Annotated in this window: 46 protein-coding genes, 1 tRNA gene, 2 pseudogenes and 1 riboswitch; of the genes and pseudogenes, 24 read left to right on the top strand and 25 right to left on the bottom strand. The window is 76.1% G+C overall.

What is annotated here, in order from left to right; genetic code table 11:
* A pseudogene (locus ABD994_RS25615) lies at positions 1 to 1,350 on the top strand (hypothetical protein); the annotation flags it as partial.
* A gap of 1 nt (position 1,351) precedes the next feature.
* Here ABD994_RS25615 and ABD994_RS25610 read toward each other — a convergent pair.
* Together ABD994_RS25610 and ABD994_RS25605 are read right to left on the bottom strand one after the other, a co-directional pair.
* On the bottom strand, positions 1,352 to 2,062 hold the full coding sequence (locus ABD994_RS25610; protein ID WP_345422331.1) for a hemerythrin domain-containing protein: 711 nt from the start codon (positions 2,060 to 2,062) through the stop codon (positions 1,352 to 1,354).
* A 114-nt stretch (positions 2,063 to 2,176) separates the two neighbouring features.
* On the bottom strand, positions 2,177 to 3,130 hold the full coding sequence (locus tag ABD994_RS25605; RefSeq protein ID WP_345422328.1) for a D-2-hydroxyacid dehydrogenase family protein: 954 nt from the start codon (positions 3,128 to 3,130) through the stop codon (positions 2,177 to 2,179).
* A 65-nt stretch (positions 3,131 to 3,195) separates the two neighbouring features.
* Here ABD994_RS25605 and ABD994_RS25600 point away from each other — a divergent pair, with 65 nt between their 5' ends.
* The 3 genes from ABD994_RS25600 (at position 3,196) to ABD994_RS25590 (ending at position 6,007) form a co-directional block, all read left to right on the top strand.
* Positions 3,196 to 4,077, top strand: coding sequence for a hypothetical protein (locus ABD994_RS25600; protein WP_345422325.1), 882 nt, complete (start codon positions 3,196 to 3,198; stop codon positions 4,075 to 4,077).
* A gap of 66 nt (positions 4,078 to 4,143) precedes the next feature.
* Positions 4,144 to 5,430: a cytochrome P450 gene (locus ABD994_RS25595; RefSeq protein WP_345422334.1), complete on the top strand. Its 1,287-nt coding sequence runs from the start codon at positions 4,144 to 4,146 to the stop codon at positions 5,428 to 5,430.
* A gap of 139 nt (positions 5,431 to 5,569) precedes the next feature.
* A complete protein-coding gene (locus ABD994_RS25590) occupies positions 5,570 to 6,007 on the top strand; it encodes an SRPBCC family protein (RefSeq protein ID WP_345422322.1) in 438 nt (145 codons plus the stop codon).
* Here ABD994_RS25590 and ABD994_RS25585 read toward each other — a convergent pair.
* Positions 5,982 to 6,485, bottom strand: a complete 504-nt coding sequence (locus tag ABD994_RS25585) for a nuclear transport factor 2 family protein (protein ID WP_345422319.1) — start codon at positions 6,483 to 6,485, stop codon at positions 5,982 to 5,984. The two genes, ABD994_RS25590 and ABD994_RS25585, sit on opposite strands and share 26 nt — an antisense overlap.
* A 61-nt stretch (positions 6,486 to 6,546) precedes the next feature.
* On the opposite strand from ABD994_RS25585, the gene ABD994_RS25580 reads away from it, so the two are divergent.
* On the top strand, positions 6,547 to 7,098 hold the full coding sequence (locus ABD994_RS25580; RefSeq protein ID WP_425550127.1) for a TetR/AcrR family transcriptional regulator: 552 nt from the start codon (positions 6,547 to 6,549) through the stop codon (positions 7,096 to 7,098).
* Between the two features lie 52 nt (positions 7,099 to 7,150).
* On the opposite strand, the gene thiG is transcribed toward ABD994_RS25580, so the two are convergent.
* The 3 genes from thiG to thiO all read right to left on the bottom strand — a co-directional run bounded on the left by thiG (position 7,151) and on the right by thiO (position 9,362).
* Positions 7,151 to 7,912 (bottom strand): thiazole synthase, encoded by a 762-nt coding sequence (thiG, locus tag ABD994_RS25575; RefSeq protein ID WP_345422313.1) that lies wholly within the window; start codon positions 7,910 to 7,912, stop codon positions 7,151 to 7,153.
* On the bottom strand, positions 7,909 to 8,112 hold the full coding sequence (gene thiS / locus ABD994_RS25570) for a sulfur carrier protein ThiS (protein ID WP_345422310.1): 204 nt from the start codon (positions 8,110 to 8,112) through the stop codon (positions 7,909 to 7,911). The genes thiG and thiS overlap by 4 nt, the downstream gene beginning before the upstream one ends.
* Positions 8,106 to 8,209: riboswitch (TPP riboswitch) on the bottom strand. It overlaps the preceding gene by 7 nt.
* A gap of 1 nt (position 8,210) precedes the next feature.
* Entirely contained in the window at positions 8,211 to 9,362 is a 1,152-nt protein-coding gene (thiO, locus tag ABD994_RS25565; RefSeq protein ID WP_345422307.1) for a glycine oxidase ThiO, read from the bottom strand.
* A 25-nt stretch (positions 9,363 to 9,387) separates the two neighbouring features.
* Here thiO and thiE point away from each other — a divergent pair, with 25 nt between their 5' ends.
* Positions 9,388 to 10,035, top strand: coding sequence for a thiamine phosphate synthase (thiE, locus tag ABD994_RS25560; RefSeq protein ID WP_345422304.1), 648 nt, complete (start codon positions 9,388 to 9,390; stop codon positions 10,033 to 10,035).
* Between the two features lie 72 nt (positions 10,036 to 10,107).
* On the opposite strand, the gene ABD994_RS25555 is transcribed toward thiE, so the two are convergent.
* From ABD994_RS25555 to ABD994_RS25530, 6 genes are all read right to left on the bottom strand, one after another.
* Complete coding sequence (locus tag ABD994_RS25555) at positions 10,108 to 11,019, bottom strand: S1 family peptidase (protein ID WP_345422301.1); 912 nt, start codon at positions 11,017 to 11,019, stop codon at positions 10,108 to 10,110.
* A gap of 89 nt (positions 11,020 to 11,108) precedes the next feature.
* Positions 11,109 to 12,320 (bottom strand): hypothetical protein, encoded by a 1,212-nt coding sequence (locus ABD994_RS25550; protein ID WP_345422298.1) that lies wholly within the window; start codon positions 12,318 to 12,320, stop codon positions 11,109 to 11,111.
* Between the two features lie 218 nt (positions 12,321 to 12,538).
* Complete coding sequence (locus ABD994_RS25545) at positions 12,539 to 13,222, bottom strand: DUF3159 domain-containing protein (RefSeq protein ID WP_345422293.1); 684 nt, start codon at positions 13,220 to 13,222, stop codon at positions 12,539 to 12,541.
* Positions 13,219 to 13,659, bottom strand: a complete 441-nt coding sequence (locus tag ABD994_RS25540) for a VOC family protein (RefSeq protein WP_345422288.1) — start codon at positions 13,657 to 13,659, stop codon at positions 13,219 to 13,221. Before ABD994_RS25540 ends, ABD994_RS25545 begins: the two co-directional genes overlap by 4 nt.
* An 85-nt stretch (positions 13,660 to 13,744) precedes the next feature.
* The gene (locus ABD994_RS25535) at positions 13,745 to 14,410 is read right to left on the bottom strand and encodes a TetR/AcrR family transcriptional regulator (protein ID WP_345422285.1); all 666 of its coding nucleotides are present in this window, start codon (positions 14,408 to 14,410) and stop codon (positions 13,745 to 13,747) included.
* A gap of 43 nt (positions 14,411 to 14,453) precedes the next feature.
* Positions 14,454 to 14,876 carry a hypothetical protein gene (locus tag ABD994_RS25530; protein ID WP_345422282.1) on the bottom strand — a complete coding sequence of 141 codons (423 nt, stop codon included), beginning with the start codon at positions 14,874 to 14,876 and terminating at the stop codon, positions 14,454 to 14,456.
* 340 nt (positions 14,877 to 15,216) lie between these two features.
* On the opposite strand from ABD994_RS25530, the gene ABD994_RS25525 reads away from it, so the two are divergent.
* Positions 15,217 to 16,422 carry a helix-turn-helix domain-containing protein gene (locus tag ABD994_RS25525; protein ID WP_345422279.1) on the top strand — a complete coding sequence of 402 codons (1,206 nt, stop codon included), beginning with the start codon at positions 15,217 to 15,219 and terminating at the stop codon, positions 16,420 to 16,422.
* On the opposite strand, the gene ABD994_RS25520 is transcribed toward ABD994_RS25525, so the two are convergent.
* The gene (locus ABD994_RS25520) at positions 16,386 to 17,222 is read right to left on the bottom strand and encodes an ANTAR domain-containing protein (protein WP_345422273.1); all 837 of its coding nucleotides are present in this window, start codon (positions 17,220 to 17,222) and stop codon (positions 16,386 to 16,388) included. The two genes, ABD994_RS25525 and ABD994_RS25520, sit on opposite strands and share 37 nt — an antisense overlap.
* 109 nt (positions 17,223 to 17,331) lie before the next feature.
* Here ABD994_RS25520 and ABD994_RS25515 point away from each other — a divergent pair, with 109 nt between their 5' ends.
* A complete protein-coding gene (locus tag ABD994_RS25515) occupies positions 17,332 to 19,197 on the top strand; it encodes a helix-turn-helix domain-containing protein (protein WP_345422270.1) in 1,866 nt (621 codons plus the stop codon).
* Positions 19,198 to 19,428: 231 nt separating this feature from the next.
* Positions 19,429 to 20,472: an alcohol dehydrogenase catalytic domain-containing protein gene (locus ABD994_RS25510; protein ID WP_345422266.1), complete on the top strand. Its 1,044-nt coding sequence runs from the start codon at positions 19,429 to 19,431 to the stop codon at positions 20,470 to 20,472.
* Between the two features lie 55 nt (positions 20,473 to 20,527).
* On the opposite strand, the gene ABD994_RS25505 is transcribed toward ABD994_RS25510, so the two are convergent.
* Entirely contained in the window at positions 20,528 to 20,734 is a 207-nt protein-coding gene (locus ABD994_RS25505; RefSeq protein ID WP_345422263.1) for a hypothetical protein, read from the bottom strand.
* An 82-nt stretch (positions 20,735 to 20,816) separates the two neighbouring features.
* Positions 20,817 to 21,731 carry a LysR family transcriptional regulator gene (locus tag ABD994_RS25500; RefSeq protein WP_345422260.1) on the bottom strand — a complete coding sequence of 305 codons (915 nt, stop codon included), beginning with the start codon at positions 21,729 to 21,731 and terminating at the stop codon, positions 20,817 to 20,819.
* A 75-nt stretch (positions 21,732 to 21,806) separates the two neighbouring features.
* On the opposite strand from ABD994_RS25500, the gene ABD994_RS25495 reads away from it, so the two are divergent.
* A complete protein-coding gene (locus ABD994_RS25495; RefSeq protein WP_345422257.1) occupies positions 21,807 to 22,655 on the top strand; it encodes an EamA family transporter in 849 nt (282 codons plus the stop codon).
* Positions 22,656 to 22,851: 196 nt separating this feature from the next.
* Here ABD994_RS25495 and ABD994_RS25490 read toward each other — a convergent pair whose 3' ends face one another.
* The 4 genes from ABD994_RS25490 to ABD994_RS25475 all read right to left on the bottom strand — a co-directional run bounded on the left by ABD994_RS25490 (position 22,852) and on the right by ABD994_RS25475 (position 25,971).
* Positions 22,852 to 23,832: an NAD-dependent epimerase/dehydratase family protein gene (locus ABD994_RS25490; RefSeq protein WP_345422255.1), complete on the bottom strand. Its 981-nt coding sequence runs from the start codon at positions 23,830 to 23,832 to the stop codon at positions 22,852 to 22,854.
* Positions 23,833 to 23,961: 129 nt separating this feature from the next.
* Positions 23,962 to 24,537 carry a hypothetical protein gene (locus ABD994_RS25485; RefSeq protein ID WP_345422252.1) on the bottom strand — a complete coding sequence of 192 codons (576 nt, stop codon included), beginning with the start codon at positions 24,535 to 24,537 and terminating at the stop codon, positions 23,962 to 23,964.
* Between the two features lie 151 nt (positions 24,538 to 24,688).
* A complete protein-coding gene (locus ABD994_RS25480) occupies positions 24,689 to 25,444 on the bottom strand; it encodes a methyltransferase domain-containing protein (protein WP_345422249.1) in 756 nt (251 codons plus the stop codon).
* Positions 25,441 to 25,971, bottom strand: a complete 531-nt coding sequence (locus ABD994_RS25475) for an ArsI/CadI family heavy metal resistance metalloenzyme (RefSeq protein ID WP_345422246.1) — start codon at positions 25,969 to 25,971, stop codon at positions 25,441 to 25,443. The genes ABD994_RS25480 and ABD994_RS25475 overlap by 4 nt, the downstream gene beginning before the upstream one ends.
* Before the next feature lie 89 nt (positions 25,972 to 26,060).
* Between ABD994_RS25475 and ABD994_RS25470 the strand changes: the two genes are divergently transcribed.
* Genes ABD994_RS25470 through ABD994_RS25455 form a run of 4 tightly spaced genes read left to right on the top strand, consistent with a single transcriptional unit; the run spans position 26,061 to position 29,164 of the window.
* Positions 26,061 to 26,489 (top strand): ArsR/SmtB family transcription factor, encoded by a 429-nt coding sequence (locus ABD994_RS25470; protein WP_345422243.1) that lies wholly within the window; start codon positions 26,061 to 26,063, stop codon positions 26,487 to 26,489.
* Complete coding sequence (gene arsB / locus ABD994_RS25465; RefSeq protein ID WP_345422240.1) at positions 26,486 to 27,595, top strand: ACR3 family arsenite efflux transporter; 1,110 nt, start codon at positions 26,486 to 26,488, stop codon at positions 27,593 to 27,595. The genes ABD994_RS25470 and arsB overlap by 4 nt, the downstream gene beginning before the upstream one ends.
* Positions 27,588 to 28,001, top strand: a complete 414-nt coding sequence (locus ABD994_RS25460) for an arsenate-mycothiol transferase ArsC (RefSeq protein WP_345422237.1) — start codon at positions 27,588 to 27,590, stop codon at positions 27,999 to 28,001. The genes arsB and ABD994_RS25460 overlap by 8 nt, the downstream gene beginning before the upstream one ends.
* A gap of 2 nt (positions 28,002 to 28,003) precedes the next feature.
* Complete coding sequence (locus tag ABD994_RS25455) at positions 28,004 to 29,164, top strand: MFS transporter (RefSeq protein WP_345422234.1); 1,161 nt, start codon at positions 28,004 to 28,006, stop codon at positions 29,162 to 29,164.
* 62 nt (positions 29,165 to 29,226) lie between these two features.
* Here the strand turns inward: ABD994_RS25455 and ABD994_RS25450 are convergent.
* Positions 29,227 to 29,302: transfer RNA gene (locus tag ABD994_RS25450), tRNA-Thr, on the bottom strand.
* Between the two features lie 93 nt (positions 29,303 to 29,395).
* Here ABD994_RS25450 and ABD994_RS25445 point away from each other — a divergent pair.
* From ABD994_RS25445 to ABD994_RS25435, 3 genes are all read left to right on the top strand, one after another.
* The gene (locus ABD994_RS25445) at positions 29,396 to 30,031 is read left to right on the top strand and encodes a hypothetical protein (RefSeq protein WP_345422231.1); all 636 of its coding nucleotides are present in this window, start codon (positions 29,396 to 29,398) and stop codon (positions 30,029 to 30,031) included.
* Between the two features lie 97 nt (positions 30,032 to 30,128).
* A complete protein-coding gene (locus tag ABD994_RS25440) occupies positions 30,129 to 31,664 on the top strand; it encodes a threonine/serine exporter family protein (protein ID WP_345422228.1) in 1,536 nt (511 codons plus the stop codon).
* Entirely contained in the window at positions 31,630 to 33,039 is a 1,410-nt protein-coding gene (locus ABD994_RS25435) for an alpha,alpha-trehalose-phosphate synthase (UDP-forming) (protein WP_345422225.1), read from the top strand. Before ABD994_RS25440 ends, ABD994_RS25435 begins: the two co-directional genes overlap by 35 nt.
* A 72-nt stretch (positions 33,040 to 33,111) precedes the next feature.
* Here ABD994_RS25435 and ABD994_RS25430 read toward each other — a convergent pair whose 3' ends face one another.
* Positions 33,112 to 34,200: a LacI family DNA-binding transcriptional regulator gene (locus ABD994_RS25430; protein WP_345422222.1), complete on the bottom strand. Its 1,089-nt coding sequence runs from the start codon at positions 34,198 to 34,200 to the stop codon at positions 33,112 to 33,114.
* 195 nt (positions 34,201 to 34,395) lie between these two features.
* Here ABD994_RS25430 and ABD994_RS25425 point away from each other — a divergent pair, with 195 nt between their 5' ends.
* The 4 genes from ABD994_RS25425 to ABD994_RS25410 are packed head-to-tail and all read left to right on the top strand — an operon-like array spanning position 34,396 to position 38,618.
* Positions 34,396 to 35,325, top strand: a complete 930-nt coding sequence (locus ABD994_RS25425) for a metal ABC transporter solute-binding protein, Zn/Mn family (RefSeq protein WP_345422218.1) — start codon at positions 34,396 to 34,398, stop codon at positions 35,323 to 35,325.
* A gap of 11 nt (positions 35,326 to 35,336) precedes the next feature.
* Positions 35,337 to 36,131: a metal ABC transporter ATP-binding protein gene (locus ABD994_RS25420; RefSeq protein WP_345422214.1), complete on the top strand. Its 795-nt coding sequence runs from the start codon at positions 35,337 to 35,339 to the stop codon at positions 36,129 to 36,131.
* The gene (locus tag ABD994_RS25415; RefSeq protein WP_345422211.1) at positions 36,128 to 36,994 is read left to right on the top strand and encodes a metal ABC transporter permease; all 867 of its coding nucleotides are present in this window, start codon (positions 36,128 to 36,130) and stop codon (positions 36,992 to 36,994) included. The genes ABD994_RS25420 and ABD994_RS25415 overlap by 4 nt, the downstream gene beginning before the upstream one ends.
* Positions 36,995 to 37,025: 31 nt before the next feature.
* Positions 37,026 to 38,618 carry an adenylate/guanylate cyclase domain-containing protein gene (locus ABD994_RS25410; protein WP_345422208.1) on the top strand — a complete coding sequence of 531 codons (1,593 nt, stop codon included), beginning with the start codon at positions 37,026 to 37,028 and terminating at the stop codon, positions 38,616 to 38,618.
* A 109-nt stretch (positions 38,619 to 38,727) separates the two neighbouring features.
* Here the strand turns inward: ABD994_RS25410 and rlmB are convergent, their stop codons facing one another.
* Entirely contained in the window at positions 38,728 to 39,747 is a 1,020-nt protein-coding gene (gene rlmB / locus ABD994_RS25405) for a 23S rRNA (guanosine(2251)-2'-O)-methyltransferase RlmB (RefSeq protein ID WP_345422205.1), read from the bottom strand.
* 5 nt (positions 39,748 to 39,752) lie between these two features.
* Entirely contained in the window at positions 39,753 to 41,153 is a 1,401-nt protein-coding gene (gene cysS, locus ABD994_RS25400; protein WP_345422202.1) for a cysteine--tRNA ligase, read from the bottom strand.
* Positions 41,154 to 41,307: 154 nt separating this feature from the next.
* On the opposite strand from cysS, the gene ABD994_RS25395 reads away from it, so the two are divergent.
* Genes ABD994_RS25395 through ABD994_RS25385 form a run of 3 tightly spaced genes read left to right on the top strand, consistent with a single transcriptional unit; the run spans position 41,308 to position 44,428 of the window.
* The gene (locus ABD994_RS25395; RefSeq protein ID WP_345422199.1) at positions 41,308 to 42,432 is read left to right on the top strand and encodes an NDMA-dependent alcohol dehydrogenase; all 1,125 of its coding nucleotides are present in this window, start codon (positions 41,308 to 41,310) and stop codon (positions 42,430 to 42,432) included.
* 14 nt (positions 42,433 to 42,446) lie between these two features.
* A complete protein-coding gene (locus ABD994_RS25390; RefSeq protein WP_345422196.1) occupies positions 42,447 to 43,439 on the top strand; it encodes an AAA family ATPase in 993 nt (330 codons plus the stop codon).
* Positions 43,373 to 44,428 carry a vWA domain-containing protein gene (locus ABD994_RS25385; RefSeq protein WP_345422193.1) on the top strand — a complete coding sequence of 352 codons (1,056 nt, stop codon included), beginning with the start codon at positions 43,373 to 43,375 and terminating at the stop codon, positions 44,426 to 44,428. Before ABD994_RS25390 ends, ABD994_RS25385 begins: the two co-directional genes overlap by 67 nt.
* Here the strand turns inward: ABD994_RS25385 and ABD994_RS25380 are convergent.
* Together ABD994_RS25380 and ABD994_RS25375 are read right to left on the bottom strand one after the other, a co-directional pair.
* Positions 44,377 to 45,204: an ESX secretion-associated protein EspG gene (locus tag ABD994_RS25380; RefSeq protein ID WP_345422190.1), complete on the bottom strand. Its 828-nt coding sequence runs from the start codon at positions 45,202 to 45,204 to the stop codon at positions 44,377 to 44,379. The two genes, ABD994_RS25385 and ABD994_RS25380, sit on opposite strands and share 52 nt — an antisense overlap.
* A 23-nt stretch (positions 45,205 to 45,227) precedes the next feature.
* Positions 45,228 to 45,452 (bottom strand): annotated as a pseudogene (locus ABD994_RS25375) (hypothetical protein); the annotation flags it as partial.

Here is a 45,452-nt window from a genome sequence, read left to right as displayed (position 1 = left end):
GTCGGGCCGCTCCGCGCCGCCGGGGACGTCGCGGCGGCCGCCGCCCGCGCCCGCGAGCAGGACGCTCCGCGCGAGGCCGCCGACCTGCTCGGCGCCCTGCTCGCCCGCCGCGACGTCGACGACCTCGACGTCTCCCGCCGCGTCGCCCTGCACGCCGCCCGGGCGGCCGCCTGCGCCCACGCCGGCAGCACCATCGAGGCCGTCCGCGCCCGCCACCGGGCCCTCGCCCTCGCCGTCACCGACGCGGACGTGCTGCGCGCGGTGACCAGCATCGACGCGCCCGTCTCGTTCTCGCTCTCCGAGGGCGGCGACGTCGACGAGGCCACCGACGCCGCGGCCACCCGGCTGCTCGACGCCGGCCCGGCCCCGGCCGACCGGGTCCGGCTGCTCGCCGCGCGCACGTTCGCCCGCCCGCCCGACCAGGCCCGCGACGACGCCGACGCCGCGGTCGCCGCGCTGGCCGACCTCCCGGCGGGCTCCCCCGACGAGGTCGCCCTGCGCCCCGTCGCGCTCAACGCCCGGTTCTGGGGCCTGCTCGTCCCCGCCCGCTGGGACGGGCTCGACGACCTGGGCGTCGAGCTGCTCGACGCGGCTCGCCGCGCCGGGTCCTGGGGCCACCGCACGGTCGGCCACCACGCCCGCTTCCTGCACGCCACCGGACGCCACGACCTCGACGCCGCCCGCCGGCACGCCGCGGCCGCCCTCGCCGAGGCACCCAGCGGGCAGCTCGCGGCCACGCTGGAGTGGTCGGCGATCTTCGAGGCGGTCGCGCTGCTGGTCACGGGCCGGGCCGACGACGCCGAGCGCACCTACGAGGCCGCCGCGGCGGGCATGGTGGCCCGCGGGCTGGCCAACGGCGAGGCGCTGCGCCTCGCGGGGATGATCGGGGTGCGGCGCGCGCAGGGCCGGCTCGGGGAGCTCGTGCCGGCGCTCGCGCCGCTGCACGCGGCGTTCGGGCCCTACGTCGCCGACCCCTACGCGCTGGCCCTGCTCGCGGCCGGTCGCCCCGACGAGGCCCGCGCGGTGTGGGTCCCGGAGGTCCCCGTGCGCGCCGACTGGTGGTGGCTGCTGTGGACCGCGGCGCGCGCCGAGGTCGCGATCGGGCTGGGCGAGGGCGCGGTCGCCGCCCGCTGCCACGACGACCTCGCGCCCTGGGCGGGGCGGATGGCCGGGCTGATGTCGGGGACGGCGACGTTCGGGCCGGTCGACGGGGTGCTCGCCGACCTGGGCGTGCTGCTCGGCCACCCCGACGACGTCGTCGCGGGGCACCGCGCCGCGGCCGCGGCCCTGTGCGCCCGCCTGGGCTCGCCGCCGTGGCCCTCCGCCCGGCAGCCCGCCCCGATCCCCTGAGCTACTCGCCGAACACCAGGCGCTCGCGGCGGCGCAGCGCGTGGCGGGCGAACGTGCCGGCCCGCCCGAGGGCGGCGTCGACGGCCGCGACCTCGCCCGGCGTGGCGGTGGCGCGCAGGCGCACGGCGATGCCGGCGCGGTCGGGGGCGGTGGCCAGCAGCGCGCGGACGCCGCGGTGCCAGGCGTCGGCCGGGACGGAGACGGCGGCGAGCTCGCGGCCGGTGTCCCGGACGTGCTCGTCCAGCAGCTCGGCGAGCTCGGCCAGACCCTCGGCGAGCGTCCGCATGCGGGCGAAGTCCGCGGCGGTGGCCACGGCGAGCGAGCGCAGCATCAGCGCCGCGACCACCCCGCGCATGCCCCGGCGCACCTCCCCGAGCAGGCCGCGCAGGGCGACGTGGTCGTCGCGCAGCCCGGAGAGGTCGAGCGCGCGGCCCGCATGGCGGGTCAGCAGCACCCAGAGCAGGTCCTCCTCGGCCTCGTGGCGGTGCCGGATCGCCTCGCACACCCGCTCGACGTGGTCGGCCACGGCCAGCGCCCGGCGCTCGGTGACGGGCACGGTGCCCGCCGCGACGCCCTCGGCCAGGCGGGCGAGGCGGCGCACCTCGCCGAGCAGGGCGCGGTCAAGCACCGCGAGCACGGTGAGGTCGGCGGCCGGCCCGGCCGGATCGGTCACGCCGCTCGGGGACGGCGGGGCGGTGGGGGCGGTGGTCACGCCGGGCTCCTGCTGCTCGCGGTCTCGTCGGATGGGAGCAGCATGACCCTCACCGCTTGTCGTCGGCTTGTCGTCGACTTGCGGTCGCCGTCCAGTCGTCCGGGTGATCCTCGGTCACGCGCCGTCGTCGGGACCCAGCTCGCGCATCGGCGACCCGTCGGCCCAGGCCCGGATGTCCTCGACGGCGTCGCGGTAGAACACCTCGTAGGTGCCCTCGGTGACGTAGCCGAGGTGCGGGGTGAGCACGGTGTTCGGGGCCGACCGCAGCGGCGAGTCCGCCGGCAGCGGCTCGGTGCCGAACACGTCGAGCCCGGCACCGCCGATCGTGCCGGCGTGCAGCGCGGCGACCAGCGCGTCCTCGTCGACGATCGGGCCGCGCGAGGTGTTGACCAGCAGCGCGGTCGGCTTCATGGCCCCCAGGTCGTCGCGGCCGATGAGGCCCGTGGTGCGCTCGGAGAGCTTGAGGTGGATCGTCACGACGTCCGAGGTCTCCAGCAGCTCCCGCTTCCCGACGGGCGTGACACCGTGGGCGCGGGCCTCGTCGGGGTCGAGGTTCTCGCTCCACGCCACGACGTCCATGCCGAAGGCGAGGCCCACCGTCGCGACCGGGCGGCCGAGCCCGCCGAGGCCGACCACGCCGAGGCGGCGGGCGAACAGGTCGCGCCCGACGGTGTGCTGCCAGCCGCCCTCGCGCACCGCGCGGTCCTCGGCCGGGATGTGCCGGGTCAGGGCGTGGATGAGCCCCCACGTCATCTCGACCGTCGGCGTCGACGGGCTGACCCCGCCGGTGCCCGACACCGTGACGCCGCGGCGGTGGGCGGCGGCGACGTCGATGGCGACGTTGGCCGGCCCGGTCGTCACCAGCAGGCCGAGGTTCGGCAGGCGGTCGAGGACGTCGGCGGTGAAGGCGGTGCGCTCGCGCATGGCGACCACGACGTCGTAGGGCTCCAGCGCGGCGACGATGCCGTCGGCATCCCCGAGGTGCTCGGCGAGGAACGTGACCTCCTGCGCGCCGAGGGAGTCCCAGGCGGCGTAGGTGGCGGCGACCTGCTGGTAGTCGTCGAGCACGGCGACACGGCGGGGTGGGGGCACGGCGGTGTGTGCCCCCCGCGGTCGGGGGGCACACACCGGCCGTGACCAGCGAGGTGGACCCGGTACCGGTGCTGGACCGCGGGCGGACCCGCTGGCCGGTCTACGCCGAGCGCACCCGCCGGCGGACGCGCCAGTTCGTCGCCGACGTCGCGGTGCTGACGTGGGTGGCGGTCGTCGTCTCGCTGGCGATCCTGCTGCACGACGCGGTGCTGGCCCTGCAGGGCCCGGGCCGCCAGCTCGGCGGGGCGGGGCAGACCGTGCGCGACACGTTCACCGGCGCCGCCGACACCGCGTCGAACCTGCCCTTCGTCGGCGACGACCTCGCCCGTGCCCTGTCCACCGGCACCCAGGCCGGCGACTCGCTCGTCGCGGCCGGCGACCAGGAGGTGGCGGCGATCGACGCGCTGGCGTCGGGGCTCGCGTGGGCGCTGGTGCTGCTCGCCGTGGTGCCGGTGGTCGCGACGTGGATCACGCTGCGCGTGCGCTGGATGCTCTCGGCCCGGGCGGTGCTGCTGCTGCGCGACGGGCTGGGCCGCGCGGGCTGGGGCGGCGCCGGATCGGGCCACGAGGGGGCCGACGCGGACCTGCTCGCCCTGCGCGCGCTCGCGTTCGCGTCCCCGCGGCGGCTGTCCCGCGCGGTGCCCGGCGCGGCGTCGGGCTGGCGCCGCGGCGACCCCCACGTGCTCGCCCGGCTGGCCGAGCTGGAGCTCGGTCGCCTGGGCCTGCGGGGGCCGACCCTCGTCCGCGGTCCCGCGGTCGCGGTAGCCTCCGCCCCCGTACCGGACGAACCGGACACCGGTTCGGGCATCGCCCCCGGTACCGACGGCGGGGCGCGCCCCGGGACACTCCCCCGGGTCGACCCCGACGAAGGGTGGGGTGACACACCCCCACCACCGGGTCCGTCGGGGCCCCACACGTCCTAGCCTCGGCCCCCGGTCGGCGTCACCGCGCGCGGGGAGGGCAGAGTGGACACGGTGGACCGTTCGCGCCTGGACGCACTGCGGGCGCGCGTCGTGGGCTGGGTGGCTCGCAAGTACCTGGCCTGGCGCAGCCGCCGCGGGCTCGACCCGGTGACGTTGCTGCCGGACTACGCGCTCACCCCGCTGCGCCGTGACGGGCTGGACCCGGTGCCCGCGATGCGCGAGGCGCGCGAGGACGCCCCGGTGCGGCACTTCCCGCTGCCCTTCGGGGTGACGGCGTGGCTGGTGACGGGGCACGAGGAGGCCCGCACCGTGCTGGGCCGCACCCAGGGCCTGTCCAACGACTTCGGCCACCTCGTGGGCCAGGCCGGCATCGAGGGCGGGCAGAACCCGGGCGGGCTCGGCTTCACCGACCCGCCCGAGCACACCCGCCTGCGGCACCTGCTCACCCCCGAGTTCACGCTGCGCCGCCTGGCCCGGCTCGGCCCGCGCATCACCGAGATCGTCGAGGAACGCCTCGACGCCATGGCCGAGCTCGCCGCGGCGGGCGAGCCGGTGGACCTCGTGCGGGACTTCGCGACGCCCATCCCGTCGCTGACGATCTGCGAGCTGCTGGGCATCCCCTACGAGGAGCGCGACGAGTTCCAGGCGCTCTCCACCGCGCGCTTCGACCTCTTCGGCGGGGCCGGCGCGGTGTTCGACAACATCTCCGGGTCGCTGCAGTACCTGCGCGGGGTCGTCGAGCGCCAGCGCGTCGAGCCCGGCGAGGGCCTGCTCGGCCAGCTCATCCGCGACCACGGCGACGAGCTGGACACCGACGAGCTCGCCGAGCTCGCCGACGGGCTGCTCACCGGCGGCCTGGAGACGTCGGCGTCGATGCTGGCGCTCGGGGCGATGGTGCTGCTGCGCGACCCCGAGAGCTTCGCGCTGGTGCGCGACGAGCCCGCCGCGGTGCACGGGTTCGTCGAGGAGCTGCTGCGCTACCTGACGGTCGTCCAGATCGCGTTCCCGCGTTTCGCCACCGAGGACATGACCCTGGGCGGCGTGGCCATCAGCAAGGGCGACGGGATCCTCGTGTCGCTCTCGGCGGCCGACCGCGACCCGCGCCTGACCCCCGACCCCGAGCGGTTCGACCCCCGCCGCCCGCCGACGCCGCACCTGGCGTTCGGGCACGGGATCCACCGCTGCATCGGCGCCGAGCTCGCCCGCATGGAGCTGCGCACGGCCTACCCGGCCCTGCTGCGCCGATTCCCGGGCCTGCGCCTGGCCGACGACGCCGGCACCCTCGACGACCAGCCGTTCCGCACGACCTCGATCGTCTACGGCGTCGACGCCCTTCCGGTCGCCCTGACCTGAGTGCGAGCAACGCGGCATTCCTGGCACCAGGAGCCAGGATCGCCACATCCTCGCGGGGAGGACACGCCGGACACCGGGTATCGGGTAAGCCACCACGATCACCGGCGTCCCGGCACCGGGCGCGGGGTACGGATGCGGTGTGACCGACCGGCAGGTATCCCGTTCGATCGACGTCGACGCGCCGCCGGCGACGGTGTTCGAGCTGCTCGCCGACCCGCGTCGCCACCCCGACCTCGACGGCTCGGGCACCGTCCGGTCGGCGATCTCAGGCCCGGCGCGGCTGTCGCTGGGCTCGAGGTTCGGCGTCGGGATGCGCCTGCGGCTCCCGTACCGGATCACCAACACCGTCGTGGAGTTCGAGGAGGGCCGGCTCATCGCGTGGCGGCACGCCGCGCGCCACCGCTGGCGCTACGAGCTCGAACCCACCGCGACGGGCGGCACGCGGGTCACCGAGACGTTCGACTGGTCGACCGCGCTGATGCCGGCCCTGATCGACCGTTCCGGTTTCCCGACGCTCAACGCCCGCGGCATCGAGCAGACCCTGCCGCGGCTCAAGGCGCTGGCAGAGGCGTCCTGAGCTCGCGCTCGGCCAGCGCGCGGTCGAAGGCCCCGATGCGCTCGGTGTCGGCGAAGAAGTCCTCGTGGTCGACGACGCGGCCACGGCGCGTCCGCAGCACCAGCACCGCGCGGTTCTCGTAGAGGCGCGTGCCGTCGGCGGCGTCGGCGTGGTCGTCGAACCGCACCCACAGCGTCATCGCCCACGGCGGCCCGCTGACAGCGATCTCGCGGATCGTGCCCTGCACCCGCGCCGCGACGAACGCGCGCAGGAACCGCTCGATCGCGGGCTTCCCCCGCCAGGGTCCCGAGAACCGGTGGTCGCCCCGCGGGAAGTGCAGCACGGCGTCGTCGGCGTAGGCCGCCAGCAGCGTCGACGGGTCGCCCGCGTTGAGCCGGGTGACGTCGCGGGCGAACCTCGCCCGCAAGGCGACGGGCAGCAGGGCCCGCGTGCCCAGCCCCGCCGCGATCCCGATGCCGATCCCCGCTGCTGCCCGCATGGCCGCCCCGTCACGATGCACTGCTCCTAGGTAGAACGCTCTAGTGAGAGCAGAGCATACGATGCGCGACGTGGACAAGCCCCCGACCCGGGACCGGATCCTCCTGGCCACGGCCGAGCTCTTCCGGCGCCAGGGCTACACCGGCACCGGGCTCAAGACCGTCGTCGCCGACGCGCAGGCCCCGTTCGGCTCGCTCTACCACCACTTCCCGGGTGGCAAGCAGCAGCTGGCCGGCGAGGTCGTCCGCGCCAGCGGGGCGTACTTCGAGGCGCTCGTGCTGGCGGTGTACGACGGGCAGGCGAGCACCGCCGAGTCCGTCCGCGCCGTGTTCGCGGGGGCCGCCGCGATGCTCGAGGAGACCGACTACGTCGACGCCTGCCCGATCGCGACGGTCGCGCTCGAGGTCGCGAGCACCGACGAGGTCCTGCGGCGGGCGACGGCCGAGGTCTTCACGTCGTGGATCGACGTCCTCACCGAGCGGCTCGACGGCGACCGCGAGCGCGCGCTCGGGATCCTCAGCGCCCTCGAGGGCGCGTTCGTCCTCTCCCGGGCCCTGCGCACGACCGAGCCGGTGCACGCCGCCGGGCGTCTCGCCGTCGCCGGCCTCGAGTGAGTGGAGATACGGACACTGGACGTCAGCGGGGCCACTCCGCTGACATCGGCACCTACTCCGCCGAGGGGCTCGAGGCCTGGGCCCAGTACCGGCGGGGGATGCGGCCCGCGCCGCGGGCCGCGTGGCCGGCCTCGACGGCCAGGCGCATGGCCGTGGCCATCATCTCGGGGTCCGACGCGCGGGTGACGGCCGTGGCGAGCAGCACCGCGTCGCAGCCCAGCTCCATGGCCTGGGCCGCCTCGGACGCCGTGCCGATGCCCGCGTCGAGCACCACCGGCACCGTCGCCGCGGCGGTGATCATCTCGATGTTGTGCGGGTTGCGGATGCCCAGCCCGGTGCCGATCGGGGCGCCCAGGGGCATGACGGCGGCGCACCCGGCGTCGGCGAGCTTGGCCGCGAGCACCGGGTCGTCGTTGGTGTAGGGCAGCACCGTGAACCCGTCGTCGACGAGCTGCTCGGCCGCGTCGAGCAGCTCGATCGGGTCGGGCAGCAGCGTCCGCTCGTCGGCGACGACCTCGAGCTTCACCAGCTCCGTGCCCAGCGCCTCCCGCGCCATGCGTGCGGTGTGCACGGCCTCGGCGGCGGTGCGGCAGCCGGCGGTGTTGGGCAGCGGCTCGATGCCCAGGCGCTTCAGCAGCGCGAGCACGCCCGGCCCGCCGCCGGCGTCGAGACGGCGCATCGCCACCGTCGTCAGCTCGGTGCCCGACGCCACGAGCGCGCGCTCGAGCACGGCCAGGTTGGCCGCGCCCCCGGTCCCCATGACCAGCCGCGACGAGAACTTGCGGCCCCCCACCACGAACGGATCCACGCTCATCCCCCCTGCACCGCCGTGAGGACCTCGATCCGCGTCCCGTCGAGCAGCCGCGTCGACGCCCAGGAGACCCGGGGCACGACGGTGCCGTCCACGGCCACGGCGACGCCCCGCTCCGGCACGCCGTGCTCGGCCATGAGCACCGCGACGGTCGTGCCCGGCGGCACGTCGCGCCGTTCGTCGTTGAGCCACACGGTGGTCATCGCGCTCCCCTCCCTGCGCCGGCATGACCCGGATCAGGTTCGACGGTCGGAGCCTCGGCTCCCTCTCAGCCCGTGACGGGCTCCCGTGGTGTCCGGTTTCACCGTACGCGCGCGGCCGGGCCGGACGCGACGTCCGGACGGTCGGCCGCCGCCGGCGCCGCCTCGGCAGGCAGGGCGTCGCCGCGCAGGACCGCCGTCAGCGCGTCGACGGTGACGGCGACGAGCAGCATCCCGTTGCGCCCGTGCCCGGTCGCGGCCAGCAGCCCCGACGGTCCGACGGGGCCGAGCAGGGGGAGGTTGTCGTCGGTGCCCGGGCGGAACGACGCCGCGGTCTCCTCCAGGGCGTAGTCGGCGATCCCGGGCAGGACGCGCTCGACGTCGGCGACGAGGTCGCGCACCCCGCCGACCAGCACGTCCGGGTCGAAGCCGGCCTCGTACTGCGTCGCGCCGACCACGAGGCGTCCCCCGTCGCGGGGCACCGCGTACACCGGGCGCCCGCTCACCGCGGCCCGCACCGTCCGCGTCGGCGGCGGCAGCGACGAGCGTCGCGCCCGCACGCGCAGGATCTCCCCCTTCACCGGGCGCACCCGGTCGGCCAGCGCGGGGTGCAGCGCCGCCGACCAGGCCCCCGCGGCCACCACGACCCGGTCGGCCTCGAGCACCTCGCCGTCCAGCGACACCCCGACCACCCGCGCCCCGTCGTCGACGACGCGGGTCACCCGCCGCCCGTCGGCGACGACGCCGCGCGCCCGCCCGGCGGCCGCGAGCGTCGCCAGCAGGCGCCGGTTGTCGACGGCGAGGTCGTCGGGCACCGCGATGCCGGCCCGTACCGCGGGCCCCAGCGACGGCTCGCGACGACGCACCTCACGTCCGGTGAGGCGCTCCACGCCGCGGCCCCAGGCGCGCAGGTGCTCGGCGATGCGCTCGAGGTCGGCGACGTCGGCGGAGTCGACGGCCACCTGCAGCGTCCCCTCGCGGCGCAGGCCCACCGGCGTCCCCGCGTCCTCGGCGATCCGCTCGGCGAGCGCGGGCCAGCGCGCCAGCGACGCCGCGCCCAGCTCGAGGACGTCCCGCTCGCCGGGCCAGGCCTCGCTGATCGGCGCGAGCATGCCCCCGGCCACCCGCGAGGCGCCCGAGCCCGGGTCGGGGTCGACGAGCACGACCTCGCCGGCGAGCCGGTCGCGCGCCGCCGCCCACGCGACCGCGGCCCCCACCGCGCCCGCGCCCGCCACCACGAGCCGGTCCGCCACGGCCACCGACGCTACTGTCCCGGCGGTGAGCGCACCGATCACGGACCGCCGCGCCCGGCTGGCCGACGCCCGCCTCTACCTGTGCACGGACGCCCGCACGGCGAGGGGCGACCTCGCCGACTTCGCCGACGCGGCCCTGCGCGGCGGGGTGGACGTCATCCAGCTGCGCGAGAAGGGGCTCGAGGCGCGCGACGAGCTGGCGGCGCTGGAGGTCCTCGCCGACGCCGCCCGCCGCCACGGCGCGCTGCTCGCCGTCAACGACCGCGCCGACGTCGCCCTCGCCGCCGGCGCCGACGTCCTGCACCTGGGCCAGGACGACCTGCCGGTGCCGTGGGCGCGCCGGGTCGTCGGCGACGACGTCGTCATCGGGCGCTCGACCCACGACGAGGCCCAGGCGGCCGCGGCCGCCGTCGAGGACGGCGCCGACTACTTCTGCACCGGCCCCTGCTGGCCCACCCCGACCAAGCCCGGCCGCCCGGCCCCGGGCCTCGACCTGGTCCGCGCCACCGCCGCCGCGGCCCCGGCGCGACCGTGGTTCGCGATCGGCGGCATCGACCACGCCCGCCTCGACGAGGTCCTCGCCGCCGGCGCCACCCGCGTCGTCGTGGTCCGGGCCATCACCGGCGCCGACGACCCCGAGGCCGCCGCCCGGACCCTCCGCGACCGCCTCTGACGCCGCCGCGAACGGGGAGTTCGCGCGCGTAGAGGCAGCGAACAGCCCGTTCGCTGCGGAACCGGGGCGCACTCAGGAGGCCGGCACCAGGTGCAGGCCCTCGGTGCTGAGGACCTCGTCGATCGGCTGGTAGAGGCTGGTGCCGCCCGGGGTGGTGCAGTCGCCCGTGCCGCCCGAGAGCAGGCCCAGCGCCGAGCTCCCGGCCACGAAGGGCCCGCCGGAGTCGCCGCCCTCGCTGCACGCCGTGGTCAGCACCAGGCCCTCGACGGGCCCGGCGGCGTAGTTGGCGGTGACGTCGACGGCGGTCACGGTGCCGCAGCGCCAGCCCGTGGTGGAGCCGGAGCGGCAGACGGGCGCGCCCACGGTGGCCGTCGCGGTCCCCGTGATCGAGCGGGTGGTCGAGCCCTCGGCGGCCACGGACGGCGTGGCGCGCCAGCCCGGGCCGGCGTCGACGATCCCCCAGTCGCCGGTGCGGTCGAACACCGACGAGCGCACCGCCCCGATCGGTTGCTGGTTGGCGCCGCGCACGTCGCCGCCGCGGTTGGTGCAGTGCCCGGCGGTGATCGCCCGGGGCTCCCCGCCGGCGCTCAGCGCGGCGAAGGCGATCGAGCAGCGGGTGCCGTTCAGGTGGATCGCGTCGCCGCCCACGAGGTCGTAGACCGGCGGGTCGGCGCGCGTCGTGGGGGCGCCGACGCCGTCCACCACCCGCACCGACGGGTCCACGTCGCGGGCCCGCCGCACGTAGTCGGCGTCGCGCCGGTCGCGCGGGGTCGCGTTGAGGGCCAGCACGACGCTGCGGGTGGTCGCGTCGACGTACCAGGCGCTGACCGACGACGGGGCACCCTGCTCCGCGGCCAGCGCGTCGAGCCGCGCCTTGACCTGCCCGAGGTCGGGGTCCGCCAGCGCCGGCGCCGTCCCCGCCGCCATGGCCGGCACCGTCAGCACGACCAGCAGCAGGAGCAGCAGACCGCTCCGGTCCCGCACCGTGCCCCACCCCGTTCCCCCACACGCGTCAACGGCCGGACGCACGCTAGAGCGTGCGTCCGGCCGTCGGTGAGGGGCGCGGCGGTTTCTCAGCCGTTGGTGGCCCCGCCACCGGACCCGCTGCGGGGCAGCAGGTTGGGCAGCGGGTTCTGCGACGACTGCGTCGAGCGCGAGGTGGTGGTGGTCGGCGCCTGGCTGCCGGTGTCGCCGCCACCCTGCTGCTGGTCCTGCTGCTGCTGGGTGTCGTTCGACGAGGTCTCGGTGGACGAGTCCTCGGTCGCGGAGTCCGCGGGGGTGGTCGTGGCCTCGCCCGTCCCGGTCTCCTGGCCGAAGATGCTCCCGACCGACGTCCCGCTCTGCCCGCCGGAGAGCGGGTGGCCGGCGGCGGTCTCGACCCCGACGGAGGCGATGATCGCGATGACGAACACGCTGGCCGCGACGCCGCCGAGGGTGACCCAGGTCTTCCAGCCGAGGCTCCGCAGGCCCGCGGAGATCGCGGCGAGGCTGAACCGGCGCCCGGACGGCTCCGGCTCCAGCGGCGCGACCTGGGTGACCGGGGTGCCCGGCGGGGGTCCGCCCGGCCCCATCACCTGCGTCGGCCCGCCACCGGGCGGCGTGCCCGTCTGGCGGCTCTGCGGGATGAACGCGGTCGGCCGCGCGCCGGTGTCCTGGGGCCCCGGAGCCTGCCGGGGGTGCACCTGCGTCGGGTCGGCCAGGCCGTCGGCGCGCAGCGCCACGCGACCCGGCGCGACGGGGCGACCGGGGCCCGCGGCGCCGGGCATCCGGCGCGTCGGATCGGCGGGCGGCGTGCCGGGCCGTGCCTGCGGGCCCGGGACACCCGGGCCGGGCGTGGGCGGCCCGACGACGCGCGTGGGCTGCGCCCGCGTCACCGGGACGCCGGGGGCCGGGGCGCCGAGGCGGGCACCGGGAGCGGGCATCCCCGGTCGCGGCGCGCCGGGCGCCCGGGCGCCCTGCGGCACGCCCTGCGCGACACCGTGCTGCGCGGTGTGGCCGGTGACGCGACCGACGGCGGCGGCGACCTTCGTGGACCCGGACCCGGCGACGACGAGCCGCTGCTTCACGCGGTCACGCGTGACCTCCAGCGACTTCTGGTACAGCGCGGACCCGACGGTCGTGATGATCGACGCGACGGCGGCACCACCGATGGTGCCGATCACGCCGAGGAACGAGCCGAGGATCGCCGCGGTCGCGGCGGCCAGCGCACTGGCGATGATCTGCGGGAAGGTCAGCCCGACGCCGGCGGCTTTCTCGGACTTCTCTTCGGGGTTCGCTGGTGACATGGCTCCCGGGAGGCACGGATCGGGGGCGGACGGCTGCTGGCGGGGAGGCCCGCGTGGTGGGCCGGCGGGTGCGCCGCGTCTTCCGACGCACCCGTCGACCACAACGGACGACGCCTGCCATCGTGCCTCGTTGCCCGATCGTGAGAGCGTTCACCCGCGGACCAACTGCGTCTCAGCCGACCGGCCCAGAGGCTGCGCCGGACAGGGGAAACGCGGTGTCAGGGCCCCGGCACCACGGGGTGTCGTGGGCCCGGGTGCCCGGCCGGCAGGGCCGACCGCACCAGCGGCCACGACGCCGCGACGCACACCACGACGAGCGGCCAGGTGAGCACCACCTGCGCGATGCCGAGCGCCACCACCTGGTCGGCCACCCACAGGCCGGTGAACACCACGACGCGCACCGCGTACTGCGCCACCCACACCCAGCTCGCCCGGCAGTAGCCGCGCACGAGGTCCGGGTCGCGCCGCCAGCGCGTCGGGTGGCCCGTGAGCGCCCCCACGACGAGCCCCAGCAGCGGCCAGCGGATCGCGATCGAGACCAGCCAGGCGGCGAGGCTGCCGGCGTTGGCGACGATCCGCGGCAGGAAGAAGTCCTCCGCCCGCCCGGTGTACACGGCCAGCAGCGCCGCCCCCACCGCCAGCAGCAGCCCGACGGCGACCGCCCGCGGCCGCTCCCCCCGCCGCCACCGCCACAGCGCGACCGCCCCGGCGACGACGACCGCCGCGACCCCGCCGGCGAGGATCGGCTGGGACCAGCCGAGGGCGTCGGTCGCGAGCCAGGCCGCGACGAACACCACGCCCGGCACCGACGCGTCGATCGCCTGGCCGGGACCGCCGAGCAGCTCGGTGAGCGGGTTCCCGCCCCGGTCGGGCCGGGGCTCCTGCGGGGCGGGTCCGGTCACCCGGTGGTCTCCGGCGCGCGCCCGCGCCGGCCCAGCTCCGCGGCGAACGCGGGCGAGGGGGTGCTCGGGCTCGAGATCTCGACGAGCATGCCGTTGGGGTCGGTGACGAGCATCTGGCGCCGGCCGTGGAACAGGTCGCGCGGCGGGGCGACGACCGGCAGCCGCAGCCGGCGGGCCTCGGCGTGCACCGCGTCCACGTCGTCGACGAGGAACGTGAGGATCACCCCGGCGGGGTCGGCGCGGTAGGGCGGCGGGACCAGCTCGTGGCCGACCGCCCAGATGGCGAGCTCGTGCACGTCGTCGCCGTCGGTGCGGCTCAGCGCCACGTACCAGTCGCTGTCGAACGCGATGTCGAAGCCGAGCAGGGCGACGTAGAAGTCACGCGTCTCGGGCAGCCGGTCGGACAGGACGGTGGGGAACGAGCGGCGCATCGCCATGCGTCGGATCCTCTCTCCGGCGGGGCCTCCATCGTCGCGCACCGGGCCCGCTCATCCGGTCGGGGGTCCGCTCACGAGCCCGCGCTCACACCGCGTCCACCGCGCCCCCGACCGTCGCGCGGATGACCGCCCAGCACGCCTCGGTGAGCTGGGTGGCCAGGTCGTCCAGGCCGGCGCCGTGGGGCTCGTCGAGCCAGTGCGCGCTCGCCGAGTCGACCATCCCGACCAGCCCGAAGGCCAACGGGTGCGCGACCGGCGGCGGGATCTCCGCACCCAGCGAGCCGTCGACGAGCATCCCCGCGACGTGCCCCGCGACGGTCTCGCGCACGTTGGTGGTCGCCGACTCGCCGCCGGTGCCGAACGAGGTGCGCTTGAGGTAGCGGTAGACGTTCGCGTTGGCCTCGAGCCAGCGCAGGTGCGCCCGCAGTGCCTTGGCCAGCATGTCGAACGGCCGCCCCGAGGGCCGCCACACCGGCTCGAGCTCGTGCACGAGCCGCTCGACCGAGCGCGCGGCGATGGCGCTCTGCAGGTCGTCGCGGCCGTCGAAGTGGCGGTAGAGCCCCGGTCGCGACACCCCGGCCCGCTCGGCGATCTGCTCGGTGGTGACCTCCGGCCCGTGCTCGACGATGGCCGCCACCGCGGCGTCGACCAGCTCCAGCCGCCGGGCCTCGCGGTGCCCGGCCCACCGGGCCGCCCGGCCGTCGACGCGCGCCTCCTCGGGCGCGTCGTCGTCGGCGGGTGAGTCGCTCATCACTCGTCAGCGTGGCACCACGGCCACGCCGCGGCCACCGGGCTCAGCGCCCGCCCGCGTCCCCGGTCCGGCTGCCGACGTGCTCCCCGGCGCGCCCGACGAGCACGAGCAGGCAGCCGGCCAGGAGCCCCGCGACGACCGCACGGCCGCCGTGCGTGGGGTCCGCGAGCGCGACGAGCGCGGAGAACACCGTCACCGCCCAGGCGAAGGCCGCGAGCCAGCTCGAGATGGGCCGCAGCCCGGCGACGGCGGTGGTGTCCCGCCGGGCCCGCACGGCCCGCCACCCCGCGAGCACGAACGCGAGCACGACCGCGACGACCACCGCGGCCGTGCGCCCCGGCCCCGGGGCGACGAGCCCGACCACGAGCAGCGTCGCCAGGGCGACGACGAGCGCCGCGCCGGTGACCAGCCAACCGGCCCGTCGCACGCGTGCGACACCGTCGTCCGCGGCCGTCCCGATCGGCATGCGCGGCAGCCTAACGGCGCGCCGAGGGCGGGATGCGCGAGCCGGACACGGTGTTCGGTCGCCCTCCGCCGGAGCGCGGGGTCAACCACGGCCGGGTCCCGGTCGATGAGGGAGGCGACGGGCGCCGCGTGCACCTCGGCGCTCCGGGCACGATTCCCGCGAGGCGCGCCGGGGCACCCCCGCCGCTACCGATCGTGGACACGGAGCTGATCGTGGAGCACTGGGCGCGCAGGAGCGCTGGGCAGGGCGCGCGGCGCCGGCGCGTCCGGAGCACGTCCCGGCACGGCCGCGGCGACGGGCGCGCCGGCGACCCGTCCGACGTCCGGCCGGTGGCGCGGACATGAGCGGCCCGGGCCGCGACGCCGTGGACGTGGACCTGTTGGTGGACGCGCTCGAGAACGTGTCGGCCGAGCTCGAGGCGCCTCCTCGCCCCGACCGGGGCGACGAGGCGACCGAGAACCGCGCCGTGCGCGAGACCCAGGCCTACCTGGCCCGGGCGACCGCGCGGGCGCTGCGCGGCGACGTCGCCGAGCTCCGTCTGCAGGCCCGCGGGTCCGGTGACGAGGCCCGGCGCCTCCGCCAGGGCCGGCGCCTGCGCGGGCCCCGGCCCGCCGCCGCGGACGTCCCCGTCGCGGACCTCGAGCGCCTCTCCCGGCAGGCCCTGGCCGTCACCGAGGGCGTCACCTGGGCCGAGATCGCCGTGCCGACCGCCGACGGCAGCGTGCTCACAACCTCGGCGGGGCGGCTGGCCCCGGCCCAGGTCCAGGCGCTCGCCGCCGGCCCCCGTGCCGAGGTCCTCGGCCACGGCTACGTCGTGGCCGTCGACGACACCGCCCAGGACGCCCGTTGGCCCGCTCCGGACACCGACGGCGTCCGGTCGATCCTCGTCCTGCCACTGGGGGTGTGGGGGGTCCTCACCCTCACCGCGGAGGCCCCGCGGGCGTTCGACGACGCCACCCGGGCGGTGGCGCGTGAGGTCGCCGGCCGCGGCACCGGGCTGCTCGCCGGCGAGGGCGCGGGCGTCACCGAGGCCGTGCGGGCCCGGCAGCTGGTGGTCACGGCGAGCACGCTGCTCGCCCACCACGAGGACCTCGACCCGTCGGACGGCTTCGACGCCCTCCTCGAGCGGGCGCTCACGGCGGGGAGCAGCATCCTCGCCGCCGCCGAGCACGTGCTCGACGAGCTCGGACTGCCGGGGGACGGCGGGCGTCCGCACGCGCCGGAGCCGGCGACGCTGCGCCGCGCGCTGGCGCACCTCGAGGAGCACGCCGCCGAGGACGTCGACGTCGCCGACGTCGCGCAGGCGGCCGGGCTGGGGGTCCGTGGCCTGCAGATGACGTTCCGCCGCTGGCGGGGCACGACACCGCTGGGTCACCTGCGCGAGATCCGCCTGGCCCGCGCCCACGAGGAGCTGCGGGCGTCCGACCCGCGGGACACCACGGTGGCCGACATCGCCAACCGGTGGCACTTCACCCACCCCGGACGCTTCTCGGTGACCTACCGCGAGCGCTACGGCTGCTCGCCCAGCGCCACGTTGCGCTCCTGAGCGGTCTCCTCCACCAGCCAGCGCGCCACCGCGTGCAGCTTGAGGTTGGCGTACTGCGACGCGACGACGAGCTTGTCGAACGCCGTGTCGGCGTCGACGCCGTCGCGCTGCATGACGATCCCCTTGGCCTGACCGATGAGGTCCCGGCTCTCGAGGGCCGCGTGGAGGCCGCCGACCCGCCGCGCGGCGACCAGCAGGAGGCCGACCTGCAGCGCGGCGACCCTCGCGGCCGCCTGCGCGGCGGCCCCGAACGCGGCCCGCCCCGGCGCGGCGAGGACGAGGGCGAGCGGCCACGAGGCGTCGGTGCCGTCCGCGGTGCCCACGCGCTCGGTGGGGAGGGCCGGTGGGCAGAGCACCAGCAGGCTCCCGACGCCGAGCTCCGTCGCGTGTGCTCCCGGCTCGGGCCTCGCGAGGTGCAGCTCCGTCACCGGCTCCGCGTCGGCGGCGAACACCCGCGCGAGGGCTCCGCCGTGGTCGGGCTCCGCGGCCACGAGATCGGCGAGGACGTCGTCGCCCGACGCGACGGCCGGCCGGCCGTCGCGATCACGGCACACGAGGGCGGTCCACCGCGCGGCCGGCACCGCGACCCGCAAAGCCTCGCGGCTGCGGCGGAACACCTCCTCGGCGTCGTCGGGCCGGGTCCTGGTGAGGATCGCGCAGGCCCGCTCCACATCGGGCCACGTCGCGGGCTCGCGCCCTACGGGCGCCGCCGCCGCGCGCTCCCCGGCGGCCTCGGGTCCGCTGTCCACCGCCGGCTCGCAGGGCCCCGGGTCGGCGAGCTCCTGTCGTGGGTCGCGCACGGTCCTCCCAGCTCCGCGGTTGCCTACCGTTGAGTACACCGCCCGCCGCGCACCCGGGCAACCAGCGGGGCCTGTCCCGCCCGACCCGGCCCGTCTAGCGTCTCGGGACGTGGCGCAGGCACGGGTGGACGCCGCGCGGCGGCGCTTCCTGCGCCACGGCGCCGACGCCGTCGGGGCGGGTGTGGTGCGGCCCGAGGTGGTCGCGTCGTGGGAGCGGGCCGCGGGCGTCGACACCGCACGCCTGGGAGCCGCGTTCACGGGGCTGGACGGCCCGGCGCCCGCGCGGGTGGCGGCGGCCGAGCGGGTCCTCGACGCCGTCCACGGGCGCCACCCCGACCTCACGGCGTCCGTGCTGGTCGTCGACCGCGACGGCGTGGTGCGGGCCCGCCGCGACGCGGACCCGGCGCTCGCCGAGATCCTCGACGCCGTCTGCCTCGCGCCCGGCTACCGGCACGCCGAGGAGGTCGTGGGCACCACGGCGGCGGCGCTCGCGCTGCACGAGGGCCACGCGCTGGTCGTCGAGGGCCCGGAGCACCTGCACCCCGAGCTGGCCGTGCTCGCCGCGGCCGCGGCCCCGGTCGGCCGGGACGGGGAGCCGGCCGACCTCGCGCTCGTGCTGGTGCGGCACGCCGCCGAGGGCGCGGCGCGGGACCTGCCGCTGGCCCGGGTGCTGGCCGGCGAGGTGGTCGACCGCGACGGCGCCGACCGCCGCGAGCGGGTGCTCGCGGTGCACGAGGCTCTGGCGGCGACGGCGACCGGGGCGCCCTGGGCCGTCGCCACCGACGGCGAGGACGTCCTGCTCGGCCCGGGTGCCCGCCGGCTGCCCCCGGCCGACCAGCAGGCCCTCGCCGACCTCGCCCTGGCCGGCCTGGCGCTCGAGCACCCGGCCGAGCCCTACGTCGTCGACCTGCCCTCGGGCGGCGCGGCGGAGGTCGCCGTCCGCGAGGTCCGCCACGGCGAGCGGGTCGTCGGCTGCGCGGTCGGCGCCGGTCCCGCCGTGGACGACCAGGGGCGCCGCGAGGCGGAGGCCCGCCGCCGGCAGGGCTCGCACGTCGCCCCCACCGCGCGGCGGGACTTCGCCGCGGCGCTGCGCGGCGACGCCGGCGACCGCGAGCACGCCGAGGCCCGGGTGCGCGCGAACCGCGACCTGCTGACGCCGTCGCTGCGCGCCCGCCAGGAGCTGGCCGCGCACCTCGCCGGGCGCCGCCACCAGGTGCTCGTCGGCGAGGCGGGCGTGGGGAAGCGGACGATGGCGGTGCAGGCGTTCGGCCGGCTGCACGGCGACGGCGGGGTCACCGTCGTCGACGTCGACACCGGCGACACCACCGACGACGGCGCCCGGGCCGCCGAGCCCCTGGCGCGCCTGGTCGCCCGGCCCCCGAACCGGCCGTACCTCGTCGTCCTGCGCGGGCTGCAGGCCGTCGCCCCCCTGGCCGCCCGCCGGCTCGACGAGGCGCTGCGGCTGCTGCTGGCGCGGGCGGGCGGCGTCGTGGTCGTCGCGTGCCTGGACACCACCGCCGTCGACGCCGGCCGCCCCTACGGGCTGCTGCTGCGCCACTTCCACGAGACCGTCCGCGTCCCGGCGCTGCGCCACCGCACCGACGAGCTCGCCGACCTCGCGCTGTCGGTGCTGCGCTCGCTCTCGGGCGGGCGGTCGCTGCGGTTGTCGCACCAGGTCATCCGGGTACTCGAGGGCTACGCCTGGCCGGGCAACATCAACGAGCTCGAGGACGTGCTGCGCTACGTCGTCGCCCGCAAGCCCGTCGGCGTCGTCCAGGCCCCGGACCTGCCCGCCCTGTGCTTCGCCAGCCGCGCCCCCCGGCTGACGATGCTCGAGACGGCCCAGGCCGACGCGATCATCCAGGCGCTCTACGAGGCCCGCGGCAACCGCTACCAGGCGGCGGCGATGCTGGGCATCGCCCGCTCCTCGCTCTACCGCAAGATCGACGCCTTCGGGATCAGCTACATCGCCTGATGGCCTGCGGCCTCGTGAGTGATCTGGGTCGTCATCGCGACCCGAACCACTCACCTGGCCGCGGCCCTCTGTCCCGGTTCCGGGTCAGTGATCGTTCCCGCGCCTCCGGGCGCTGCGGGCTCGTCCCATCATGGGACAGGCGTGTGTGTCCCACGCCACTAGCGTCGGAGGACGGCGGCCTGCGGGGGAGCGGCCGGCCGCCGCCACGCGCGAGCCGACGGAGGCGACAGCATGAAGGCACTGGTGTACCACGGCCCCGGCAACAAGGCCTGGGAGGACGTCCCCGACGCGACGGTGCAGGAGCCCACCGACGTCGTGGTCAAGGTCGACACCACGACGATCTGCGGTACCGACCTGCACATCCTGCAGGGCGACGTGGCCGCGGTGACCGACGGACGCATCCTGGGCCACGAGGCGGTCGGCACCGTCACCGCGGTCGGCGACGCCGTCCGCGGGTTCGCCGTCGGCGACCGGGTCCTCGTCCCGGCGATCACCAAGTGCGGCCGCTGCGAGTACTGCCAGCGCGGCATCCCGTCGCACTGCCAGACCGTCGGCGGCATCGGCTGGATCTTCGGCCACCTCATCGACGGCACCCAGGCCGAGTACGTCCGCGTGCCCTACGCCGACACGTCGCTCTACGCGGTCCCGGAGTCGGTCACCAACGAGCAGGCGATCTTCCTCGCCGACTCCCTGCCCACCGGCTACGAGGTCGGGGTCCTGGCCGGCGGCGTGCGCCCCGGTGACACCGTCGCCGTCGTCGGCGCGGGCGCCGTCGGGCTCTCGGCGGTGCTCACCACCGGGCTGTGGGGCGCGTCGAAGGTCATCGCGATCGACTCGAACAAGTTCCGCCTGGAGAAGGCCACCGAGTTCGGCGCCACCGACACCGTCGAGGTCGGGCCCGGCACTGTCGGGGACGTCGTGTCGCTCACCGACGGGCTCGGCGTCGACGTCGCCATCGAGGCCGTCGGCTACCCGGAGACCCTGCTGACCGCGGCCTCGCTCGTACGACCCGGCGGGACCATCGCCAACATCGGCGTCCACGGCACCCCGGTGGAGTTGCCGATGCAGGACATGTGGATCTCCAACGTCAGCCTGACGATGGGCCTCGTCGACACCGTGTCCATCCCGACCCTGCTCAAGATGGTCGCCTCGGGCCGCATCCCGGCCGAGAAGATGGGCACGCACACCTTCACGTTCGACCAGATCGACGAGGCGTACGACGTCTTCGCCAACGCCGCCGCCAACCTCGCCCTCAAGGTGGTCATCACGCCGTAGGGGATGCGCGCGACGTTCCCGCTGGTCACCGGGGACGTCGCGCGTCTCCGTTCGTTCAGAGCAGGACGAGCACGGCCACCAGGCCCAGCGCGAGCAGCAGCGCCAGGGCACCGATCCGGTTCACCAGGGCGGCCGTGGCGACGATGTCGGCCGCGATGAGCTCGACGTGGTCGTCGACGGCGGTCGCCGGCACCAGGGGCGCGCGGCGCGGCGCCGGGACGTGGACGGTCGCGACGTCGGGACGGTCGGTCTGGGCGATCATGATGGCTCTCCCCGCGGAGTTCTCGGTCGTCGTGGGGGACGTCGAGGGCCCGGCCGTGGTCGTTAACGGATCTCCGCCGGGGTCAGTCGATCGTGTGGCGCGTCGCTGCGATCCGCTCGAGGACGACGGTCAGCGCCGGCCAGGCCGCCCGTCCGCGACGGGTGACGGCGTACGCGCGCAGGTGGACGCCGGGGCCGGTCAGCGGGAGCACCCGGATCCCGGGCCGCACCGGCCGGTCGGTCGGCAGCAGCCCGACGCCGAGGCCCGCGAGCACCAGCTCGTCGACGAGGTCGAGGCTGTCGGCCTCGTGGGTCACGTGCAGCCGGGTGCCCGCCATCGACGCGAGCAGGCGCAGCACCCGCTCGTCGGCGGGGTTGCGCGAGTTGCCGATCCAGTCGTGGTCCGCGTACGCCGCGACGACCGCGGGGGCCGCCGACGACCCGCCCGACGGCGGGTCGTCGCTCGCCGGCACCGCGAGCCCCCACGCGGTCGACCACAGCGGCGCCGCGGTGAGGTCGGGGTCGAGCGTGGCGGGCGCGAGGTCGTAGTCGTAGGTCAGGGCGAGGTCGATCTGGTCGGCGAGCAGCATCGCGTGGGCCTCGGCGGGCTCGTACTCGCGCACGGTCAGCCGCACGTGCGGGTGCCGCACGGCCAGGGCGGCGACGGTCGGCAGCACGGCCCGCCGCACCGCCGTCGCGAACCCGGCCACGCGCACGACGCCGCGCGGTTCGCCGTCGGGGTCGAGGTCGCGCCGCGCGGTCTCGACGTCGGCCAGGATCGTGCGCGCGTGCTCCGCGAGCCGCCGCCCGGCGGGCGTGAGCCGCGACCGTCGACCGTCCGGCTCCACCAGCGGCGTCGCCACCTCCCGGGCCAGCGCCGCGATCTGCTGCGAGACCACCGAGGTGCTCGTGCCCATCGTCTCCGCGACGACGCGCATCGACCCGTGGCGGGCGAACTCGACGAGGTAGGGCAGCCGCCGGGTGTCCACGCTGCTCATCGTCCGTCATCGCCGGACGATGCGTGAAGGATTCGCACGTGGACGCGGACGGTGGTGGTGCCTTCACTGGTCGCCGTGACCACCCTCGCGCCCTCGAGCGCCCGCACCGGCGCCGGCCTGGCGGTGACGGCGATGCTCTGCGTCCAGGTCGGGCTCGCCGTCTCGGTCGGGCTCTTCGACCGCCTCGGCCCCACCGGCACGGCCTGCCTGCGGCTGGTGCTCGCCGGGGTGCTGCTGCTCGCGATCGGGCGGCCGCGGCCGTCGGCGTTCACGCGGCGGAGCCTGCTGGCGTGCGCGGGCCTGGGCACGGTCACCGCCGGGCTCACGATCCTGTTCACCGAGGCGCTGGCCCGGATCCCGCTGGGGACGGCGTCCGCGCTGGAGTTCCTCGGGCCGCTCGGCGTCGCCCTCGTGCGGGGCCGCGGGCGGGCGCGGGGCTGGGCGGTGCTCGCGGCCGTCGGCGTCGTCCTGCTCACGCACCCCTGGTCCGCCGGCCTCGACCCGGCCGGGGTCGCGTTCGCGCTCGCGGCCGCGGCTTGCTGGGCCGGCTACATCCTGCTCACCCAGCGCGTCGGCGACGAGCTCACCGGGCTGACCGGGCTCGCCGTCTCGATGCCGGTGGCCGGGCTCGTCGCGGCCGGCGTCGCCGGCCCGGATCTGCTGGCGCACCTCGACGGGCCGACACTGCTGTCGGGACTCGGGATCGCCCTGCTGCTGCCGGTGATCCCGTTCAGCCTCGAGCTGCTGGCGCTGCGCCGCCTCACCACCGCCGCCTTCGGGACGCTGATGAGCCTCGAGCCCGCGATCGCGCTCGCCGTCGGCCTGGTCGTCCTCGGCCAGGTCCCGACCCCCGCCGCGGCCGCGGGCGTCGCCGCGGTCGTCGTCGCGGGGATCGGGGCCGAGCGGACGGTGGCCCGGACCTGACGGTCGGCGCGGGGACGGACCACCCAGGCGCTCGCGCAGCAGAGCCACCACGGCGGGCTCGACCGGCTGCGGTTCCCGGTGGAACGGCCTGGTGCCCTCGGCCGTCGGCCCGGGCCCGGGAACCACGTGTCCCCGCAACGAGACCGTCGATGCCCGGCGCCTCTCGGGATGGTGACGACCTCCGGAGCCGACGTACTCAGACCGGCGCCCTCCGGCCACCTTCCGCTCCGGCGCCGTCCGACGGCTGGGTGGAGTGCCACGAGAGCGTTCGCGCCAGTCCCGTCGCCAGGGGCGTCGTCGCCCGCCAGCCGAGGTGCGCGGCGGCGGGACCCACCTCGGCGACGTGCGCCAGGTCGTGCCGCCGGTCGGACACGTCGCCGAAGCCGAGCGGCCCGTCGTAGCCGGCGAGGGCCGCCAGGTCGGCGACGATCTCGCCGACGGTCGCGAGGTCCCCGGACCCGATGTCGACCACCCGACCCGGGGCGCCGTCACGGGTGGCAGCGCGCACGAGGGCGTCACAGACGTCGTCCACGTAGACCCAGTCGACCGATCGGGTGCCGCTGCTCAGTGACGGCCTGACGCCCTCGAGCAGACAGCGACAGACGTAGGGGACGAGCTTGCGTCCGTCGGGCTGGTCGGGCCCGTAGACCATCGCGATGCGCAGAACGGTCACCGGCAGGTCCCACTGGGTGTGGAAGAGCCGGGCGTAGCCGGTGGCGGCGGCCTTCGCCGCCGCGTAGGGCGAGACCGGCGGTGCGTCGCCGCGGGGCTCCTCGATCGAGCCGGCGAGGACGACGCGGCAGTCCGCGAGCTCGTGTGCGGCGGTCATCACCGCGACGGCGGCACGCGTGTTGGCGTCGAGCATCGGGAGCGCGAGCGCGCTCTCGCGGTGTCCCTGGACCTGACTGGCCAGGTGGAACACCGCCGCCGGCGCGAGGCGCCGCGCGAGGCGGCTGACGGCGTAGGCGTCGGTGAGGTCGCCGCGGTGCCACGTGACTCCTGGCAGGTCCGGGCGCTCGCCGGCGGACCCGCGCGTGACGGCGTGCACGACGGCGCCGTCGCGGACCAGCCGGCGGACCAGGTGGCGGCCGAGGAAGCCGGTCGCGCCGGTGACGAGGACGGAGCGTCCACGCAGGCGGTGGAGATCGTGCTCGGGATGGTGAGGGTGTCCAGCCATGGTCGGTGCCTCGGGGGAACGGGCGGCCCACGGTGGGACCGCGCGGCGACGGGGACGCATCGCGAGGGCACACCGCATGACGCCGGCGCCGAGCGCGGCGAGGGACCGCCCGGCGAGGGGCGGTGCGGATCAGACGGTGAGCCCGACCAGGGCGGGCGGACCACGGTGGGGGCGACATCGCACGGTGTCGTCGACCTCGACCGGAAGGGTCTCGTCCTCGGGTCCGGCGGGGCGCAGGGCCGGCGCGGCCGACTCGGGCACGGGCCCGCGGGCCAGCGTCGAGGCCACGGTCAGAACGGTCCAGGCGACGAAGACGGCGATGGGCTCGCTCCCCGCCACGACGGCGACGAGCAGGGCCACGGCGATCTGCACCGTGAGGCCCGAGAGCTCCTCGGGCACCTCGTGCGAGTGCGGCAGCAGGCCGGCGGTGTTCCGGGTCAGCTTCCCGACCCCGTGCGCCACCGGCTGGGCGATCACCGCGAAGTTGATGAGGGAGAACAGGCCGCGCAGCCGACCCCGCAGCAGCCAGCGCAGCACTCCGACCGCGCCCGCCACCAGCACGAGGCTCACCGTGTGGTCGGGCCGCTCGTCGGCGAGCAGGTCGAACGCGGCCGCCACGGCCACCACGGTCAGCGAGGAGGCGACGAGGGCGACCGAGCCGGGACGGCCGCGCGACCACCTCGCGACACATCGCCCAGACTGCACAAAACCGACGCTAGCATCCGATCCGGTGACGCCTCCGTCGCGGCCGCGGTGGCACCGCGAGGTCGACCGGCGGCGTGGAAGGACGCGCGGGCGCGCTCCAGCTCCTCGTGCGCGGCCTGCCGGTCCACCCGGCGAGTGTGCGCTCGCCGCCTCAGGACCGGGAGGCCTGGACGATGGCGGAGAGCACCCCTGGCGCCATCTCGTGGTCGCCGGTGATCGTGACGCCGCCGAGGCCGGCATCCTCCAGGTGGCGGCGGTAGGCGGTCGCGGTGAGGACCCCGGTGATCGCCCCGACCGACGCCGCCGCGTCCGCGACGCTCGCGGGGTCGGCGTCGTCGTCGGCGACCAGGTCCGCGACCCCGAGTCGGCCGCCGGGGCGCAGGACGCGGGCGATCTCGCCGAACACGGCCGGCTCGTCCGTGGAAAGGTTGATCACGCAGTTGGAGATGACCACGTCGACCGAGGCGTCCGGCAGCGGGATCGCCTCGATGTGCCCGCGGAGGAACTCGACGTTGGTGACGCCTGCGTCGAGGGCGTGCCGGCGGGCGAGGGCGAGCATGTCGTCGGTCATGTCCAGCCCGTAGGCGAACCCGTCGGGTCCCACACGGCGGGCGGAGAGCAGCACGTCGAGGCCGGCGCCGGAGCCGAGGTCGAGCACGGTCTCCCCGGCGACGAGCTCGGCGACCGCGAGCGGGTTCCCGCACCCGAGGGTGGCCGCTCCCGCGGCACCGGCCTCGGCGAGCTGGGCGGGACCATAGGCGTCCCCGCACGTCCCGGCCGGGTCGGCCGGGTCGGCCGCCGAACAGCTCGGAGCCTCGCCCGCCCGGACCTGGCCGGCCGCGGCGGCGTAGCGGGCACGGATCCGTTCGCGCGCCGCGGTCGACCCCTCGGCGGACCCGGTGGTCACGCGACGCGCCCGCAGCCGGCGGCGGTCTTGGCCTCGGTGACGGTCACGCCGGGCTCGGCGGCCTGCTCGTCGTGGGAGCAGCAGGCGGTGACCCCGCAGCACGCGGTCTGCCCAGCGTCGTCGGGCATCGTGCTGATGACCCCGTCGGTGCCGTAGACCTCGGAGTCCTCCGTGACGGTGTAGACCTCCCACGGCTCGTGACCGGGTCCCTGCACCCACACCTTGTCCTGGCGGGCGTAGCAGCAGGTGGTGTCGTCCTCGACCTGGGTGAACAGCCCCAGCTCGGAGAGCCGCGCGGTGGCGTCGTGGACCTCCTCGGTGGACCCGACCTCCACCCCGAGGTGGTCCATCACCGTCGGCCGGTCGGCCTCACCCTCGAGCAGCACCAGCTTCAGCGGCGGCTCGGTCACCGCGAAGTTGGCGTAGCCGGGGCGGCGCTTGGCGGGCTCGACGCCGAAGAGCTGACTGTAGAAGCGGATCGAGCCCTCCAGGTCGGAGACCCGCAGGGCGAGCTGCACACGGGACACGGTGTCCTCCTCGAACTCGGCCGACGTCTGTTTCGACATCGATCGAAGCAAAGGTTGCCTCGTGGTTCGATGACTGTCAAGGTAGATGTATGTCGAAGCAGGATGGGGCGCAGGAGCAGGTGCTGGCCCAGCTCGCCGCGGTCGTCGGCTGCTGCGCGCCGCTGGCCCGCGAGCCGCTCACGGCCGAGCAGTCGGTCGAGCTCTCCCGGGTGTTCAAGGCGATGGGCGACCCGGTGCGCCTGCGGTTGCTCTCGCTGATCGCCTCCCACGCGGGCGGCGAGGCCTGCGTCTGCGACCTGACCGACGTGTTCGACCTGTCCGGCCCGACGATCTCGCACCACCTCAAGGTGCTGCGCGAGGCCGGGCTGATCACCGGAGAGCGCCGCGGCACCTGGGTCTACTACCGGGTGCGCCCCGACCTCCTCGCCCAGGTCTCGGCGGTGCTCGTGCCCGCCGCCCCGGACAGCCCTGCCGCGATGCCCGCCGACCGCGACGCGCTGCCGGTGGTCGACGCGTGAGCACCGAGAACACCACCGCCGACCCGAGCGAGGCCGGGGTCGTCGCGAAGCTCTCCACCCTCGACCGGTTCCTGCCGGTGTGGATTCTCGCGGCGATGATCGTCGGGCTGCTGGCCGGCCGGCTGATCCCCGGCCTCGGCGAGGCCCTGGGGGCGGTCGCCATCGACGGCGTCTCGCTCCCGATCGCGCTCGGGCTACTGATCATGATGTACCCGGTGCTCGCCAAGGTCCGCTACGACCGTCTCGACGCCGTCACCGGCGACCGGCGACTCCTGGTGTCGTCGCTGGTGCTGAACTGGCTCATCGGGCCGGCGCTGATGTTCGCGCTCGCCTGGCTGCTGCTCCCGGACCTGCCCGAGTACCGCACCGGACTGATCGTCGTCGGGCTCGCCCGGTGCATCGCCATGGTCATCATCTGGAACGACCTGGCCTGCGGCGACCGCGAAGCCGCCGCCGTGCTCGTCGCCCTCAACAGCGTGTTCCAGGTCATCGCCTTCGGCGCCCTGGGCTGGTTCTACCTCGCGGTCCTGCCCGGCTGGCTCGGCCTCCCCACCGCCGGGCTCGACGTCTCCGCGTGGGCCATCGTCCGGTCGGTGCTGATCTTCCTGGGCATCCCGCTGCTCGCCGGCTACCTCACCCGTCTGCTCGGGGAGCGCGCCCGCGGCCGGGAGTGGTACGAGGCCCGACTCCTGCCCCGGATCGGGCCGTTCGCGCTCTACGGGCTGTTGTTCACCATCGTCGTGCTCTTCGCGCTGCAGGGCGACGCCATCACCAGCCGGCCCCTCGACGTCGTGCGGATCGCGCTGCCACTGCTCGTCTACTTCGCCGTGATGTGGGCCGGCTCCTACGCCCTCGGCCGCGCGGTCGGCCTGGGCTACGAGCGCACCACCACGCTCGCGTTCACCGCCGCCGGCAACAACTTCGAGCTCGCCATCGCCGTCGCCATCGCCACCTTCGGCGCCACCTCCGGTCAGGCCCTCGCCGGCGTCGTCGGCCCCCTCATCGAGGTGCCTGTCCTGGTCGCCCTCGTCTACGTCTCCCTCTGGCTGCGGCGCCGGCTCTTCCCGATCACCGATCCCACGCCCGAGGAGGCCCGCCGTGCCTGACGTACCCGAGGTGCTGTTCGTCTGCGTGCACAACGCCGGTCGCTCACAGATGGCCGCGGCCCTGCTCGACCACCACGCCGCCGGCAAGGTCGCGGTCCGCTCCGCCGGCTCCGCGCCGGCCGACGAGATCAACCCCGCGGTCCGGCAGGCCATGGCCGAGCTCGGCATCGACCTCTCCCACGAGGTCCCGACCAAGCTCACCATCCCGGACGTCGACGCCGCCGACGTCGTGATCACCATGGGCTGTGGCGACGCCTGCCCGGTCGTCCCCGGCAAGCGCTACCTGGACTGGGAGCTCCCCGACCCGGCCGGCAAGGGCGTCGACGACGTCCGCCCCATCCGCGACGACATCGACCGCCGCGTCCGCGAATTGCTGACCGAGCTGGTCCCCGCCACCACCATGTGACCGTGGCCGACACCGACGCCGCCACGGCGAGCACGCGACGCGCCCTCACCGGCGCCGTCCTGCTCGACCTCGCCGTGAGCCCGCTGTTCGCCTGGGACGTCTTCACCGACTCCCTCGGCCGCGATCTCGGCGTGGGCCGTGCGGTGCTCGCGGGCGTGTTCTCCGTCGGCCTGGCCGCCTTCATGCTCGGCGTCCTGGCGGGCGGACGAGCCGCGGACCGGTTCGCACCGCGCCGGCTCGCCCTGGTCGCGCTCGCCGGCACGGTGCTCGGACTGCTCGGCAGCGCCGCCGCGTCCTCGGTGGTGGTGCTGTTCCTGACCTTCGGCGTGCTGGTCGGCGGCTCCACCGGTCTCGGCTACGCCACCGCCGTCCGTGTCGCCGGCACCGTCGCCACCGGCCGCGGGCTCGCCCTGGGCCTGGTGGTCAGCGCCTACGCCGCCGGCACGGCCCTCCTGGCGCCGGTCGCCTCCACCCTGCTCGGCGCGATGGGCCGCAGTGGGACCTTCGTCGTCCTGGCCGCCGCCCTCGGGGTCCTGCTCGCCGTGGCGGCCGTCCTCGTGCCCGGCGCCGCGCCCGGCTCACGCCCGCAGCGCGGGAGCAGCCACGGGCAGAGGCGGCCCAGCGGACCGGTCGTCGCGCTGTGGCTGGCCTTCGGTCTCGGCAGCGCGCCCGCGCTCGCCGCCTTCGCCCAGGCCGGCGACCTCGCCGGAGACGTGGCCGCGGTGACCCTCGCGGTCGTCCTGCTCAACCTCGGCAACTTCGCCGGCCGGCTCATCGCCGGCCCTCTCTCCGACCGGGTCGGCCGACGCGCCGCGCTGCACGCCAACTCGGCGCTCCTCGTGCTCGCCTGCCTCCCCGTCGCCCTCGGCGCGAGCGGGCCGATCGCCCTGGCGGCCCTGCTCCTGCTCGGCACGCAGTACGGGGCGCTGTCGACCCTCGCCCCGGCCGCCACCTCCGACGTCGTCCCGGCCGAGCGCTTCGGCACCACCTACGGCCTCGTCTTCACCGGGTGGGGGATCGCCGGGCTCTCCGCGCCCGTCGCCGCCGCCGCACTCGCCACCGTGATCGGCTACGGCGCCGTCTACGGCATCTTCGTCGTGGTCGGCGCGCTGTCCTGGGTCGCCGTCGGGGCCTACGGCCGGCTGGCCGCCGACGGTGCGTGAGCTCGGCGCGACGGCGATCCGGTGGCTGCGCACACGCCCGGAGGAGCACATCCGGTCGGACCTGGAGCCGGCGCGGGGAATCGAACCCCGGACCTTTCGCTTACAAGGCGAGTGCTCTGCCGATTGAGCTACGCCGGCACGGGCGTGAGGCTACCGCCCCGGTCGACGGCGTAACGGGCGCCCGGGCCCGGTCGAGGTCCCGAGGGGACACCGCCGCCGGGAGGGGACGACGTGGTGCAGCCGTATCCGCCGCGGGCACCGGGGCGACCGCGCAACGTCGTGGCGACGGCCGGGTTCGTGTGGGCCCTGGTCGGCGCGGTGCTGGCGCTCGTCCCGATCATCGGCGTGATCGCGTGGGTCGCGAGCCCGATCGGGCTGGTGCTGTCGGTCGTCGCGCTCGGGCTCGCCACGCGGCGGGAGGGCGCGGGCCGCGGCCTGGCGATCGCGGGGACCGTCCTCGGCGTCGTGGGCCTGGTGCTCTGCGTGGTGTGGGCATCGGTGGTGGTCGCCGCGTTCGACCACCTGACGCCCCCGTCGAGCAGCACGACCAGCACCCCCTACACCCCGCCGCCCCCGCCCGCGGACCTGGACCGGACGGCCCCCGAGGTCACGCTCGAGGTCACCGGCTCGACGTCGGCGTCGGTGACCCGCACGACCCCGGACGGCTCGCGGACCAGCACGTCCGAGGCGCTCCCGTTCCGCGTCACGCTGCCCACCCCGCCGACCGCGATCGTCTCCGTCATCGCGAGCCACGTCGGCGCGCCCGACCAGGGGCCGCTCACGTGCACGATCAGCCAGAGCGGGCGTGTCCTGATGACGAGGACCGAGACCGGCCCCTACCCCGTCGCCGTGTGCACCGCGTGGTGACCCCACCTGGCAACCTGGAGCGCGGTCGGGTGGGACGCGGCGCACGCCGGGGACCCGACAACCTCCGCCGTCCACCACACGTCAGGGCAGGTGCTGGATGAAGTTCCCCGGTGTGCCCCGTCCGCGGCCCGAGCACGCCGGCGAGGAGGAAGAGGAGGGCGCGCCCGTGGGGGTGGCCCAGCGAGCACAGCGGGCACGGGGCTCGCTCCGTCGACAGTTCCCCGTCGCGCCCGACCTGTCCCGCGCGATCGACGCGCCGACGGTGCGGGACAACATGCTGCCCGTCGTCACCGGCCCGCAGGTCGCCGACGACGCGCTCGTGCTGCGGGTGCTCGACCTCGCGCTGCGGGTCGGCGAGGTCCAGCTCGCCACCGGCGCCGGAGCGGCCGTCGCGCACGACACGATGCTGGCCATCGCCCGCGCCTACGGCCTGCCGACGTGCGACGTCGACATCGCGTTCTCGACGATCACGATCTGCTGCCACCGCGGCAACGAGGCCGGCCCGGTCACGACGATGCGCAACGTCCGCTACCGCACGCAGGACTACACGCGCCTGACCGAGGTCGACGACCTCATCACCGCCGTCGTCGACCACGACGACCCGCTGCCGGTCGAGGAGGCCACCACCCGGCTCGGCAACGCCGTGCGGGCCAACCACCCGTACCCGCGGTTCGTCGCCGGCATCGCCCGGTCGCTGTTCGCCGGCGCGGTCGCGGTGCTCATCGGCGGCGGCCTGCTCGTCGCCGTGCTCGCGGCCGTGGCCACCGGGATCGTGTGGGGTGCGGCGCGCTGGCTCGGGCGTCGCAACGTGCCGCTGTTCTTCCAGCAGATGGTCGGCGCCGCGATCGTGACGCTCAGCGCGACGACGCTGGCCTGGTCGGGCGTGCTCGAGGACTCGCCGGTCTTCGTCATCGCGGCCGGGATCGTCGTGCTGCTCTCGGGGCTCTCGCTGGTGGGCCTCGTGCAGGACGCCATCACGGGGTTCCCGCTGACCGCGGCCGGACGGGCGGTCGAGGTGGTGCTGAGCTCGGCGGGCCTCCTGGTGGGCGTCGTCGTCAGCATCAAGCTCGTCAACGCCGTGCTGGGCACGGACGCGGTGGCCTACGCCGCCGTCGTGCCGCCCGGGCCGTCGCCGTCGCTGGACCCGCTGTCGCTCGTCGCGGCCGCCGGCGCGGGGATGCTGTTCGCGCTGTCGGCCTACGCACCGTGGCGGTCGCTGCCGTTCGCCGCGCTGGCCGGGGCGACGGCGTGGGGCTCGTACGCGGCGCTGGGGATCGCCGGCGCCGGCGAGGTCGTCGCGGCCGCCCTCGCCGCCGCGGCGCTCGGGCTCGTGGCGATGCTGCTGCCCCGCACACTGGGTACACCGCCGCTGGTGCTGGTCATCGCCGGGATCACGCCGCTGTTGCCCGGTCTGACGCTGTACCGCGGGTTCTCCCAGCTCGCGTACAACAGCGTCGCCCAGAGCGCGGTGACGATCCTGCTGGCCCTGACGTTCGGTCTCGCCCTGGCGGCCGGCGTCTCGGTCGGGGAGCAGGTGGGCTGGCCCCTGCAGCGGCTGATCCGCCGACTGCTGCCCGGAGCCGCGGAGGACAGAGCACGTGACGCACGCCGAGGACGCCCCCGCGTCTTCTGACCTGGTGGTGGTGGCCAACCGGCTGCCCTTCGACCTCGACGACGAGGGCACCTGGCGCCGGAGCCCCGGCGGGCTGGTGACCGCGCTCGAGCCGACCCTGCGCGCCCGCGGCGGCGCCTGGGTCGGCTGGCCGGGCACCCCTGACGCCGATCCCGCGGCGTTCTCCGACGACGGCCTGGCGATCCGCCCGGTGCCGATCTCCGCCGACGAGGTCGCCGCCTACTACGAGGGCTTCGCCAACGCGACGCTCTGGCCGCTCTACCACGACGTCGTCGCCACGCCGCGCTTCGAGCGCGACTGGTGGGACGCCTACCGCCGGGTCAACGAGCGCTTCGCCGATGCCGCCGCGGACGCGGCCGCGCAGGGCGCGACGGTGTGGGTGCAGGACTACCAGCTCCAGCTCGTACCGCACCTGCTGCGCGAGCGGCGCCCGGACCTGCGCATCGGCTTCTTCCTGCACATCCCGTTCCCGCCGGTAGAGCTGTTCGCCCAGCTCCCGTGGCGCGACGCGGTGATCGAGGGGCTGCTGGGCGCCGACGTCACCGGCTTCCAGACCGAGGGCAGCGCCGACAACTTCCGCCGCGCCGCGGTCCGCCTCACCGCCGCCACGGCCGGCGACGACCCCGCGCACCTCACGGCGCCGGACGGGCGGACCGTCACCGCCGGCGCCCACCCGATCTCCGTCGACGCCGCCGAGCTCGACGCGACCGCCCGCGAGCCCGCGACCGCCGAGCGCGCCGAGGCGCTGCGCCACGAGCTCGGCGACCCGCGCACGGTGCTGCTCGGCGTCGACCGCCTCGACTACACCAAGGGCATCGACGTGCGCCTGCGCGCGTTCGCCGGGACCCTCGCCGACGGCCGGCTCGACCCGACGGAGACGGTCCTCATCCAGGTCGCCACGCCCAGCCGCGAGCGCGTCGAGCACTACGCCGAGATGCGCGACGACATCGAGCTGGCCGTCGGGCGGATCAACGGCGAGCACGCGTCGATCGGCCGCCCGGTGATCCACTACGTGCACCAGCCCGTGCCCCGCGACGAGCTGGTCGCCTTCTACCGGGCCGCCGACGTCATGCTCGTGACGCCGTACCGCGACGGCATGAACCTCGTGGCCAAGGAGTACGTCTCCTCCCGCGCCGACGGCGGGGGCGCGCTGGTGCTCTCGGAGTTCACCGGCGCGGCCGACGAGCTCGCCGAGGGCGCGTTCCTGGTCAACCCGCACGACCTGGACGCGGTCGGCGACGCGATCGTCGCCGCGGCGTCGGCCGACCCCGAGGAGCGGCGGCGGCGCATGGCCCTGCTGCGCGAGCAGGTGCTCACCCACGACGTCGAGCGCTGGGCGAACGGGTTCCTGGCGGCGCTCGGTGTCGGGGCCTGATCCCCGGTTACTGGCTGGTATCGCTCGCTGAGCGAGCGATACCAGCCAGTAACCGCCGAGGACGGGTGCCGCTCAGGCCGTGCGGGCGGGTCCCGAGGTGGCGCGGGCGAGCAGCTCTGTGGGCAGCAGCAGCGTGCGGGAGCGCTGGCGGTCGCCGCGGTCGAGCAGCAGCTCGCCGGCCGCGCGGCCCTTGTCCAGCGTCGGCTGCCGGACGGTGGTCAGCTCGGCGCGCTCGGCGGCGGGGACGCCGTCGAAGCCGGTGACGGACAGCTCGTCGGGCACGGCACGGCCGGATTGGCGGGCGTGGCGCAGGGCGCCGAGCGCGAGGATGTCCGAGGTGCACACGACGGCGGTGACGTCGTGCTGGGCGAGCAGTTGCTCGCAGGCCGAGGCGCCGGCCGACTCGCTGTGGTCGTAGCGCTCGACCACCGGGACGTGGTTCCAGTCGACGCCCGCGGCGGAGAAGCCCTCGCGCAGCCCGGCCAGCCGGCGCCGCTGCACCTCGTAGCGGGCGCGCTCCTGGCGCAGCGGGCTCGCGAAGCCGTCGTTGCGGTCGGTGGACAGACGCATGCACAGCACGCCGATGTCGCGGTGGCCGAGGTCGGCGAGGTGGCGGGCCATGTCGACCATCGCGGCGTGGTCGTCGATGCCGACGCGGTCGACGTCGGGGACGGCGGTGGGCTGGTCGCACACGACCACCGGCACCGGCCGCTCGAGCACCGCGTGGAAGTTGTCGTCGTCGTCGGGCATCGAGTAGACGACGAACCCGTCGACGCCGGCCCGCGCGACGGCCCCGGGGTCGTCGGCCTCCGGGCTGACGGGCACGAGCAGCAGGCCCGAACCGTTGTCCTCGCAGGCCAGCGCGAGGCCCTCGAGGAACTGGACGGCCACCGGGTCGCGGAACGCGTAGGACAGCGCCTCGGTGAGCAGCAGCCCCACGGCGCCGGCCTTGCGGGTGCGCAGCGAGCGCGCCACCGGGTCGGGCCCGGGGTAGCCCAGGCGGCGCGCGGTGTCGAGCACGCGCCGGCGCAGCGCCGGCGAGAGCTGGTCCGGACGGTTGTACGCGTTGGACACCGTGGTGCGCGACACACCCAGCTCCGCCGCCAGCGAGGCCAGCGTGGCGGTCCGCCGCGATCGGCGCCCCTCGAGTGCCTCGGCCACCGTCCGACGGTAGCGACTGTCTCGATCTAGGGCCACTCCACGCGACCGACGGTGTCCGTTCTGCGCCCGGTGTGACCTGGACGGGGGAACGCGGCACCGCGGAGACGGACCAACGCCTCACCACTCCCCCGTGCCACCTGCTATCGATAACCGTTATCGTTTGCGTCAGTGCCGCCCACCGCGAGGAGCCTTCCCGTGCCCGTCCGTCCCCGTCCCTGGTCGCTCGCCCTCGCCGTCGTGGGGGCGCTGCTCGTGCTGGCGGGGTGCGGATCGGGAGGCACCGGGCAGGCCGCCGGGGCGCCCCCGGCGACGCCGGGCCGCACCCTGACCGTGGTGGCGACCACCAACGTCTGGGGCTCCGTGGTGGGCGCGGTGGCCGGGCCGGGCGTCGAGGTGCGCTCGATCATCCGGGATCCCGCGGCCGACCCGCACTCCTACGAGAGCACCCCGGCCGACGCGGCCGCGATCGCCGGCGCCGACCTGGTCGTCCACAACGGCGGCGGCTACGACGAGTGGGCCACGCAGATCCTCGACGGCGACCCGGCCGCGCGGAGCAAGGCGATCGAGGCCTTCGCGCTGCGTGGGGACCAGGCCCAGGAGAACGAGCACGTGTGGTTCGACCCGACGGCCGTGAAGGCCGTGGTCACCCAGGTCGCCGACCGCCTCTCCGCGCTCGAGCCGGCCCAGGCCGACGCGCTGCGGCAGCGCGCGGCGGCGTTCTCCGCCCGCGTCGACGACGAGGCCGCGCGGCTCGCCGCGATCGGTCGGGCCCGCCCCGGTGCGCGGATCTTCGCCACGGAGCCGATCGCCCACTACCTGCTCGCGACCGCGGGCGTCACCGACGCGACCCCGCCCGCCTTCAGCGAGGCCATCGAGAACGAGACCGACCCGCCCGCGGCCATCGTCGCCCAGGTGGGCACCCTGGTCGGCAGCCGCGGGGTGGACGCGCTGGTGTTCAATCCGCAGACCGAGACGCCCATCACCGAGCAGCTGCGCGCCGCCGCCACCGGCGCGGGGGTGCCGGTGGTCGACGTGACCGAGACCCTGCCCGCGGGCCAGGACTACCTGACCTGGCTCGACGGCACCCGTAGCGCGCTCGCCCGCGCGCTCGGAGCGCCCGCGTAGAGGACGTGAGCATGACCCCGTCGATCCGCCTGGCCGGCGCCGAGGTGCGCCGCGGCGGCCGCACCCTGTGGCGCGGGCTCGACCTCGACGTCGCGCCCGGCGAGTTCGTCACCGTCCTGGGCCCCAACGGCTCGGGCAAGACGACGCTCCTCGCGGTGCTGCTCGGGCTGCTGCCGCTCGCGGCCGGCACCTGCGAGGTCGACGGTCGCGCGCCGTCGCGCGGCAGCGCGGCCGTGGGCTACGTGCCGCAGCAGACGAGCGTCGACCCGCTGACGCCGCTGCGGGGGCGCGACCTCGTCGGCCTCGGCCTCGACGGGCACCGCTTCGGTCCGGCGTTCCGCGGCCGCGCCGAACGCGCGCGCAAGGTGCGCGAGGCGTTGGTGCAGGTCGACGCCCTCGACCTCGCGGACGCGCCGGTCGGCGCCCTCTCCGGGGGCGAGCAGCAGCGCCTGCGGATCGCCCAGGCGCTCGTCGGGGACCCGCACCTGCTGCTGGCCGACGAGCCGCTGCACTCGCTCGACCTCGCCCGCCAGCGCACCGTCGTCGAGCTGCTCGAGCGTCGCCGCGCCGAGCACGGCACCGCGATCGTGTTCGTGACCCACGAGCTCAACCCGGTCCTGCCCGTGACCGACCGCCTGCTCTACCTCGTCGACGGCCGGTTCCGCGTCGGCACGCCCGACGAGGTGATGACGTCGGAGACGCTCTCGGAGCTCTACCGCACCGAGGTCGACGTGGTCCGCGTGCGCGACCGCATCGTCGTCGTCGGCGCGGAGGACCGGCTCGTGCACACCGGGGGCGGGCCGTGACCAGCACGTGGGACCTGCTCGCGCTCGGCTTCGTCCGCAACGCGCTGATCGCCGGCGTCGTGCTGGCGGTGCTCGCCGGCCTGCTCGGACCGCTCGTGGTCGGCCGCGGGATGGCGTTCTCGGTGCACGGCACCGCGGAGCTCGCGTTCGCCGGCGGCGCCGGGGCGCTGCTGGTGTTCGGCACCGACGCGATCGGCTGGGGCGCGCTGGCCGGCGCGGTGCTCGTCGCGCTGCTCTTCGGCGCCCTCGGGCGGGCCCAGCGCGAGCGCGACTCGGTGATCGGCGTGCTGCTGTCGTTCGGGCTCGGGCTCGGGGTGCTGTTCCAGGCGCTGTACACCGGGCGCTCGGCGAACAAGTTCGGGCTGCTCGTCGGCCAGATCGTGGGCGTGGACGTCGGCGACGTGCTGACGCTGACCGTCGTCGGGGTCGTCGTGCTCGGGGTGCTCGCGGTCGTGCGCCGGCCGCTGCTGTTCGCGAGCCTCGACCCGGACATGGCCGCCGCCCGCGGCGTACCGGTGCGCGCGCTCTCGATCGTCTTCGCGGTGCTGCTCGGCGTGACGGTGGCCCTCGGCGTCCAGATCGTCGGGGCCCTGCTCGTGCTGTGCCTGCTGATCACGCCGGCCGCCGCGGCCGCGCAGGTGACGGCGTCCCCGACGCTGGCGAGCGCGCTGGCGGTGGTGTTCGCCGAGGTCGCGGTGATCGGCGGCATCCTGATCTCGCTCGGCGCCGGGCTGCCCATCAGCCCGTTCGTCGCCTCGATCGCGTTCGCGATCTACCTGGTGTGCCGGGCGCTGGGGTGGCTGCGGACCCGCCGTCGGGTGTCAGCCACCACCCTGGGTGACGCCGCGCCCTCGTTGCGCTGATCGGGGGACGGCCCGCCGCTACAGTGCGGGCGTGTCAGCTGCGTCCAGAAGTGCGGCGCCCGAGGACCGCGGCCTGCGACTGGTCACGCGGCTCGCGCTCGGGATCGTCGTCGTCACGCCCAACATCGTCGGCGCCGGCGTCGTGCTCGTCGTCGCCGCGTGGGTGCTGCCGCTGGGCACGCTCGTGCAGGACGACCCCGGCGCGCTCCTGCGCAACCTCGTCGCCTGCGGCGGCTACCTGCTGGCCGCCGTGGTCGTCGGGTCGGTGTGGGGCCACTTCCGGATGCGCGTCCCCCCGCCGCCGCCCGCGGGCGCCGACGAGCGCGTCGTGCGCAAGCACCGCAAGCGGGTCCGGCGGGTGGTGCTGCGGGGCCCGCTGCGGCTCGCGACCGTGCAGACGGTCCTGTGGGCGGCCGCGATCGTCCTGTTCGTGCTGATCAACGTCTTCGCGAGCCCCCGGCTGGGCCTGTCGGTGGGGGTGACGGTCGCGCTCGGCGGGGTGGCGACGGTCGCGGTGACCTACCGGCTCGTCGAGCGGGTCCTGCGCCCCGAGGTCGCGCGGGTGCTCAACGACCGCCCGCCCGAGGGCCGCATCCTGCCCGGGGTGGCGCTGCGCGCCGTCGGCTCCTGGGTGCTCGGCACCGCGGTGCCGCTGGTCGGCCTGCTGCTCGCCGCCGCGTCGTCGCTGGTCCTCGGCGGCTACACCACCGAGCGGCTCGGGCTCGTGGTGCTCGTCCTGGGCGGTGTCGCGCTGACGGTGGGGCTGCTCGTCACCGTGCTCACGGCCGTCTCCACCGCCGCGCCGATCCTCGCCGTGCGCCGCGCCCAGCGCCGCGTCGAGGACGGCGACTACGACGCCGAGGTCCCCGTCTTCGACACCACCGAGCTCGGCCTGCTCCAGGCCGGCTTCAACACCATGGTCGGCGGGCTGCGGGAGCGGGAGCGGGTCCGCGACCTGTTCGGCCGCCACGTCGGTGAGGACGTCGCCCGCACCGCGCTGGAGAACGACGTCGAGCTCGGCGGCGAGGTCCGCGAGGTCGCGGTGCTGTTCGTCGACATCGTCGGCTCGACCCGGCTCGCGGCCAGCCGCCCGCCGCAGGAGGTCGTCGAGATGCTCAACGCGTTCTTCGCGGTGGTCATCGACGTCGTCGAGCAGCACGACGGCTGGATCAACAAGTTCGAGGGCGACGCGGCGCTCGCGGTGTTCGGCGCCCCCACCGAGCTCCCCGACGCCGCCGGCTGCGCCCTGCGCGCCGGCCGCGAGCTCGCGCGGCGGATCGCCGACGAGCTCGACGGCATGTCCGCCGGCATCGGTGTCTCGGCCGGCGAGGCCGTCGCGGGGAACATCGGCGACACCCGCCGCTTCGAGTACACGGTCATCGGCGACCCGGTGAACGAGGCCGCCCGCCTCACCGAGGCCGCCAAGGAGATCGACGGCTGCGTCGTCGCCTCCGGCGCGATCCTGGCGCGCGCGGGCGACGAGGCCGGGCGCTGGCAGGTCATCGAGTCACGCGTGCTGCGGGGCCGCGACGAGGAGACCGAGCTCGCGGTGCCGACCGAGAACGCGCCGGCCTGCGCGGCCGAGCCCGCCCGGGTCGAGCGAGGGGCACCCTCGCTCGGATAGACGGGTGAGGGGCGCCCCTGGCCGGAACGGCGGCCGCCGCCCCAGGAGTGATCAACGGGGACTTCGCGCGCGTAGAAGCAGCGAACAGGCCGTTCGCTGCGTCCCGGGGCTACGCGCGCCGGCGGCGGGCGATCTCGGCGAGGGCGACGCCGGCGGCGACGGACGCGTTCAGCGACTCCACGTCCCCGGCCATGGGGATCGCGACGGTGCCGGTGCACGTCTCGCGCACGAGCCGAGAGAGCCCCTTGCCCTCCGACCCGACGACCACCACGAGCGGGCCGCGCGCGGCGTCGGGGCCGGCGACGTCGTCGAGGTGGTCGATGTCGGTGGGCGACTCGCCGTCGAGCCCCACCGCCACGAGTCCCTCGTCGAGCCAGGCCGACAGGGTGCGGGACAGGTTGGTCGCGCGCCCGACCGGCAGGCGCGCGGCCGCGCCGGCCGACGTCCGCCAGGCCACGGGCGTCACGCCGACCGAGCGGCGCAGCGGCAGCAGCACGCCGTGCGCCCCGAAGGCCGCGGCCGAACGCAGGACCGCGCCGAGGTTGCGGGGGTCCTGCACGCCGTCCAGCGCCACGAGCAGCGGCTCGACGCGGGCGAGGTGGGCACGCTGGCGCGCCTCCTCGAGCAGGTCGTCGGGGTGCAGGTACTCGAAGGCCGGCACCGACAGCGCCAGCCCCTGGTGCACCGCGCCGTCGGCCATCTTGTCGACGTCGCCGCGCGGCACCTCGAGCACCGAGACGCCCCGCTCCGAGGCGATCTTGATGGCCTCGCGCACGCGGTCGTCGATCTCGATGTTCTGGGCGACGTAGAGCGCCGTCGCCGGGCTCGCCGCGCGCAGGCTCTCGACCACGGGGTTGCGCCCGAGCACGGTCTGGGGGCCGTCGGGGTCCTCGCGGCGCGCCGGGGCCCGGCGGGCGGGCGCGCGGTCGTCACCGGCGGGGCGCCGCCGCTCCGGGGACGCCGGCGTGCCGCCGGAGCGGTAGGCCTTGTGGGCCGGGCGCTTCTCGGCGGGCGGGGTCGGCCCCTTGCCCTCGAGGCTCGAGCGGCCCTTGCCGCCCGACCCCTTGGTCGGGCCCTTCTTCGTCCCCGGCTTGCGCCGGGCGCCCGGACGGCGGGAGTTGCCGGCCATCTGCGTTACGCACCGTCCTTGAGCGTCCAGGTGGGGCCGTCGGCGGTGTCCTCGACGGTGACGCCGGCGGCCGTGAGCTCGTCACGCAGGGCGTCGGCACGGGCGAAGTCGCGGTCCGCCCGGGCACGGGTGCGCTGCTCGAGCAGCGCGCCGACCAGCGACGACAGCGCCTCGCGCGCGGCGTCGCCGGCGCCGCCACCGGCGGCGGTCTCGGCCCACACCACGGGGTCGAGGCCCAGCACGCCGGTCATGGCGCGCACCGCCGCGGCGTCCGCGAGCGCCTCGTCCCGCCGGCCCGCGTCGAGGGCCGCGTTGCCGCGGCGCACCGTCTCGTGCACCTCGGCGAGTGCGGCCGGGGTCGCGATGTCGTCGTCGAGGGCCGCGGCGAACGCGTCGCTGATGCGCCCGACCTCGACGGCCCCGACGCGGTCGTGCACGCGGTGCACGAACGTCTCGATGCGGTGGTACGCCGCGGCGGCCTCGGCCAGGGCGTCGTCGGAGTACTCCAGCGTCGAGCGGTAGTGCGGCGCCACGAGGTAGTAGCGCAGCTCCACGGGGCGCACGCGCTGCAGCACCGCCGGGATCGTCAGGGTGTTGCCGAGCGACTTCGACATCTTCGCGCCGGACATCGTCACCCAGGCGTTGTGCATCCAGTACTCGGCGAACCCGTCGCCCGCGGCGCGGGACTGCGCGAGCTCGTTCTCGTGGTGCGGGAAGACCAGGTCGAGCCCGCCGCCGTGGATGTCGAAGCGCGGGCCCAGGTAGCGGGTGGCCATCGCCGAGCACTCGAGGTGCCAGCCCGGTCGCCCGCGCCCCCACGGCGTCGGCCAGTCCGGCTCGCCGGGCTTGGCCGCCTTCCACAGCGTGAAGTCGCGGGGGTCGCGCTTGCCGCGCGGGTCGGCGCCCTCGCCCTGCTCCATCTCGTCGAGGCGCTGGCCGGACAGCTCGCCGTACGACGGCCACGTCGACACCGCGAAGTAGACGTCGCCGCCGGCGGCGTAGGCGTGCCCGCCGTCGATGAGGCGCCCGATGAGCTCGACCATCTCCGTGACGTGCCCGGTCGCCCGCGGCTCGACCGACGGGGACAGGCAGCCCAGCTGGTCGTAGGCCCAGGAGAACGCCCGCTCGTGCGTCGCCGCCCACTCCCACCAGGGCCGGCCGGCGGCCTCGGCCTTGGTGAGGATCTTGTCGTCGATGTCGGTGACGTTGCGGACGAGCAGCACGTCGTAGCCCGTGTGCGCGAGCCAGCGGCGCAGCACGTCGAAGTCCAGACCCGAGCGGACGTGGCCGACGTGCGGCACGCCCTGCACGGTGGCACCGCACACGTAGATCGACGCCGTGCCGGCGCGCTGCGGGCGGAACTCCCGCAGCTCGCGTCGTGCGGTGTCGTACAGGTGCAGGCTCACCGCCCGGATCCTACGGAACGCGGTCCCGCCGCTCGTCGAGGTGTCCGGTCCCCCGGCCGACCGATCGTTCGGTAACCCTCTTCCCAACGTGTGAGGGGCGACATAGAGTCGCGCGAGTCATTCGACGGTTCCCCAACGCGAGGAGTGGTCAGCGTTGTCCATCACGTGCCGGACGTCTCTCGTCCGTCAGGCCCCGGGCAAGTACGAGACGGCGACGGTGGAGGTGGACGACCCGCGCCAGGACGAGCTGCGCGTCAAGATGGTCGCGTCGGGGCTGTGCCACTCCGACGACCACATCGCGACCGGTGACATCCCCGTCGGCACCTACCCGTTCGCCGGCGGCCACGAGGGCGGCGGCATCGTCGAGTCGGTGGGCCCGAACACCTCGGGCTTCGAGGTCGGCGACAAGGTCCTCTTCTCGTTCCTCCCCGCCTGCGGCAAGTGCCGTTGGTGCGCGACCGGCCACTCGAACCTCTGCGACCTCGGCGCGGGCCTGCTCGCGGGCACCCGCTGGACCGAGGACTCCACCCGTCTGCACCTCGAGGACGGCACCAACGTCGGCCAGATGTGCGGCATCTCGACGTTCTCCGAGTACACGACCGTCGCGGTCGACTCGGCGATCAAGGTCCCGCAGGACACGAACCTCGAGACGACCTGCCTGCTCGGCTGCGCCGTCGGCACCGGCTGGGGCACCGCGGTGAACACCGGCGACGTCGCCCCCGGCGACACCGTGATCATCCAGGGCATCGGCGGCATCGGGGCCAACGCCGTCCAGGGCGCCGCGCACGCGGGCGCGGCCAACGTCATCGCCGTCGACCCGGTCGCGTTCAAGCGCGAGAAGGCCCAGGAGCTCGGCGCCACGCACGCGGTGGAGTCGATGGAGGAGGCCACCGAGATCGCCAAGGGCTTCACCAACGGCCAGGGCGCCGACGTCGCGCTCGTGACCATCGGCATCACCAAGCCCGAGCACGTGGGCGAGGCCTTCGCGTCGATCCGCAAGCAGGGCACGGTCGTCGTCACCGGTCTCGGCGACATCACCGAGGTCGGTGTGCCGATCCCGATCGGCGAGCTGACGCTGTTCGAGAAGAAGCTCAAGGGCTCGCTGTTCGGCTCCTCGAACCCGAAGGCCGACATCCCGAAGATGCTGGGCCTCTACAACGCCGGCAAGCTCAAGCTCGACGAGCTCATCACCAAGCGGTACACGCTCGACGAGGTCGCCCAGGGCTACGAGGACATGCACGCCGGCAAGAACATCCGCGGCGTCCTGGTCTTCGACTGAGGTATCGACCCCACGTGACGAACGGTTCCGCGGCCCCGGTCTCGCTGGTCGAGACCGGGGCCGCCCCCGGTCTGCCCACCGCCGGACGGCTGCCCGTCCGGGACATGATCGACGCCGCCCGCGCGCGGGTGATCGGACGCGTGCGCGAGTCGGAGGTCATCGCCGCGGCGCTGGCCGCCGGGCGCAGCGTGCTGCTCGAGGGCCCGCCCGGCACCGGCAAGACGACGCTGCTGCGCGCGCTCGCCGAGGGCGCGGGCGTCGGGCTCGAGCTGGTCGAGGGCAACGCCGAGCTCTCGCCGGCGCGGCTGGTCGGCCACCACGACCCCTCGCGCGTGCTCACCGAGGACTACCGGCCCGAGAACTTCGTGCCCGGGCCCCTGGTCCGTGCGCTGACCTCGGGCGCCCTGCTCTACGTCGAGGAGCTCAACCGCGTCCCCGAGGAGACGCTGAACGTGCTGCTCGGCGTCCTCTCGGAGCGGCGCCTGCACGTGCCGCGGCTCGGCGAGGTCGACGCGGCGCCAAGCTTCCGGCTCGTGGCCGCCATGAACCCGTCGGACGCCGTGGGCACCGGCCGGATCACGCCGGCGCTCTACGACCGCTCGTGCCGCGTCGGGTTCGCCCACCAGGACGCGGACGAGGAGACGGCCATCGTGCGGCGCGACCACGGCGTGGTCGACGGCGGCTTCGTCGAGCGGGCCGTCCGCGCCACGCGGGCGACCCGCGACCACCGCGACCTCCGTCTGGGCTCGTCGGTGCGGGGCGCGCTCGACCTCGTCGCGGTCGCGGCGTCGCTCGCCGAGCTGCGCGACGTCACCCTGGCCGGACGCCTCGCGGCGGGCGCCGAGTCGACCGGCACGGACGCCGCGCTGGCCGCGCTCACCGGGCGCGTGCAGCTGCTCGAGGGCTCGACGCGCACGGTCGAGGACGTGGTCGCCGAGCTGTGGGCTGCGAGCGCGCCGGCCGACGAGACCGCGCCCGACGGGAACGGGGACCCGGGAAAAGCCTGAGCCCCGGGCCTCCGCCGGCCGAGCCGGGCCGCTCGCCCGGGGCGCCCCCGCGGGTCGTCACCGACCCCAAGGAGGTCGAGCAGCTCCTGCGCGACCAGTCCCGGCGCACCGAGACCCGCGCCGACCTCGAGCGCCGGCACGGCGACGAGCTCGCCGAGGTCAGCCCGACCGTGGGCGTGCTCGACGAGGCCGCAGTGGCCGGGGCGTACGACGAGGACCCGGACCGCACCGTCGACCTCCTCGCCGACCTCGCCCGCGCCACCGACCCGACGCTGCGCGCCGCGGCCCGGCGCCTGGCCGTGCGGCTGCTCGTGCCGCCGGCGCGGGCCGGGGACACCGAGCGCCGCGGCTCGACCCGCCTGACCACCGTCGCGGGCGAGGGACTCGACCTCGATCTCGACGCGACCTTGGAACGGTCGCTGGAGCACCGTCCGGTGCGCGCCGAGGACCTGCGCTGGCGCGGGTGGCGCTCGCCGGGCCGGGCGATCGTGCTGCTGGTCGACGCGTCGGGGTCGGTGGCCGGCAAGCCGCTCACCACGGCGGTGACCACGGCCGGGGCGCTCGCCGCCGGCCTGCGCACCGACGACGAGCTGGCCGTCGTGGCGTTCTGGTCGCGCGCCGTCCTGCTGCGCCACCTGCACTCCCCCGCGCCGGCGTCGGCGGTGCTCGACTCCCTGCTCGACCTGCGGGGCGGCTCGACCACCGACCTCGCCCTCGGGCTGCGCACCGCGCTCGCCCAGGCCGCCGCGGCACGCGTGCCGCACGCCGACGTCCTCGTCCTCACCGACGGGGCGTGGAACGAGGGCGAGGACCCGGACCCGGTCGCGGGCGGCTCGGGGACCGCGCGGGTGCACACGCTCGTCACCGTCGACGACGAGGAGGCGCGCGTCTCCTGCGCGCGCCTGGCCGCGGCGGGCGGCGGCCGGTCGGTGCCGCTCTACCGGCCCTCCGACGCCCCGGCCGCGGTGCGGGCGGTGCTGCGGGCCTGATGGTCCGGCCGGTCCGTACCCGCGACGTCGCGGGCGTGCAGCTCCAGCAGCGCGGCGCACTCGGCGCGCAGCCGCGTCCGGTCGACCGGGCGGACGATGACGTGCGCGCCCGTGGGGTCGGGGCCGACGGCGACGCGGCCGGTGACGGTGTCGAGCACCGTGAGCACCCGGGGTCCGCGGCACCGGACGCCCTCGGCGTCGCGCACCGCGACCCCGAACGTCGCCGCCCGGATCGGCGGGGCGGCCCACATGGCACGCAGGCGGGCGAGGTGGTGGGACGGCACGCCCGCACGCCGCAGGCGCCGGAGGCGCTCGTCGGTGGTGAGGCCCTCGCCGTGCAGGGCGTCCGCCGGGAGGGTCATCGGCACGCCGGGCGCGGCCGGCGCGTCGGGGTGGCGGGCGAGCAGGGCGCCGGCCGGGTCCCGCGGATCGGCGGGCTCGAGGCGCAGGCCCCGCCCGGTCAGCCAGGCGACGACGCCCAGGCCCCCGCGGGCCGCGGCGACCACGCCGAGGGGCGGGGCGTCCGGGACGAGGAGGCGGACGTCGACCTCCCGCGCCGGCGCGGCGAGCACCGCGAGCGCGTCGGCCAGGGCCGGGTCGGGCACGCCGGCGGTGTCGAGCAGGCCCTGCCCGGCGAGGCGGCGCAGGGCCGCGGCGTCGAGGGCGTCGCGCTCGGCGTAGGTGCGGCCGTGGTCGAGCACCGCGAGCAGGAGCGGGTGCCGGCCCAGCTCCAGGTGGCGCCAGAGCGCGAGGTACTGGCCGGTGTCGAGGTGCACCCCGGCCCACCTGCCGGCGGTGATCACTCGCCGAGCACCGGCGGCGTGGTGGCGGGCAGGACGCCCGCGATGGCGTCGGGGTCGTCCTCGCGCAGGTAGTCCGGCCGCCCCCGCCGCTGCTCCGCACCCTCGCCGACGACGCCGCCGGGCGGGATGAGCGGCACCCCGCCGCGTCCGGCCTCGCCCGAGGCCGCCGCCCGGGCCGCCGCCGTCTCGGCGGCGGCAGCGCCGCCCGCCGAGACGGCGGC

The organism is Actinomycetospora chlora (assembly GCF_039542135.1).
Lineage (GTDB): Bacteria > Actinomycetota > Actinomycetes > Mycobacteriales > Pseudonocardiaceae > Actinomycetospora > Actinomycetospora chlora.
The sequence above is the reverse complement of the archived record's forward strand: the minus strand, read 5'-3'. Positions and strand labels throughout refer to the sequence as shown.

Bases quoted from the DNA above. Each gene is read 5' to 3' on its own strand.
- ABD994_RS25585 (WP_345422319.1), bottom strand. From the start codon at position 6,485: ATGCGGGCAGCAGCGGGGATCGGCATCGGGATCGCGGCGGGGCTGGGC.
- ABD994_RS25580 (WP_425550127.1), top strand. From the start codon at position 6,547: ATGCGCGACGTGGACAAGCCCCCGACCCGGGACCGGATCCTCCTGGCC.
- thiG (WP_345422313.1), bottom strand. From the start codon at position 7,912: ATGAGCGTGGATCCGTTCGTGGTGGGGGGCCGCAAGTTCTCGTCGCGG.
- thiS (WP_345422310.1), bottom strand. From the start codon at position 8,112: ATGACCACCGTGTGGCTCAACGACGAACGGCGCGACGTGCCGCCGGGC.
- ABD994_RS25550 (WP_345422298.1), bottom strand. From the start codon at position 12,320: ATGTCACCAGCGAACCCCGAAGAGAAGTCCGAGAAAGCCGCCGGCGTC.
- ABD994_RS25540 (WP_345422288.1), bottom strand. From the start codon at position 13,659: ATGGCGATGCGCCGCTCGTTCCCCACCGTCCTGTCCGACCGGCTGCCC.
- ABD994_RS25535 (WP_345422285.1), bottom strand. From the start codon at position 14,410: ATGAGCGACTCACCCGCCGACGACGACGCGCCCGAGGAGGCGCGCGTC.
- ABD994_RS25530 (WP_345422282.1), bottom strand. From the start codon at position 14,876: ATGCCGATCGGGACGGCCGCGGACGACGGTGTCGCACGCGTGCGACGG.
- ABD994_RS25525 (WP_345422279.1), top strand. From the start codon at position 15,217: ATGAGCGGCCCGGGCCGCGACGCCGTGGACGTGGACCTGTTGGTGGAC.
- ABD994_RS25510 (WP_345422266.1), top strand. From the start codon at position 19,429: ATGAAGGCACTGGTGTACCACGGCCCCGGCAACAAGGCCTGGGAGGAC.
- ABD994_RS25505 (WP_345422263.1), bottom strand. From the start codon at position 20,734: ATGATCGCCCAGACCGACCGTCCCGACGTCGCGACCGTCCACGTCCCG.
- ABD994_RS25500 (WP_345422260.1), bottom strand. From the start codon at position 21,731: ATGAGCAGCGTGGACACCCGGCGGCTGCCCTACCTCGTCGAGTTCGCC.
- ABD994_RS25490 (WP_345422255.1), bottom strand. From the start codon at position 23,832: ATGGCTGGACACCCTCACCATCCCGAGCACGATCTCCACCGCCTGCGT.
- ABD994_RS25470 (WP_345422243.1), top strand. From the start codon at position 26,061: ATGTCGAAGCAGGATGGGGCGCAGGAGCAGGTGCTGGCCCAGCTCGCC.
- ABD994_RS25440 (WP_345422228.1), top strand. From the start codon at position 30,129: ATGAAGTTCCCCGGTGTGCCCCGTCCGCGGCCCGAGCACGCCGGCGAG.
- ABD994_RS25420 (WP_345422214.1), top strand. From the start codon at position 35,337: ATGACCCCGTCGATCCGCCTGGCCGGCGCCGAGGTGCGCCGCGGCGGC.
- rlmB (WP_345422205.1), bottom strand. From the start codon at position 39,747: ATGGCCGGCAACTCCCGCCGTCCGGGCGCCCGGCGCAAGCCGGGGACG.